Source organism: Pseudoduganella sp. jia 12 (genome assembly GCF_055502675.1).
Genome location: NZ_JBUXKP010000004.1, coordinates 226,962 through 282,533 on the forward strand (window position 1 = coordinate 226,962; position 55,572 = coordinate 282,533).

Consider the following 55,572-nt stretch of genomic DNA (forward strand, 5'->3'; position numbering starts at 1 on the left):
CTGGTGCGCCACACGGCGGCACCGATCAACATCCAGTGGGGTGTCGACAATCGCACCGTGGGCTTCCGCGTGCCCGAATCGGGTATCCAGGACCGCCGCGTGGAAAACCGCATCATCGGTTCCGATGCCAATCCCTACCTTGCCCTGGCCGTCACGCTGGCGTGCGGCTACCTGGGCATGACCGAACATCTCGAACCCACCGAGGTCACGCACGGCAGCGCCTACGAAATGAAGTACGAGCTGCCGCAAGGGCTGCCGGAAGCACTGGGCCTGCTGCGCCGCGAAGAAAAGCTGCGCGGGGTGCTGGGCGAGCGCTTCATCGACGTGTATGCTGCCATCAAGGACCTCGAACACCAGGAATTCATGACCGTCATCAGCCCCTGGGAACGCGAGCACCTGTTGTTGCACGTATAAACGGTTTATACTGAATTAACCCGAAGTATCCGCCGGCCGCCCGGCCGGTTGGGGTCTGTCCCCGGTAAGTAGCGTCGTCAAGCTTGCCACTGGCTTCCCTCGATACGCCGACAACTTCGGCAGGCAATGCCACTTACCGGGGACAGACCCCAACGGCAACCCCCGCTGTATCGTCTCTTACAGGAGGCAACCATGACCACCACCCCGATCGTGCCGGAACTGCCGGACACCAAGGGCTTGCAGCGGCTCGATGCCGCGCACTACCTGCACCCGTTCACGGACCACGCGGCGCTGGCGCAGCAGGGCGCGCGCGTGATGGTGCGCGGCGACGGCATCTATTTGTGGGATTCGGAAGGGCGAAAGGTGCTCGATGCCATGTCCGGCCTGTGGTGCGTGAACGTGGGATATGGCCGGCGCAGCATCACCGAGGCGGTGGCGCGGCAGATGGACACGCTGCCGTTCTACAACAGCTTCTTCAACACCACCACGATTCCCGCCGTGCAGCTCGCCGCGAAGCTGGCGAAGATCGCACCCGAGGGCTTCAACCACGTGTTCTTCACGGGTTCCGGTTCGGAAGCGAACGATACCAACGTGCGCATGGTGCGCCGCTACTGGGACCTGGCCGGCCAGCCCGAGCGCACGGTGATCATCAGCCGCCACAACGCCTACCACGGCAGCACGATGGCCGGGGCGTCGCTGGGCGGCATGAGTGGCATGCACGTGCAGGGCGGCCTGCCGATTCCCGGCATCGTCCACATCGGCCAGCCGCACTATGCGGACCATGGCGTGGGCATGACGCCGGAGGAATTCGGCATCCACGCGGCCGGCTGGCTGGAAGAGCGCATCAAGGAACTGGGGCCGGACAAGGTGGCCGCGTTCATCGGTGAGCCCATCCAGGGCGCCGGCGGCGTCATCATTCCACCGGCCACTTACTGGCCGGAGATCCGCCGCATCTGCGACAAGTACGATGTGCTGCTGATCGCGGACGAAGTGATCACCGGCTTCGGCCGGCTGGGCACCTGGTTCGCGTCGGACCTGTATGGCATGCGGCCCGACCTGATCACGTTCGCGAAAGGCGTCACCTCGGGCTACGTGCCGCTGGGCGGCGTGCTGGTGGGCGAACGCGTGGCCGATGTGCTGATCAGGGGCGGCGACTTCAACCACGGCTTCACGTATTCCGGGCACCCGGTGGCCTGTGCGGCCGCGCTGGAAAACATCCGCATCCTCGAGGAGGAGGGCGTGGTGGACCAGGTGGCGCGCGACACCGGGCCTTACCTGAAGCAGCGCTTCGCCAGCCTGTCCGCCCATCCGCTGGTCGGCACGGCCGACAGCTTCGGCTTCGTGGCCGGGCTGTCGCTGGTGCGGCGCAAGGCGGCCAACGTGCATTACCAGGTGCGCTTCGACCCGGCGCTCGGCGTGGGCATGGTGTGCCGCGCACACATGTTCGGCAACGGCATCATCATGCGCGCGGTGGGCGACCGGATGATCATCGCGCCGCCGCTGGTGACGACGCGCGAGCAGGTCGACGAGATGATCCAGAAGATCCGCCTGTGCCTCGACCTGACCCTGGCCGATGTCACGGCGCGGGGCTGGCTCGGCTGACCCGACGCCCGGCGCCCGGCCCCCGGGCGCTTCTCTTTATGCTTATGCCTTGGCGCCGGCGATGTGTGCCGGCTGCTCCTGGCGGTTCTTCAGCACCTGCGGTGCCAGCGAACCGATGATCATGCCGGCCAGCGCGGCCAACAGGCCGGCCAGCTGGCCGGGGAACGCTTCGCCCAAGCCGCTGATCTGCGGGAAGAACAGTACCCACACGAGGATGCCGGCACCGATCGACAGCACCGCGCCCTGCGTGGTGGCGCGTTTCCAGTACAGGCCCATTACCAGGGGAATGAACGCGCCCACGAGCGTCACCTGGTAGGCGGACGACACCAGTTCGTAGATCGACGTGCCCTGCATCATGATCGCGTAGGCCAGCACCAGCGCGGCAAAGATCACGATGGTCACGCGCATGGCCAGCAGCTGCTGCTTGTCGCTCATGCCCGGACGCAGGTTCTTCAGGATGTTCTCGACAAAGCTCGTCGATGGCGCCAGCAGCGTGGCCGACGACGTGCTCTTGATGGCGGAGAGCAGCGCGCCGAAGAACAGGATTTGCATGACCAGCGGCATCTTCGTCATCACGAACGTGGGCAGCAGGCGCTGGTAATCGTTCTTGGCCAGATCCATCGCGCTGTCGCCCATCACCACGACCGCGGCGGCCACGATAAACATGGGCACGAAGCCGAAGATGATGTAGCTGGCGCCGCCGATCACGGCGCCGGTGCGGGCCGTGGGCGCATCCTTGGCGGACATCACGCGCTGGAACACGTCCTGCTGCGGAATGCTGCCGAACATCATCGTGATGGCGGCGGCAAAGAAGAACATGATGTCGGTGAACGTGGGTTCCGGCCACAGGCGCCACAGGTCGGCCCGCTGCGCCATGTCCAGCACGTTGCCGGCGCCGCCCGCCAGGTCGGCGGCGAAGAACGCGATGACCGTCATGCCCACCACCAGCACGATCATCTGGATGAAGTCGGTGATCGCCACGGCCAGGAAGCCGCCCACCACCACGTAGATCAGCACGGCCAGCGTGCCGATCACCATGCCCGCGGCCGGTGCCAGCGCGCCGTTCGTCAGCACCGTGAATACCAGCCCCAGCGCGGTGATCTGCGCCGCCACCCAGCCCAGGTAGCTGAGGATGATCGCCACCGAGCAGAACACTTCGATGCCCTTGCCGTAGCGCTGGCGGTAGTAGTCGCCGATCGTCAGCAGGTTCAATTTATACAGTTTCGTCGCGAAGAACAGGCCGACGAGGATCAGGCACGTGCCGGCGCCGAACGGGTCTTCGATCACGGCATTCAGGCCGCCCTGCACGAATCGCGCAGGCACGCCCATCACGGTTTCGGCGCCGAACCAGGTGGCGAATGTTGTCGTGATGACCATGACCAGCGGCAGGCTCCGGCCGGCGACGGCGAAGTCGCTCGTGTTCTTGACCCGCGTGCCCGCCCACATGCCGAGGCCCAGCGTTCCCAGAAGATAAAGCGCGACAAAGATGATCAGGGTGTTGTTCATGCAAGCTTTCGGGAGCGGAAATAAGCGGGCGGAAAATCCCGGATTATAAAGGCTGGATGCGGCGCGGGAGCAACTTTGCCGGCGATTTGTGGCCGGATGTTGCTCGCCGGAGCGGCCCGTGAAATGCCGCCGCTGTCGAAAAACTTGACGAGGCGTGCAAGGTGCAAGTGCCGCGCGGGGCGTGGTGCGCGTGGCATGGCTTATGCGAGATCAACTGGGCTGGACCAGTGCACGTGCGCCAGCGGCGCGGCCGGCTGGCCGCCCGTCCATTTTCCACAGGAGCCCATCATGAAACGATTCTCGCGGTTGATCGGGGCAACGATACTGTCTTTCGCCGTGGCGGCCAGCGCGCAGGCGTTGCCGCTGTCCACATTGCTCGCCGGCGGCACGCTGAACGCCGGCGGCCTCGCGTTCACCGACTTCAGTGCCAGCTACAGCGCATCGAACCCGTTGCGGGTTTTCAATGCCGGCAATATCGACGTGACCGCAACCCCCGACGGATCGCCTTTCGGCGCGGGATTGAGGTTCGGGGTGAGGGACGACGAATTGACGGTGCAGGGCGATGGCGCCCTCGTTTTCATCGGCCTGCGCATGGGCTTTCGCGTGGCGGCGCTCGATCCGGCATGGCGGCCGGAAGCGCTGAAGATGACAGGCAGCGGGATCGACATGCGCCATGACGACCATGGCGTCTACGTTGCCGACTACGTTGCCGACTACGTTGCCGATTGCGTTGCGGATTACGTGAGCGGTGGTCCCGGCAGGGCCGGCTTCCTGTCGCAGCCGCAGGTGTGGGTCGCCAAGGACCTGATGGTGTGGGCAACCGACCGCGCCGATACGGTGGCGCTGGTCGTGTTCTCGCAGCATTTCGACCTGGAAGTGCCGGAGCCCGGCAGCCTGCCGTTGCTGGCGGTTGCCGGGCTCGCGGCGGTGGCCGTGTTCGGGAAGAAGCGGGCCACGCCGTGACGCGGAGATGCCCGCCGGCGCCGGGGGCTTACAGCTGCCCCGGCGTCCGGCGCCTTGCGCTTACTCCTTCAGCGCGGCGGCCAGTTCGGCCACCTTTGCACCGTCGGCGCCTACCGCCTTCACGAGGCGCTTGCCGTAGTCGGCATCGGCCCGGTAGAAGTGCGAGAGCATCGTGTACAGGCTGACCTGGTTTTTCACGCGCTTCAGGTCGCCGGACAGGTTGGCGACCAGGTCATCCTTGTCCTGTGCCGACAGGGCGCGGTAGTAGTCGCCGGCCTGCTGGAAGTTCAGCGTTTTGGCGATGCGCTGCTGCTGCGTGGTGCCGGCCAGCGGCAGGTTGCTGCTGCGGGCGTTCGGATCTTCAGCCAGGTTCGCGATGCGGCTCGGCTGGTAGTTCACGGTGCCCTTGCGGCCATCGATGTTCATCGCGCCATCCTGCTGGTGGTTGCGCACCGGGACCAGCGGCTTGTTGATCGGCAGCGACTGGAAATTGGCGCCCAGGCGGTGGAACTGCGTGTCCACATAGGAGAACAGGCGGCCCTGCAGCATGCGGTCTTCGGAAGCTTCGATTCCCGGCACCAGGTTGCCCGGTGCCATCGCGACCTGCTCGGTGGCCTCGAAGAAGTTGTCCGGCACCTTGTTCAGCACCATCGTGCCCACTTTGCGCTCGGGCAGGTTCGGCCAGATCTTGGTGGCATCCAGCGGGTCGAAGGCGAACTTGTCGAGGTCTTGCGGTGTCATGACCTGAACCGTCAGGTCCCAGGCCGGGAACTTGCCGGCGTTGATCGATTCATACAGGTCCACCGTGGCGTGGCTGGTGCTCTTGCCCTGGATGACCGGGATTTCCTGCGGGCGCAGGTTGCGCTCGCCCTGGCGCGACTTCCACGCGAACTTCGCGTACACATACTCGCCCTTGGCATTGACCAGCTTCAGCGCGTGCACGCTGCTGCCGTTCATCTGGCGATAGTTCGCCGGGGTGCCCCAGTTCGAATACACGCGGGTCAGCATCGCCGTGGCTTCCGGCACGTGCGAGAAGAAGTCGAACACGCGCTCCGGCTCCTGCACGTTGGTCACGGGGTCCGGCTTGAGCGCGTGGATCATGTCGGGGAACTTGATCGCATCGCGGATGAAGAAGATCGGCAGGTTGTTGCCGACCAGGTCCCAGTTGCCTTCCTGCGTATAGAACTTGGTGGCGAAGCCGCGTGGATCGCGCGTGGTTTCCGCGCCGGAGCGGCTCGGGATCACGGTGGAAAAGCGCACGAAGACCGGCGTGACGGTGCCCTTGGCGAACAGCTTTGCCTTCGTCAGGTCGGACAGGTCGTCGGTCGTGGTGAACGTGCCATGGGCGCCGGTGCCGGTCGCATGCACCACGCGCTCGGGAATGCGCTCGCGGTCGAAGCGCTGCAGCTTCTGCACCAGGTGCACGTCCTGCAGCAGCGTCGGGCCGCCGGGGCCGGCGGTCTGGCTGTTCTGGTTGTCGCCAACGGGGGCGCCATTGTCCTTGGTCAAGGTCTGGGCATAGGCGCCGGTCGACATCGACGTCAGCGCGGATACGATGGCCATTGCGCACAACAGCGCGCGGCCCGGCTTCGAAGCCATGAACTCCATATACTCTACCTATCAAGTTAAGTGTTTAAGAAAGGCTTATGCTATCGGCCGGGCTGCCATTATGGAAATTCATTGTAACTATCGTTTCGATAGGTAATTCCTAATCGACAAGCCGGCGGTAGAATCGGCAGACACCACAGGAGACAGCCATGAACGATTCCGCCAGCTGGCACGAGCGTGCCCGCACGTTGTCCATCGACGGCCGCGCCTTCAACGACGGCAAGCGTGTGCCGTCCCGCACGGGGGCGCAATTCGACAACCGTTCGCCGGTCGATGGCCGGGAGCTCGGGCCCGTCGCGCGTTGCGGCCCGGAAGACGTGGAAGTGGCGGTCGCCAATGCGCGCGCGGCGTTCGAGGATGGCCGCTGGGCCGGCCTGGCGCCGGCAAAGCGCAAGCGCATCCTCGTGAAGTTCGCCGATTTGATGGAGCTGCACCGCGATGAACTCGCGCTGCTGGAAACGCTCGACATGGGCAAGCCGGTCAAGTACAGCCTGGCCGTGGACGTGGCCGGCGCGGCCAACTGCATCCGCTGGTATGGCGAGGCGATCGACAAGGTTTATGGCGAGATCGCGCCGACGCCCGGCGACAGCCTCGCCTTGATCACGCGCGAGGCGGTCGGCGTCGTCGCCGCGATCGTGCCATGGAATTATCCGATGCTGATGGCATCGTGGAAGATCGGCCCGGCACTCGCGGCGGGCAACAGCGTGGTGCTCAAACCCTCGGAAAAATCGCCATTGAGCGCGCTGCGGCTGGCCGAGCTGGCGCTGGAAGCCGGCATTCCGCCCGGCGTGTTCAATGTACTGCCCGGCTACGGCAACGAAGCGGGCAGCGCGCTGGCACTGCACATGGATGTCGACTGCATCGCGTTCACAGGGTCCACGCGCGTGGGCAAGCAGATCGTGCAGATGGCGGGGCAGTCGAACCTGAAGCGGGCGTGGACGGAACTGGGCGGCAAGTCGGCCAACATCGTCTGCGCCGATTGCCCCGACCTCGATGCGGCGGTGGCGGCATCGGTCGGCTCGATCTTCTTCAACCAGGGCGAGAGCTGCAATGCGCCATCGCGGCTGTTCGTGGAAGAATCGATCCGCGCGCGCTTCATCGAGAAAGCGCTGGCGATGGTGCCGGATTTCGCACCGGGCGACCCGCTCGACAGCAACACGGTGATGGGCGCGATCGTCGACGACATCCAGCTGGCCACCGTGATGAAGTACATCGGCGAAGGCAAGGCCGCCGGTGCGCGGCTGCTGGCCGGCGGCGAACGCGTGCGGCTCGACACCGGCGGCTACTACGTGGCGCCGACGATCTTCGACGGTGTCGATGCCGGCATGTCGATCGCCCGCGAGGAAATCTTCGGGCCGGTGCTGTCCGTGCTGAGCTTCACGTCGCTCGACGAGGCCGTGCGGCAGGCCAACGCCACGCCCTACGGCCTGCACGCGGCCGTGTGGACGGCCGACCTGTCGAAGGCCATCCGCACATCCCGCGCGCTGCGCGCCGGCACCGTGCACGTGAACCAGTACGACAACGACGACATTACGGTGCCCTTCGGCGGCTACAAGCAGTCCGGCAACGGCCGCGACAAGTCGCTGCACGCGTTCGACAAGTACACGGAACTCAAAACCACCTGGATCCAGGTGTAAGCCTGGCCGGTCACGGCGCACGCCGGACGGTGCGGCGCCCGACCGGTGCGGCGCCGGCCATCAGCGCTGCCGGGACGCGAGCATGCGCTCGAGCAGGTCCTGCAGCAGTTGCCGGTCCGTTGCGCCCAGCCCTTCGGTGAGCGGTGCCAGCGCCTGCCGCATCTGCCCGTGCAGCTGGTCGAACAGCCTGACCCCTTCGCCGGTCAGGAACACGTCGGTCGCCCTGCCATCTTCCACGTTCGGCGCGCGCGCCACCAGGCCGCGCTTTTCGGCCCGGGCGATGAGCCCCGACATCGTCTGCTTTTCCAGTCCCAGGTATTCGGCCAGCTCGACCATTCGCGGGCGCCGGTCCCGCAGGATTCCCAGTACGCGCATCAACGTGAGGGACAGGTCGTTCTCGGCACCGATCTTGTTGAGCACGGCCATGGTGGCAAAGGCGGCAGGCACCAGCGCATCGGCCAGGCCTTCGCCGGCCTTGGGGACAGGGTTCGTCGATTCTTGTTTTTTCATCGTGATCGCATCTTGACATAGTTCGCACTACGTATCAATAATGGATCGTAGTACGAACTTAATTGTGCGCATCGTCCATTGAGGAGAACACCTTGAAAGCTGCCGTCATCACATCGTTCGAGAAACCGCCGCGCTATACCGACATCGGCGAGCCCGTGCCCGAAATGCAGGGGGAAATGCTGGTGGACGTGCTGGCCGCCGGCCTGCATCACATTACCCGCGGGCGTGCTGCGGGGGCACATTATTCGAGCACGGGCCGGCCGCCGCTCGTCGCCGGCGTCGACGGGGTCGGGCGCGGTGCGGATGGTAAGCTGCGTTACTTCGTCCAGGCTCCCGAGCAGCTCGGCACGATGGCCGACAGGACCGTCATCGAACTACGGCGCAGTATCGAATTGCCGGGCGACAGCGATCCGGTCGCGCTGGCCGCGGCGATGAATCCGGCGATGGCGTCCTGGCTGGCGCTGCGTTGCCGCGTGCCGTTCCAGGCGGTGCAGAACGTGCTCGTGCTCGGGGCCACGGGAAGTTCGGGAAGCATGGCGGTGCAGGTCGCGCGGCACCTCGGCGCCGTGCAGGTGATCGCGGCAGGGCGCGACGAGCGCAAGCTCGCCAGGTTGCGCGAACTCGGCGCCACCGAGACGGTGACCCTGGGCGATGCGAGGCTGGGCGCTCTCGCGGGCGAAGTGGATGTCGTGCTCGATTTCCTCTGGGGCGAGGCTGCCGTGCGCAGCATGGAGGCGGTCATCCGGCAGCGCAGCGATCGCAGCGCGCCCTTCACATGGATACACGTCGGCTCGATGGCCGGCGATGTGGCGCCGATTCCAGGGGCACTGCTGCGCGCCGCGAATGTCGAGATCGTGGGGAGCGGGATGGGCTCGGTATCGGATCGCGCGATCCTCGGCGAACTGCCCGCGCTGGCAAGGGAGATCGCCAGCGGTACGTTCCGCATCGACGCGCAGGCCAGGCCGCTTAGCGACGTGGAGCAGGCCTGGTCAGCGCCCGCCCCGGACGGCGCCCGCGTCGTATTCACCCCATGAAGGCAAAAAAAGGGGACGTACCGGATCGCCGGACCGTCCTGTTCCAAGGAAATTCCTGAAAATCAACGAAATTCCTCAAAACAGGGGTCTGTCCCCAGTTTTGCTTAGAAGCAGTGCTCGATGGCGGGGAAGCTGCCGTCCTTGACGGCGGCGACGTAGGCGGTAAATGCCGCCTCGATGGTGGGCTGGCCATCCATGAAGTTGCGCACGAAGCGGGCCTTGCGGCCGGGGAAGACGCCCAGCAGGTCGTGCATGACGAGCACCTGGCCCGAGCAGTCGGGGCCGGCGCCGATGCCGATCGTGGGGATCGACAGCGCTTCGGTGACCGCCTTGCCGACGGTGGAGGGGACCGCTTCGAGCAGCACGATCGAGGCGCCGGCGGCCTGCAGCTTCAGCGCATCGGCCTTCAATGCGTCGGCGCTTTCCACGGTCTTGCCCTGCACCTTGTAGCCGCCCAGCTGGTGGACGAATTGCGGCGTGAGCCCGATGTGGGCGCACACGGGCACGCCGCGCTCGACGAGGAAGCGCACCGTGTCCGCCAGCCAGCCGGCCCCTTCGATCTTGACGATGTGGGCGCCGGCCTGCATCAGCTGCACGCAGCTGGCCAGCGCCTGTTCCGGCGTGCCGTAGCTGCCGAACGGCAGGTCGGCCATGATCATCGCGGACCTGGCGCCGCGCGCCACGGCGGCCGTGTGGTAGGCCACCTCCTGCACGGTGACGGGCAGCGTGGACGAGTGGCCGTTGCACACCATGCCCAGCGAATCGCCGATCAGCAGGATTTCAACGCCGCTCTTGTCCATCAGCGCGGCAAAGCTGGCGTCGTAGCACGTCAGCATGGAGATCTTTTCGCCGGCCGCGCGCAGCGCGTTCAGCGAAGGAATCGTGACGGCCTTGCTCGCCACCGCTTTTGCCGGTGCCGGCGTGCCACTCGCCGCTTTTGCAACGCCTTGTGTGGCGCCGGACATATCACTACCCTGCAGATAACCAGACATGGAAGTCCTCTAATAAAATCGTTACGGCGCGTATTCTAAACCCCGCCGCACGACCGTGCAGAATTGCCGCTGGCCAGCCAGCGCTTCAGGAACGGAAGATGAAGTACACCGCTCCGACGAGGCACAGCCCCGCCCAGATGAAATCGGTCTTGAACGGCTGGTTCATGTAGATCATCGCGAACGGCACGAACACGACAAGCGTGATCACTTCCTGCATGATCTTCAGCTGCGCCAGGCTGTATTGCGTGTAGCCGATCCGGTTGGCCGGCACCTGCAGCAGGTATTCGAACAGCGCGATGCCCCAGCTGGCGAATGCCGCCACATACCAGGCTTTGGTGGAGAAATTCTTCAGGTGGCCATACCAGGCCACCGTCATGAACACGTTGGACAGGGTCAGAAGGCCAACGGTCTGCACGATGACAGGGATCTGCATGCGTTATCCGATGGAGTCGATGCGTTCGATGCGCTGGTCCGCCACGCCCGGCGCGAACGATGCCGCGGCGCCGAGGCCCGGCACGGCGATATCCGGGGCGATCTCCAGCAGCGGCGCCAGCACGAACGCGCGCTGCGTCATGCGCGGGTGGGGCACCGCCAGCGTGGGCGTGGCGATGATGTCCGCGCCATACAGCAGCAGGTCGAGGTCGAGCGTGCGTGGCGCGTTGCGGTAGGGGCGCTCGCGGCCGTGTTCCTGCTCGATCGCGAACAATGCCTGCAGCAGCGCCTGCGCATCGAGCGTGGTGTCGATGCGGGCAACCGCGTTGATGTAGTCGTCGCCGGACGAATCGACCGGCGCCGTGCGGTACAGGCTTGAAACGCCGGTTACCGCGATGCCGGGCACGCGCCGCAGGCGCGCGATGGCATCGAGCGCGTTGGCGCGCGCGTCGCCGAGGTTGGCGCCGATGCCGACGAACGCTTCCATCAGTCGACGGTTGGCGTGGTTGGTGCGGTATCCGGACCGCCTTCGCCGCTGCGCTTGCGGCGCGGGCCGCGGCGGCGGCGTTTCGCCGGTTCCGGCATGGCGACGTCGTCGCCTTCCGCATGCAGTTCCTCGCCATCGAACTCGTCGTCGCCCGCGGATTCGCCTGACAATTCGCCTGAAGATTCGCCGGTTTCGTCATGGCGCGCGCCGCGGCGCGGCGGCCGCTTGCGCTTGGCGCCCGCGCCGCTGGAAATGGCGGTCACCATCTCGGCGCGGACCGTTTCGTCGGCTTCGTAGAACGCGCTCCACCAGTCGCCCAGTTCCTGCTCGGTCTCGCCGGAAGCGCAGCGCAGCAGCAGGAAATCGTAGCCGGCGCGGAAGCGCACGTGTTCCAGCAGCTTGTACGGATTCTTGCCGTTGCGGCGCTCGAAGCGCGGCTGCATGGCCCAGATGTCGCGCATGTCCGAACCGATCTTGCGCTGCAGCGCCAGCTTCTCGGTCTGCGATTCGAGCACCTCGTCCGCCGCCAGGTGCAGCGCGGGGATCGGGAATTCGCCGGAGGCCTGGTAGGCATTCCACTTTTCCAGCACCTGGTGCCACAGCAGCGAGGCGAACAGGAATCCCGGCGATACGGTCTTGCCCGAAGCGATGCGCTTGTCGGTGGCTTCCAGCGCCAGCGTCACGAACTTGAAGCCCAGCGGCTGCTCGAGCACCACGTCCAGCAGCGGCAGCAGGCCATGGTGCAGGCCGGCCTTGCGCAACTGGAGCAGGCAGGCGAGGGCGCTGCCGCTCATTAGCAGCTTGAGCATCTCGTCGAACACGCGGGCGGCCGGCACGTTGTTGATCAGCGGCGCCATCACGGCGATCGGCGCGGCCGTCGTGGGCTCGATGTCGAACTTCAGCTTGGCGGCGAAGCGCACCACGCGCAGCATGCGCACCGGATCTTCGCGGTAGCGCGTTTCCGGCTGGCCGATGATGCGCAGCAGCTTCGCGCGCATGTCGCGCATGCCGCCATGGTAATCCAGCACCTGCTGGCTTGCCGGGTTGTAGTACATGGCGTTGATGGTGAAGTCTCGGCGTTCCGCATCCTCGGCCTGGCTGCCGAACGTGTTATCGCGCAGCACGCGGCCGTGTTCGTCCTTCGGTGCGTTGTCGGTGGCCGTGCCGCGGAACGTGGTCACTTCCAGCAGGTCCTGGCCGAACATCACGTGCACGATCTGGAAGCGGCGACCGATGATGAACGCGCGGCGGAACAGCTTCTTGACCTGCTCGGGCGTGGCATTGGTGGCGATGTCGAAATCCTTCGGCTTCACGCCCAGCAGCAGGTCGCGCACCGCGCCACCCACCACGAATGCTTCGAAGCCTGCTTCCTGCAGGGAGGATGTCACGCGGATTGCGTTCGACGACACCAGTTTCGGGTCGATGCCATGCTGCTCCGGGCCCAGGATTTCGGGTTCGTTGCTGGTGGGGGCGTCCTTGACGCCCAGGATCTTGCGGATGAATTTCTTAATCATTGAATAGTTGGAGTAAAGCCCAGCCCCGCTCGTTGGCATGGCGGGTCAGGACGGCATTCGGATTGGTGGCGACCGGATGCGAGACGATCGACAGCAGCGGCAGGTCGTTGTGCGAGTCGCTGTAGAAGTACACGTTGTCGAAGTGCTCGAGGGTTTTCCCCATCTGTTCCAGCCATGCCTTCGTATGCAGGATCTTGCCTTCGCCCTGCGTTGGCTTGCCGCCCAGCCGGCCGGTGATGCGGCCATCCACGATTTCCGGCATCGCCGCGATCAGGTGGTCCACGCCGAATGCCTTCGCGATCGGCGCGGTGACGAAGTGGTTCGTCGCGGTGACGATGGCCACCATGTCGCCGGCATCCAGGTGCCGTTGCAGCAGGGCGCGCGCCGCGGGCGTGATATTGGGTTCGATCACTTCGGCCATGAACTGCTGCTGCAGCGCGGCCAGGTGCTCGGGTTCGAAGGTGGCCAGCGTGCCGAGGGCGAACTCCAGGTATTCCACCGGGTCCAGCGTGCCGGCCTGGTACTGGGCAAAGAATTGGTCGTTGCGGCGCGCGAAGGCGGCGGCATCGACGGCACCCTGGCGGCACAGGAACTGCCCCCATTCATAGTCGGAATCGATGGGCAGCAGGGTGTGGTCGAGGTCGAACAGGGCCAGGTTCATGGAGGTTGTCAATTCGCTTCAGTCTTTTGCCGCCTGCAGCCACTCGCGCAGCAGCGGCAGGGTGATCGGGCGTTGGGTTTCCAGGGAATATTGGTCGAGCGAGTCCAGCATCGAGGACAGCGAGCGCATGTCGCGCCTGAAATGGGACAATAAATAGGGTAACACGCCGGGCGACAAGGTCAAACCGCGGCTCGCCGCGGCCTGGGACAGCGCCGCCACCTTCTCGTCGTCGGACAGGCCGTGCAACTGGTAGATCAGGCCCCAGCCCATCCGCGTGCGCAAGTCCTCGCGCACCGGCAGCACGGCCGGCGCCACGGCGCCGCTGCACACCATCCAGGCACCGTTGGCGCGGATCTCGTTGAACAGCGCGAACGCATCGATCTGCGCCACCGGCGAGAGCTTTTCGCAGTCGTCGAGCAGGTACAGGTCCACGTCGGGGGAATATACGAATTCGGACTCGATCGAGAACGGGGAAATGTAGCGCGCCCGGTCCGTGCATGCCAGGGCTTTCAGCAGGTGGGTCTTGCCGGCGCCCATCTCGCCCCACAGGTAGGCAAAGTGTTCGCGCGAGCTGCGGCCGGCGAACTGGCGCATCAGCGCCGCCACCTCGGCATTGCGGCCCACCTCGAACGATTCGAGCGTGTGGACCGGCTCGGCCCCGAGGTCCAGCACCAGCTGTTTCATGGCTGCCGCCCCGGATTGCTGGTCATTTCAATATCGTTTTCGCTCATCACAATGCGCATTATATAAAAGTGCATTGCCGTAAACGGTTCGGGCCATGCTGCCGCCCCGGATACCGTTTGTGCTCGTCGTGCGGTCTGGGCTGGGGACATGGAGGCGAAATATGGGGATTTGGCGGGGCTGTTTTGCTAAAATAGCGGACTTGCTGGCAAAAATGCAGCAATCCTCTTCTATTTTACCGCCTCCGCCGCGAAATACACCATGAGCCAACCTTCCAACGTATCCCTGTCCTATCGTGACGCCGGCGTCGACATCGACGCGGGCGACGCCTTAGTCGAAGCCATCAAGCCGTTCGCCAAGCGTACCCTGCGCGAAGGCGTGATGGGCGGCATCGGCGGTTTCGGCGCGCTGTTCGAAATCAGCAAGAAGTACAAGGAGCCGGTGCTGGTGTCCGGCACGGATGGCGTGGGCACGAAGCTGAAGCTGGCGTTCGAGCTGAACCGCCATGACACGGTGGGCATCGACCTGGTGGCCATGAGCGTCAATGATATCCTGGTGCAGGGCGCCGAGCCGCTGTTCTTCCTCGACTATTTCGCCTGCGGCAAGCTGGACGTGCCGACCGCGACCGACGTCATCAAGGGCATCGCCCAAGGCTGCGAACAGGCCGGCTGCGCGCTGATCGGTGGTGAAACGGCCGAAATGCCGAGCATGTACCCGGCCGGCGAATACGACCTGGCAGGCTTCGCCGTGGGCGCCGTGGAAAAGTCGAAACTGATCGACGGCACCAAGATCGTCCCGGGCGACGTGGTGCTGGGCCTGGCCTCGTCGGGCGCGCACTCGAACGGTTACTCGCTGGTGCGCAAGATCATCGAAGTGGCCAAGCCGGACCTGGAAGCCGACTTCCACGGCCGCAAACTGGCCGACGTGCTGATGGCGCCGACCCGCATCTATGTGAAGCCGCTGCTGGCGCTGATGGAATCGATGGAAGTGAAGGGCCTGGTGCACATCACCGGCGGCGGCCTCGTGGAAAACATCCCGCGCGTGCTGCAGGATCACCTGACGGCCGAACTCGATGGCAAATCGTGGACGATGCCGCCGCTGTTCCAGTGGCTGCAGCAACACGGCGGCGTGGCCGACGCCGAAATGCACCGCGTGTTCAACTGCGGCATCGGCATGACCGTGATCGTCTCCGCCGAGAACGCGGACGCGGCGATCGCCCAGCTGACCGCGGCCGGCGAGACCGTCTCGCGCATCGGCACGATCCGCGCCCGCGCGGAAGGCGAGCACCAGACGATCGTCGTCTAAGCCTTGCGGCCTGCCGCACGCCGGCAGGCTGCTCGAGCAACAATCAAAGCCGGTACCTGCTACCGGCTTTGTCATATGAAAAACCGGTGACAGTCACCGGTTTTTTTGCAACAGATGTTCCGGAATAATGGGTGTCTGTCACCGGTTTTCGGGTTTCAGGATCTTCGCCACGCGCGCGCAGCGCAGCCGGAACGCATCCGGCATGCCGGAGCCCAGCAAGGGCCGCAGGTACAGGCGGAAGGCATCGGTGACGTCGGTGCCGGAAGGGGCGATGAACTCATCCTCCATCGTGCGCGTTTTACCGGCCACGTCGGACAGCGGCAGCAGCGCGTAGTCGGCCGAGTAAAAGCCGGTGCGGCGGATCGCCACCGAGCCGTCGCGCTCGCCCCAGAAGGCATACTGCACCGCCTTCTCGCCCACCTCGCGCGCTTCGCGCTGGTCCACGTCCGACACGCAGCCGATGAAGGAGCGTTGCAGGTAGCCGAACGTGTCGCCGCGCACGCGTTTTATGCCCAGCTTTGCCCGGATCTCGTCGCACAGCAGGTCGGCTAGCGCGCCGGTGCCGGACAACTGCACGTTGCCGTGCGCATCCTTCTCCACTTCCTTGGCCAGCAGCGTGGCGATCGGCTCGCCGCTGGCATCATGGATGCCTTCAGAGACGGCGATCACGCAGCGGCCATGCCGCTCGTACATGGCCTTCACGTCCGCCAGGAAGGATTCGATGGAGAAGGTGCGCTCGGGCAGGTAGATCAGGTGCGGCCCGTCGTCGGGGAACTTCTTGCCCAGCGCCGATGCGGCGGTGAGGAAGCCCGCATGGCGGCCCATCACCACGCCCACGTACACGCCGGGCAGCGAAGCGTTGTCCAGGTTCGCGCCGGCGAACGCTTGCGCCACGAAGCGCGCGGCCGAGGGAAAGCCGGGCGTGTGGTCGCTGCCCACCAGGTCGTTGTCGATGGTCTTCGGGATGTGGATCGCGCGCAACGGGTAGCCGGCGGCGCGCGCCTGTTCGCTGACGATGCGCACCGTGTCCGACGAATCGTTGCCGCCGATGTAGAAGAAATGTTCGATCTCGTGCGCGCGCAGCACGTTGAAGATCTCGGCGCAGTATTTCGCATCCGGCTTGTCGCGCGTGGAGCCGAGAGCCGACGAGGGCGTGGCCGCCACCAGCTCCAGGTTATGGCTGGTTTCCTGCGTGAGGTCGACGAACTCCTCGTCGACGATGCCGCGCACGCCGTGCAGCGCGCCATATACCCGTGTCACGTCGCGAAAGCGCCGCGCCTCCAGCGCCACGCCCACCAGCGACTGGTTGATGACGGCGGTCGGGCCGCCTCCCTGTGCCACCAGAATCTTGCCGGAACCCATAGCCAGCCTCCTGTCGGATGAGAGTTGCCAGCATACGCCCAGCTGGCTGCCCGATTGTCATTTCCGATCCCGGGCTACCGCTTTTCGCTGAAATATATAATGCGGTGCCCGAGCCCCTTCAAGAACGCGACGCTGAATTCGGGCAAAATTCCGGGCAGTCGAAGAACCCGAATCCCGGCATGACGAAGCCCGACTCCGCATGTTCCCGTTCACGCGGCTGCCCGGCACTACCTCTTGCCTTGGACATGCGTCACGCGGTGCCCCAGCCGGCGCGAGAACTCGGCCACGAATCCGGGCGAAAACGATGGCCAGTCCTCGAACTCGAAGCCCAGCATCAGGAAACCGGACTCGGGATCTTCCCATTCGCGCAACGGGCTCGTCGTGCCGCATTGGGGGCAGGCCAGTGCATCGGGGCCGTCCTCGAGCATCCAGGCGAAGCCCGCATCGATGTAAGGCTGGCAGTCGACGTCCGCGTCGCACGCGGGGCAGGGGAGCGTGGTAAAACGGGCATGCGGGCAGTACAGGAAATGGCGTTGCATCACGAGGTACATGCGCATCGACGGATTGCTGCAGTCATCGTCGCGGTCCGCACCCTCGCCATTGCAGACCAGCCGGAAAGCGCTTCCGGCCGGATAGCCGGGGTTGCCCCGGAAGTCGGCATCGCACTGCCGGTCTTCGATAATGCGCTTGTCCACCAGCCAGGCCAGCATTGCGGCGCCCAGTTCGCGCGCCTGCTCCGGCGTGGCGGTTTCACGGTCGATGATGGCTTGTACCCAGGTTCCCATGCCGCTTCCTGTTCCGTTGATGGCATTGGACCTGGCGATGGTGCTGCAGTCCTTCGCCAGCCCGCCCGCCATTGTTGACATCGCCGTTTCTGGCCTGTTACCTTGCCGCCGGTTCGATATTCCGGTCCAGGAACTTCTCCACCCGCGTCCAGAAATCGATGCGGTTCTTCGGCAGCCGCCAGCCATGGCCTTCTTCCGGATATTCGACCCACTCGACGTTCTTGTTGGTGGCGCTGACCGCATCGCGGAAACGCGTGCCGTGCGCGCGCGGCACGCGGCGGTCGGCGCCGCCGTAGGCCATCAGCAGCGGCTGGCGCAGCCGGGATGCCTGTTCGACAGGCGACACGGCCATCAGCTGGTCCGCTTCCGTTTCCAGGTCGCCGATCAGGCGCGGCATGCCGTAGCGGATGTAGTGCGCCGGCAGGTCGGACGAGTGGAACCAGCTGCCGCCGTACATCAGCTTGATGTCGGTGACGCCCACCCAGTTGATGCCGCAGCGGTACAGGTCCGGATCCTTGATCAACCCCATCAGCGTGGCATAGCCGCCATAGCTGGCGCCGGCGATGCAGATGCGCTGCGGATCGGCCACGCCCTGTTCGATGGCCCAGCGGGTGCCGTCGGCCACGTCGTCCTGCATGGCGCGGCCCCATTGCTTGAAGCCGGCCGTCAGGTGCTTCACGCCATGGCCGGTGCTGCCGCGGAAATCCGGCTCCAGCACCGCATACCCGCGCGAGGCAAGGAACTGCGCATCGGCGGACCAGCCCCAGACGGCGCCCCGTACCCATGGCCCGCCGTGCACCAGCACCACCATCGGCAGCTTGTCCGCGGCCTTCGCGCCATGCGGCAGCGTCAGCAGGGCGGGAATCTCCATGCCGTCGCGTGCCGGGTAGGTGACGAGCTGCTGCCGGCCCATTTTCGTGGCGTCGAGCTTCGGCTGCGACTGGCCGAGCAGGTTCAGCTTGCCGGTGTCGCGGTTGTAGACGAAGTAGGTGCGCGGCTGCATGTCCGAATAGGTGGTCACCAGCACGAACGGCGACTCGGGGCGGCGCGGCAGCGAGATCAGGTTCACCAGGCCGGGCAGCTGCGCATCCACCTTTTCCTGCAGCGCCTTCATGGCGGGATCGAGCCACTCGGTGGCGTACGTGTCGCCCAGGTAGCGCACGCCGACCAGTTTGTCGCCGCTGCGGATCAGGTGGCCCGAGAAATCGTAGCGCTGGATGGAAAAGCGGGGCACCGGATCGACCTTGCCGGCCGCCAGGTCGAACGTGTGGATGGCGGCCTTGTCGCCGCCGTGGCGGGCCACCACGTAGAGGCGGCCGTCGACATCGAAGTCCAGCGGCGTGAAGCCGTCCGCGTCGGATATCCACGCGTCGAACGTGGTGATGGCGCGCCATTTTTCACGCATATTGTCAACTTCGCGGAGCCAGATCGTGTTCTTGCCGTCCTCCCGCGTGGTGGCCATGCGCGGCTCGCCGCGCGCATCGAGTACCCAGTGCTGCACGCTGCCCGGCATCGGCACGCCCGTGCTGCGCCCGGTGCGGGTATCGAGCCGCAGCAGCTGCTCGGAGCGCACGCTGCCGCCCGGTTCCACGCTCAGGCTGCGCACGTAGACGGTATCCGAATCCTGCGCGCCCCGTTGCGACAGCATGTAGGTGTGCCAGGGCAGCAGCCGCGCCGCGGCCGGTGTTGTGATGAAATTGGCACGCCGCTGCGCCAGCTGGCGGAAGTCCTTGCCGTCGCGGTCCACCGCGAACAAGCCCGGCGCGGCATTGATGTCGCCCTGGCCCACGTCCTTGTCGGTGCTGTCGAACAGCAGCCGCCCGTCATTGACCCACTGGAAGTTGCCCACGTCGGCATCCGAGAATTCGGCCACTGCCTGGGCCTTCGACGTGGCCAGCTCCACCACGACAAGCCGGTCGCGCCCGCTCTGGCCGGGTACCTTGGCGGCCACGTACTGGCCATTCGGCGACAGCTGCGCGCCGCCGAACGAGGAGGGGCCGAAGAAGTCGGCCGCCGGCGGCGGTGAGGATGCCGTTGCGGAAGTTGCAGGGGCCGCGTGGGCGGCGCCGGCCAGGCAGGCGGCCAGTAATAACAGGGAACACAACGGGGAAATGCGGATACGCAGGGACATGATCGTGACGAAGTTGGCAAGACCGCCAACTTATCATGGCGGCCCCGGTTGATTTCTATCGGAATGTCACCCGCAGGGCTATTTCTTGACACCCTGTCCGATGTGGCGGTCGAGGAACTTTTCCACGCGCGTCCAGAAATCGAAACGGTTTTTCGGCAGCGTCCAGCCATGCCCTTCGTCTTCGTACTCCACCCACTCGACCTGCTTGTTGGTGGCGCCGACCGCATCGCGGAAGCGCACGCCATGGGCGCGCGGCACGCGCCGGTCCGCGCTGCCGTGGGCCAGCAGCAGCGGCTGGCGCAGCCTGGCCGCCTGTTCGACGGGCGACGTGGCCATCAATTGCGCGGCATCCTTTTCCAGGTCGCCGATCAGCGCCGCGCGCATCGAGCACCCAGTGCAGCACGTGGCCCGGATCGGACACTTCGGTGGTGCGGCCGGTGCGCGTGTCCAGGCGCAGCAGTTCGATCGCCAGCACGCTGCACGCTGCGCACGTAGGCGATATCGGAATCCTGGGCGCCCTGCTTTCTCACCAAATGTCACACGATCGGTATTTATTTGATATTGATAATCTCGGGAGCGCGGATATGGCGCACCAGGGCAGCCTGCCGGGGCCCTGGCGGGGGTGTCATCAGGCTGACCAGGATCAGTGCCGCCAGCCCGGCCGGCACGCCGAACACGGCGGCCGAGATGGGGGCGATGTCGAACCATTGCGCCGCCGCGCTGCCGCCCAGCGTGGGGTTGGTGCGCACCATGTAGAACTGGCAGATGAAAAAGCCGGTGACCATGCCGGCCAGCGCGCCCCAGTGGTTGGCGCGGCGCCAGAACACACCCATCACCAGCACGGGGAACAGTGTCGATGCGGCCAGCGAGAACGCCGCGCCGACGAGCGACAGGATGTCGCCCGGCTTCGACGAGGCCGAATACGCGGCCACGAACGCCACGCCGAGCAGGATCAGCTTCGAGATCGTCACGCGCTTTTGCGTGGACGCCTTCGGGTCGACGATCTTGTAGTACACATCGTGCGACAGCGCATTCGAGATCGCCAGCAGCAGGCCGTCCGCCGTCGACAGCGCGGCGGCCAGTCCGCCGGCCGCCACCAGGCCGGAGATCACGTAGGGCAGGCCGGCGATTTCCGGCGTGGCCAGCACCAGCACGTCGCCATCGATCGCGATCTCGGCGAGCTGCACGATGCCGTCGCCGTTGATGTCGGTGATGCTGATCAGCGGATTGGCCCGGTCCACGCTGGCCCAGTACGACACCCATGTGGGCAGGTCGGAGAAATGGCTGCCGACCAGCGCGCTGTAGACGTCGTACTTCACGAGCACCGCCAGCGCGGGAATCGTCAGGTAGATCAGCAGGACGAAGAACAGCGTCCAGAACACCGAGACACGGGTTTCGTGGACCGACGGCGTGGTGTAGGAACGCATCAGGATGTGCGGCAGCGCGGCGGTGCCCAGCATCAGGCAGAACGCCAGCGCGATGAAGTTGCGGCGCTTGATGTCCGACTGTTCCTCGGTGGCGCCGGGGAACGGCACCGCGTGCGGCGTGATGGGCCGCGCGCGCCGCAGGTTGTCGTCGCGCGCGGCACGCCACGTGGCCACCGCATCGTCGACATTCTTCGGGTAGGCGATCAGCGCGCGTTCGGCGGCCCGGATCTCCAGCAGCGAGGCATTGCGCAGCCGTACGTTGTCCAGGTAGTGCTGCAGCTCGGCGCGGCCCGTTTCCCACGACGTGGGCAGGCCGTCCAGGCGCCGTTGGTATTGCGCGGCGCGTTCGCGGAACACGTCGCGCACGGCGGTTTCCCCGGGGTCGTCCGCCAGCGCCGCTTCGCGTGCCGACAGTTGCGGCAGCAGCTTGCCATAGGCCACTTGCGGGATCGGGTTGCCGCTGTGCTTCGCGGACAGCCACATGGCCGGGATCAGGAACGCGACGACGATGATGATGTATTGCGCCACCTGCGTCCACGTGATCGCGCGCATGCCGCCCAGGAAAGAGCTGACGAGGATGCTGGCGAGACCGAGGAAGATCCCGACGGAGAAATCGACGCCCGTGAAGCGCGAGGCGATCAGGCCGACCGCATAGATCTGCGCCACCACGTAGGTAAACGACACGAGGATCGTGGCTGCCACCGCGCACAGCCGCACGGCGCGGCCGTTGGCCGGCCCGCCATAGCGTTCGGCGAGGAAGTCGGGGATCGTGTACTGGCCGAACTTGCGCAGGTAGGGCGCGATCAGCAGCGCCACGAGGCAGTAGCCGCCGGTCCAGCCCATCACGAAGGCCAGCCCGTCGAAGCCGTTCAGGTACAGCGTGCCCGCGAGGCTGATGAAGCTGGCGGCCGAGATCCAGTCGGCCGCCGTGGCCATGCCGTTGAACACGGCCGGCACGCGCCGGCCCGCCACATAATATTCGGCGACGTTCGACGTGCGCGACACCAGCCCGATCGAGGCATACAGCACGATGGTGGCGAACAGGAACATGTAGCCGATCCACACGCGCGGCATGCCTTCGCTTTCCAGCACGGCCAGCGACAGCAGGAACGCGGCAAAGCACGCCGTGAAGACGAGGTAGTAGCGCGACAGGCGCTGCTTGTAGGTGTGTTTCAATCGCGCTCCTGGTACTGGCGGTCCAGCCGGCGCATGCGCCAGGCGTGGATGCCGATGATGGCGAGGTAGACCAGCGACGAGCCTTGCGCCGCCAGGTAGAACGACAGCGGCCAGCCGAAGATCGTCAGGTTCGCCAGTTCGCGGGCGAAGAACACGGCGAGGAAGCCGGTGGCGATCCAGGCCAGCAGCAGGATCGCGGCGAGGCGCCGCGTGCTGCGCCAGTAGGCCTCGTGGTCAGCCATGATTGTCGTCAGCCATGATTGTGGTCAGCCATAGTGCGGTGCATCCTGTTCGTCGACCGCCGCCGCGGGCCGCGCGGGGAATGTCAGCCGGAACAGACAGCCGGGATATTTCGGGTTCGTGGCATGCGGATTGCTGAAGATGTCGACCTCGGCACCGTGCTGCTGGGCGATTTCGCGCACGATCGCCAGCCCCAGGCCGCTGCCCTCGGCGCTGCTGCCCAGGATCCGGTAGAAGCGCTCGAACACGTGCAGCCGCTCGGCCGGCGGAATGCCGGGGCCGGTGTCCTCCACTTCGAGGACGGGCGCTTCGCCGCCGCGCAGGCGCACCGTCACGCTGCCGCCCTGCGGCGTGTAGCGCAGCGCATTGTCGACGAGGTTCGACAGCAGCTCGCGCAGCATCACGGCGTTGCCGTCGATGGGGACCGGCGCATCCGGCCCTTCGTAGCCGAGATCGATGCGGTAGTTGAACGAGGCCGGTACCCAGTCGCGCACGGTGTTGCGCGCCACGTCGGCCAGGTCGAGCGATGCGAAGGCGCTGCCGGACTGCGGCTGGTTTTCCGCCCGCGCCAGGGCCAGCAGCTGGTTGACGAGGCGGGTGGCGGCCTCGGAGCTCTTCGCCAGCTGCTCGAGCGAGCGGTGGATCTCGTGCTGGTCCGTCTGGCGCAGCGCCAGTTCCGACTGCATGCGCATGCCGGCCAGCGGCGTCTTCATCTGGTGCGCCGCGTCGGCGATGAAGCGCTTCTGCATCTCGATCGATTGCGACAGCCGCGCCAGCATGTCGTTCAGCGAGCGCACCAGCGGCGTGATCTCTTCCGGCACCTGGTTCGGCGCGATGGGCGACAGGTCGTCGATCGGGCGCGCACGGATGCGCTCCTGCAGTTCGGCCAGCGGCAGCAGCCCGCGCGACAGGGCGAACCACACGAGCGCCAGCACCACCGGCAGGATGATGAACTGGGGCAGGATCACGCCCTTGATGATCTCGTTGGCGAGCCGGGCGCGCTTTTCCAGCGTTTCCGCCACCTGCACCAGCACCAGGCGGGGCGGCCGTTCCCTGTGCTCTTCCAGGTTGACATAGGCATAGGCCAGGCGGATGGGCGTGCCGTGCAGGTTGGCGTTGCGGAAACTGACGGCGCCGGGGCGCACGATGTCGTCCTCGGGCTGCGGATCGGGGCGGGGCAGGTCGCGGTCGCCGTCGAGATGGCGGCCTTGCGGACCGAGGATCTGGAAGTAGACGCTGTCGACGTCGTCGGCGCGCAGGATGTCGCGCGCGGCGCCGGGCAGGCGATGTTCCGCCGTGCCGTTCACTTCGCGCACCTGTTGCGACAGCACGGTGACGGCGTCTTCCAGCGCGTGGTCGAACGGCTGGTTGGCGATCGACTTGGCCACCAGGTAGGTGATGGCGATGCTCATCGGCCACAGCAGCAGCAGCGGGGCCAGCATCCAGTCGAGGATCTCGCCGAACAGCGAATGCTGGATTTCTTCTTCTTCCTCGAGGGCAGGGCTCCACGCCGCTTCGGACCGGTCCGCCGGCGAATTCACTTGGGCTCGGCCGCGGCGGCGCTGGAGAATTTCTCGAGACAGTAGCCGAGGCCGCGCACGGTGGCGATGCGCACGCCGCCCACCTCGATCTTCTTGCGCAGGCGGTGCACGTAGACTTCGATGGCGTTGTTGGAGACTTCCTCGCCCCATTCGCACAGGTGGTCCACCAGCTGTTCCTTCGACACGAGGCGGCCGGTGCGGGCCAGCAGCACTTCGAGCAGGCCCAGCTCGCGGGCCGACAGGTCGAGCATCTGGTCGTTGATGTAGGCGCTGCGGCCCACCTGGTCATAGGTGAGCGGGCCGTGCTTGACGATGGCGGACCCGCCGCCCTGGCCGCGCCGGGTGAGCGCCCGCACGCGCGCTTCCAGCTCGGACAGCGCGAACGGCTTGGCCATGTAGTCGTCGGCGCCCAGGTCGAGGCCGGTGACGCGCTGCTCGACCGAATCGGCCGCCGTGAGGATCAGCACCGGCAGCAGCGAGCCGCGCGAACGCAGCCGGCGCAGCACTTCGAGGCCGGGCAGCTTCGGCAGGCCGAGATCCAGGATCAGCAGGTCGAATTCCTGCGTGGACAGGGCCGTATCGGCTTCCTGCCCGTTTTTCACGCAGTCGATGGCATAGCCGGACTGGCGCAGCGAGCGCGTGAGTCCGTCCGCCAGGACACTGTCATCTTCGGCTAGTAAAATACGCATGTTGGCATTCCGGCATTGAGGCAATTTCATTGTACTCAATGTGCGACGCGCCTTGGAAAAGCACTGTACAAACACTGCGAAGTGCCACTTAGCGCTTGCATAAACCACTGGATACATATACAGTACTACTTGTGCCGCACCGGTACACAAGGAATATTCGGAATCACTAAACAGTTAAAGGTTAAGAGAGATCATGGACGACAAGAAAGCGGCAGTACCTGCCTCCGAAAAAGCCAAAGCGCTCGCCGCGGCGCTGGCTCAGATTGAAAAGCAGTTCGGCAAGGGTTCCGTCATGCGGATGGACGCAAGCGCCCCGCTGGAAGAAGTCCAGACCGTCTCCACCGGCTCGCTGGGCCTGGACATCGCGCTCGGCGTCGGCGGCCTGCCGCGCGGCCGCGTGGTCGAGATCTACGGTCCGGAATCGTCGGGTAAAACCACGCTGACGCTGCAAACGATCGCCGAAATGCAGAAGATCGGCGGCACCTGCGCCTTCATCGACGCGGAACACGCGCTCGACGTGACCTATGCGCAAAAGCTGGGCGTGAACCTGCACGAACTGCTGATTTCGCAGCCGGACACGGGTGAACAGGCGCTGGAAATCTGCGATGCGCTGGTGCGCTCCGGTTCCGTCGACATGATCGTCATCGACTCCGTGGCGGCGCTGACGCCGCGCGCCGAGATCGAAGGCGACATGGGCGACTCGCTGCCGGGCCTGCAGGCCCGCCTGATGTCCCAGGCGCTGCGCAAGCTGACCGGCACGATCAACCGCACCAACACGCTGGTCATCTTCATCAACCAGATCCGCATGAAGATCGGTGTGATGTTCGGCTCGCCGGAAACCACCACGGGCGGTAACGCGCTGAAGTTCTACGCCTCCGTGCGCCTGGATATCCGCCGTACCGGCTCGATCAAGTCCGGCGACGAGGTGATCGGTAACGAAACGAAGGTCAAGGTCGTCAAGAACAAGATCGCACCGCCGTTCAAGGAAGCCCACTTCGACATCCTGTATGGCGAAGGCACCTCCCGCGAAGGCGAGATCATCGACCTGGGCGTGGAAGCAAAGATCGTCGAGAAGTCCGGTTCGTGGTACAGCTACGGTGGCGAGCGCATCGGCCAGGGCAAGGACAATGCCCGCACGTTCCTGCGCGAACGTCCGGCACTGGCCCGCGAGATCGAGAACAAGGTCCGCACTTCGCTGGGCGTGCGCGAACTGCCGCCGGCCGAAGGCGATGCACCGGCACCGAAGCTGAAGGCCGTCGACTGATGATGGCCGGCTGGAGACTCCGTTCTCCAGCCCGGGCGTCACCGCCCGCCAATTGATCCTGGGCTTTGTAGAAGCTCTTCATCGCCACCGGCCGCTTTGCGGCGGTGGCGATGTTTTTTTATACTGTCCGCTTTCCTGTTTCCACTGATCGATCACCCCCGATGCGCGCTCCTCCTCCCAGCCTGAAAGCCCGTGCCCTGCGCCTGCTGTCCACCCGCGAGCACAGCCGCCTCGAGCTGGCCCGCAAGCTGGCGCGCCACGCGGAAGAGGGCGAAGACATCAACGCGCTGCTCGACTGGCTGGAAAAGAACAAGTGGCTGTCGGAAGAGCGTTTTTCCGAATCCCTCATCCATCGCCGCTCCGCGCGCTACGGCAACAGCCGCATCCTGGCCGAACTGCAAAGCCACGGCGTGAAGGGCGAGGCACTGCAGGAACTGAAGGCGGGGCTCGTCGAAGACGAAGTGGCGCGCTGCTGCGACGTGTGGCGCCGCAAGTACCACGGCAAGGTCGCCGAGGATGCCGAAGGCCGCGCCAAGCAGATGCGCTTCCTGATCGGCCGGGGCTTTTCCCAGAAGGCCGTGCGCGCCGCGATGAAAGGCTACGACCCGGATGACGAGTTTGGGAATATCTGATATTCACGCGGCTTATTCACGCCGCTTAGAGCAGCCTTCGGGCTGCTTTTTTGTTGCCTGAAAAATGGGGACGAGAGGAGTACAGCCAAGCATGGCAGTACCGCTACGCTGGCAAGGAGCTGTGCTCCTTGAAACCCCAGCTACGCCCCCATTTTTCAGGCAACAAAAATGGGACGGGAGGAGTACAGCCATGCATGGCTGCACCGCTACGCTGGCGAGGAGCTGTGCTCCTTGAAACCCCGGCTACGGAAGGAGTACAGCCAAGCATGGCAGTACCGCTACGCTGGCAAGGAGCTGTGCTCCTTGAAACCCCAGCTACGGAAGGAGTACAGCCAAGCATGGCAGTACCGCTACGCTGGCAAGGAGCTGTGCTCCTTGAAACCCCAGCTACGCCCCATTTTTCAGGCAATGTTTCCAAACAATCGATGTCTGTTGCCGGTTTTCCTCCCTGGCGCTCCGGCGTGGCGCCCCTTGCGAGCCCAAAGTTGTACGATCACGTTGCTATCCAGTGCCTGATCGGTGTGCTACACTTTTGTAGTTTTATGCAGCACCGCGGGTGCGGTGGTTGTCCGTAGAAGCTGCGGCAACGTACGAATCAGTACATGGCTGCTTACTAATTAGGCCGCGCGAGCGGCATCGGTGTTATGTCTCTGTCAAATCCTTTCACGCGTGCGCTGTCCCCCATGCGCGCCATGAACATCCAGGCGTTCGCGCCCCGCGATGCACAACGGAATTTGCACACGCATCTTGCCGACATCAAGTCCAACGACATCCTGCTGGCTTCCACGATATCGGTTGCCGCCAGCGCCACGCACCCGCACAGAAATCGTACCAACCCGACAACTGTCACGCTGTCCCCCCGGATGACGCGCCAATTGGCCGGTATCGACCCACGCTGGGCGGTTCGTTCCGTCATCAGCCAGGTGCCGCACGACTGAAGTAGCAGCAACATTTAAACCCCATTTCAAATTCAGCATCAGAAGGGAAGCCAGCATGAAGATCCATGAGTATCAAGGCAAAGAAATCCTCCGGAAGTTCGGAGTGACGGTTCCGCGCGGCATTCCGTGCCTGTCCGTGGACGAAGCAGTGAAAGCTGCCGAGACCCTGGGCGGCTCGGTATGGGTGGTCAAGGCGCAGATCCACGCCGGTGGCCGTGGCAAAGGCGGCGGCGTGAAGGTTGCCAAGTCGCTGGAACAGGTCAAGGAATATGCCGACCAGATCCTGGGCATGCAGCTGGTAACCCACCAGACCGACGCGAACGGCCAGAAAGTGCGCCGCCTGCTGATCGAAGAAGGCGCCGACATCAAGAAGGAACTGTACATCTCGCTGGTGACCGACCGCGTTTCGCAGCGCGTGGTGCTGATGGCTTCCTCCGAAGGCGGCATGGACATTGAAGAAGTGGCCGAATCGCACCCGGAAAAGATCCACAACGTGATCATCGACCCGGCCGTGGGCCTGACCGATGCGGATGCCGACGACGTCGCCCGCAAGATCGGCGTGCCGGATGCGTCGGTTGCCGACGCGCGCGCCAACCTGCAAGGCCTGTACAAAGCCTACTGGGAAACCGATGCATCGCTGGCTGAAATCAACCCGCTGATCCTGACCGGCGAAGGCAAAGTGATCGCCCTGGACGCGAAGTTCAACTTCGACTCCAACGCGCTGTTCCGCCACCCGGAAATCGTCGCCTACCGCGACCTGGACGAAGAAGATCCAGCCGAAGTCGAAGCATCGAAATTCGACCTGGCCTACATCTCCCTGGACGGCAATATCGGCTGCCTGGTGAACGGCGCCGGCCTGGCCATGGCCACGATGGACACGATCAAGCTGTTCGGCGGCGAGCCGGCCAACTTCCTGGACGTGGGCGGTGGTGCAACGGCCGAGAAAGTGACCGAAGCATTCAAGATCATGCTGAAGAACCCGGGCCTGAAGGCAATCCTGGTGAACATCTTCGGCGGCATCATGCGTTGCGACGTGATCGCCGAAGGCGTGATCACCGCATCGAAAGCCGTTTCCCTGCAGGTACCGCTGGTCGTCCGCATGAAGGGCACCAACGAAGACCTGGGCAAGAAGATGCTGGCCGACTCCGGCCTGCCGATCATCGCCGCCGACACCATGGAAGACGCAGCGAAGAGCGTCGTTGCCGCTGCTGCCGGTCAAGCTTAATTAAGGAACCAACATGTCTATTCTGATCAATAAAGACACCAAAGTCATCACCCAGGGCATCACCGGCAAGACCGGCCAGTTCCACACCCGCGGTTGCCGCGACTACGCGAACGGCCGTGAAGCCTTCGTGGCAGGCGTGAACCCGAAGAAAGCCGGCGAAGATTTCGAAGGCATTCCAATCTACGCAACCGTCAAGGAAGCGGCTTCGGAAACCGGTGCAACCGTTTCCGTGATCTACGTGCCGCCGGCAGGCGCCGCCGCCGCGATCTGGGAAGCTGTGGAAGCCGAGCTGGAACTGGCGATTTGCATCACCGAAGGCATTCCTGTCCGCGACATGATGGAAATCAAGGATCGCATGGCCAAAGCCGGTTCGAAGACCCTGCTGCTGGGCCCGAACTGCCCTGGCCTGATCACGCCTGACGAAATCAAGATCGGCATCATGCCGGGCCACATCCACAAGAAAGGCCGTATCGGCGTGGTGTCCCGTTCTGGCACGCTGACGTACGAAGCCGTTGGCCAGCTGACCGCGCTGGGCCTGGGCCAGTCGTCGGCAGTCGGCATCGGCGGTGACCCGATCAACGGCCTGAAGCACATCGACGTGATGCGCATGTTCAACGAAGATCCGGACACCGACGCGGTCATCATGATCGGCGAAATCGGCGGTCCTGACGAAGCCAACGCGGCGCGCTGGATCAAGGACAACATGAAGAAGCCGGTCGTCGGCTTCATCGCCGGTGTCACCGCTCCTCCGGGCAAGCGCATGGGCCACGCCGGCGCGCTGATCTCCGGCGGTGCCGATACCGCCGAAGCCAAGCTGGCAATCATGGAAGAGTGCGGCATCACCGTGACGAAGAACCCGTCCGAGATGGCCAAGCTGCTGAAGGCCATGCTGTAATAACAGCAATGTGCTCCGCTTTTGCGGAATAATGACGGGGGCTTCGGCCCCCGTTTGTTTTGGTGAACCCGTCTGGAGGCGATGCGTTGGCGAAGATCCTGATTTCCCGCGATGGCGTGCTGGAAAAAACCGTGCAGCTGACAAAGGAGCGCATGACGATCGGCCGCCACCCTCATAACGACATCGTGCTCGAACACCAGACCGTGAGCGGCGAACACGCGGCGATCACGACGATCCTCGACGATTCGTTCCTGGAAGACCTGTATTCGACGAACGGCACCTTCGTCAATGGCCACCGCGTGGGTAAACATCATTTGCAGCATGGCGACACGATCAAGTTGGCGAAGTACCGCGTCGAATTCGTGGCCGATGGCATCCGGCCGATCAGCGGCATTCCCGCCGTGCCACTGGTATTGCCACCTGCCCGCATCGAAGTCCTGAACGGCAGCAATGCCGGCCGGGCGCTGGAACTGAACAAGCCACAGACCAGCCTCGGCCGTGCCGGTGTGCAGGTCGTCGTCATCACCCGGACCGAAGCCGGCTATGCCGCCGTCCACGCCGATGGCGACCGGATTCCCTTGTTGAACGAGGCGCCGCTGGGGAAACTGCCGCACCCGCTGGCCGATGGCGACGTGCTGGATCTTTCGGGCACACGCATGGCATTCAGGCTCGGCTGACAAAATTCGTCAGGTGACGAATCCCGCAGCTGACAATCTACGAACATGGAAGTGACGGATTTTGTCACTATTTCCACCTGGAACTATCATAAATGACGTTTTTCGCCTTGGAAATAGATCAAACCGGGCTGGCACGGTGATTGCTCTACATAAACCATCCCAACCCGTTTCGTTTCTACCTGAAGGAGCAACACCATGAAATCCATGAACCAGAAAGCCCAAGCCGGTTTCACCCTGATCGAACTGATGATCGTTGTCGCCATTATCGGTATCCTGGCGGCCGTCGCGATTCCCGCTTATACGGACTACACGATCAAGGCCAAGGTCGGCAATGCGCTGGCATCGGCCGGTCCGCTGAAGACCGCTGTTGGCCTGTGCATCCAGGAAAACGGTAACGATGCAACGGTCTGCAACACGGACAATGCTGCCAACGGTCCATCCCTGCCAGCCTTCACGCCGACCAAGGAAGTGTCGGGCGCAACGATCACCGGCAGCGGCGTGATCACCCTGACGACGCAGAATATCGGTACCGGCGCCAATGGCACGATCATCATGACCCCGGACGCTCCGGATGCCGGCGGTAGCGCCGTGACCTGGAATAACACCTACGGCGAAAACATCACGAACACTGCGGCGCAGGGCTTGATCACCAAGAACAATATTGCTGCTGCTACGACACCTACGACAAACTGATCCGCCGCACTCCCAGATGTCAAAAAACCGGGCTTTCCAGCCCGGTTTTTTTATGTCCGACAGTATCGTCATTGCGCCCGGCAAGCCGCGCTGCCACGCATGGCGACGCGCGGAGAAAAATCACCAGCCAGTGTAAAAACGGTCTAATCTGTCTTTGTCCTGCATTTTTCGGCCATCGGCATCCAAACCCGGCAGTGCAAGCGAACGGCGCCGGCGTCGCCATGGCAGCGCCTGGCAGCCCGCTGAACGGGCACCAAAGTCAGCCATCCTTGAAAGGATTGCCATGCATGCGCTACTGATTGCGGCAGGGACGGGACCGGATTCGAAAAATCTCCAGCGGGTCGGCCTTCATCTGCGAGCGAGTATTTATTCCGGCGATGCGATGGTGTTCAAGACGGTCGTGGTACCGAGCCCGACTTCTCCGCCGAGCGCATTCGTCGGATTCCTGCCCATCAGCAGCCCGCCCAAAGGGCGCACGAGCACCGACTTCTACGAGTACCTGGCCGAAGCCAGGACGTTCATCTGCATCGCGCACAACGGCGCGCTCGACGGCCCCATTCTTTCCGACGAATTCAGCTCTTTCAAGGAAGTGCAACCGTGGCATACCGATGCCACGGGAACGACGCTGTGGGATGGCGGCGCGCTGTTCTGGAAGACCGTGGGATGGGCGCCGAACACCCGAAAAATTCTGCTCCTCGGCTGCAACTCGGCAAATCACTATGCAAAATGCGTCAACGACGTGGCCGGGATACCTGTCTTCGGCTTCATGAACAGTTGCGCGGCAGCCGATAACGCAACGATGGAAAGGCATGTCGGAAGCATCGAAACGACCGGCAAGAGTTTCGGCATGGCCCGGGTGCCGCCAGCCTGAATACCCGCCGAAGGGTCAGCTTAGCTCGTCGCCGACCAGTCCCCCGACTTCCCGCCATGCTTCTCCCGCACGCGGATCTCGCTCATGACCATGCCGCGATCGACGGCCTTGCACATGTCATAAACGGTCAGCAACCCCACCTGCACAGCCGTGAGCGCCTCCATCTCCACCCCGGTCTTGCCGTAAGTCTCCACCTGCGCCCGGCAATGAACGGATGAAGCGGCTTCGTCCGTCTCGAAATCCACGGTCACGCGGGTCAGCGCCAGCGGATGGCACAGGGGCACCAGGTCGCTCGTGCGCTTGGCGCCCATGATGGCGGCGATGCGGGCGATGCCGAGTACGTCACCCTTCTTGGCGGTTCCCGATAGAATGATGGCCAGCGTTTCCGGTTTCATCCGGATAGTGCCGGTGGCAACGGCGATGCGGTGGGTTTCGGCCTTGGCGCCGACATCGACCATGTGGGCCTGGCCGGTAACATCGAAGTGGGTGAGTTCGGACATGTGGAAAAAACGAAGTTACTGAATGAAAAGGTATCATAGCACCGTGAACGCCATCCGATTTCCCCGCCGCGCACTGCTGTCCTTCGCCATTTCCCTTGCCGTTTCGCTCCCCGTGCAGCAAGCCCATGCGCAGTCGCCGACCAACGTGCCGACCCTGCCCAGCCTGGGCGACACGTCGCGCGAGGCGCTGTCGCCCGTCATCGAGCGCAAGCTGGGCGAGGAGATCATGCGCGATATCCGCTTCAACCGCGATTATCTCGACGATCCGCCGATCATCGATTACCTGAACAACCTGGGCAACACGCTGGTCACGGCGCGCCCCGGGGCGCGTGGCGAAGCGAATTACGATTACTTCTTCTTTGCCGTGCGCGATCCGATGCTGAACGCGTTTGCGCTGCCGGGCGGCTTCATCGGCGTGCACTCGGCGCTGCTGCTGGCCGCGCAGTCGGAATCCGAACTGGCCTCCGTGCTGTCGCACGAGATCGGGCACGTGGCGCAGCGCCACATCGCCCGTCAGCTGGGCGAGCAGAAGACCGATGCGCTGATCCCGCTGGCGGCCATGATCCTGGCGGCGCTGGTCGCCAAGGACAGCCCCGATGCGGCCATGGGCGTGATGATGGGCGGGCAGGGCGTGGCGATCCAGCGCCAGCTGAACTTCGGCCGCGAGGCCGAGCGCGAGGCGGACCGCGTGGGCTTCCAGATCATGGGTGCGGCCGGCTATGAAACGACCGGCATGGTGGCCTTCTTCCAGCGCATGCAGAATGCCACCAAGATGTACGACACGTCGATGCCGTGGCTGATGAGCCACCCGCTGACCACGGAGCGCATCGCCGACATCCAGGCGCGCATCCGCGAAACGCCTTACCGGCAGCGGGTGGATGCGCTGGACTTCTTCCTCGTGCGATCGCGTGCCCGCGTGCTGCAGGATCCGTCCACGAAGGGCTATGCGCAGTCGGAGGAATTCTTCCGCAACCAGATGGCGCAGCAAAGCCGCCACGACATCGCGGCCGGCCAGTACGGCATGGCCTTCCTGGCGCTGAAGCGCGACGACTACAAGGGTGCGCAAAGCTGGCTGGACAAGGCACGCGCCACGGTCGAACGCCCGCCCGCGCCTGGCGCGTTCAGCTCGCCGCTGCCGAAGGGCGTCTCGGAAAGCATCCTGGCGTACACGTCGCTGGAGATCAAGGTCGACCAGGAAAAGAACCCCGAGGTGCTGGCCCAGGCCATCGCCGAAGGGCAGGAAGCGCATGCCAAGTTCCCGCTGTCGCGCGGCATCGCCTGGCAATATGCCGATGCCCTGATCAAGGGCGGCAAGCCGGAGCAGGCCGAGCGCTTCCTGCGCGACCAGATACAGCAGTATCGCAGCGAAGCGGAACTGCAGGATTTGCTGGCGCAGGCGTATTCGAAGATGGGCAAGATTTCGCTGCAGCATATCGCGCTGGCCGAATCGTATGCGCTGCTGGGCGGCACGATGGCGGCGCTCGACCAGTTGCAGCTGGCGCGCAAATCATCGGATGCGTCGTTCTACGAGCATGCCGTCATCGATGCGCGCGAGCGCGAGTGGCAGGCCAGGCGGCGCGAGGCGATGGGCGAGAAGGACAAGGACAAGGATTACAGCGGCGCATCATTCAGCGTCAGCGCCGGCACGGGCACTGGCACGGGCACGAGCGCCGCGAAGGCTGATCCGTTCGACCGCATGAACAAGGCCGACCGGGACTGCGCCGATGTCACCCGGCCGGCGTGGGAACTTTCCGGAAGCCGAACCGATCCTCTGCGTCGCCGCGACCTGTCCGCTGCAACGGCAGCGAACTGCCGCTGATCTTCAGCGTGGGGGCGGCCGGTGCGCCGCCACCTTCGAGCCAGGCCAGCAGCGCCTCGTCGCTGGCCGATTCGCCACCCACTGCGCCATCCATTTCCACCGAAGCGAGAACCTGGGCCACGTCGCGGTCGTCCAGCTGGGCGACGATGTCGCCTGCCTGGAAAATCAGTTCGCCGGCCTCGGTGATGAACGCCGCGTCGATGTGTTCCAGCGGCGCCCCCGTGTGCAGCACGAAGCCGTGGGCGGGATCGGTGCGCGCGATGAACGGCGTGGCTTCCAGCACCACGTACACGCGCTGCGGGCCGTTCTGGAAATACCAGCAGCCCCGCTCATCGCGCGCGTAATTGCGGGCGATGAAGCCGACCAGCGCGGCATTGGCCAGCTTGTCCCCCGGCAGGCCGAGGCGCTGCGCGTTTTCGTCGCGCATGCGCCAGTTGCCCCGCGCATCGAGGGCGAGCCAGCCATAGCAGTAAGGCACATTGGGCCACTTGGCCATGGCCTGTTTGACGATGTCATCCATGGGTCAAGCTTCGCATAACGGCGTCGTTTGCGGCGCGCCGATGTGGTGGGCGCCCTCGAGGAAGGCCAGCATCCGGCGTGGCAGCCACGTCAGCTTGCCGGGCAGGCGGCCCGTGGCAAAGCCCACGTGGCCGCCTTCTTCCGGATAATCGAGCACCACGTGCGGCGAGGCATGGCGCGGCAAGTGGATGCCGGGCAGGAAAGGATCGTTCAGCGCATTCAGCACGAGGGTGGGCACGGTGATGTCGCCCAGCACGTGCTTGGCGCTGGCGCGGTTCCAGTAATCGTCCGTGTCGCGGTAGCCGTGCAGCGGCGCGGTCACCGCGTTGTCGAACGCGTAGAGGTCGTTCGCCGCGCGCAGCGCTTCCAGATCGAACAGGCCAGGGAACTGCGCCAGCTTGGCGGTGCATTTCGGTTTCAGCGTCTGCAGGAACATGCGCTGGTACAGGCGGTTGAAGCCGCGCCCCAGCGCTTCGCCGCCGCGCGCCAGGTCGAGCGGCGCGGACACGGCCACTGCCGCCTCCACGAATTCCGCCGCATGCTGCGATTCGCCCAGCCAGCGCAGCAGGGCATTGCCGCCCAGCGACACGCCACAGGCGTAGAACTTGCCCGTCGCGCGTGGATGCAGGCGCCGCAGCACCCAGTCCACTTCGGCCGCGTCGCCGGAATGGTAGAAGCGCGGCGCCAGGTTCGCCTCGCCCGAGCAGCCGCGAAAATGCGGGATGGCGCCCGACCAGCCGCGGTCCGCCAGTTCCTTGCCGAGCGAGCGGCAGTAATGGCTGTCCGACGAACCTTCCAGGCCGTGGAACAGCACGACGAACGGCTTGCCCGGCTCACCATCGACGAAATCGACGTCGATGAAATCGCCATCGGGCGTGTTCCAGCGCTCGCGGCGAAAGCGCGCCGCCGGCTTGGGGATGCAGATGGCCGGGTAGATCGTCTGGAAGTGGCCGTTGGGGAGCCAGAGGGGAGCCGAGTATGTCATTTCTTTAAAACTGGGGACAGACCCCTGTTTAGAGGAAATTTCCTCTAAACAGGGGTCTGTCCCCAGTTTGTTTTTAGTGCAACACCTGGCTGGGCGAATCGGCCGGTACGGGACCCGGGGCGACCGATACGTGGTGGACGGCGATGCGCCAGCCTTTCGGTGTTTTCAGGTAGACGTTGGTGGCCACCAGGTGCTGCGGCTCGCCGGAGGCGGCGGTGGTGCCTTCGACCACGGTGTGCACGGAGCTCATCAGGTTGTGCATCTCGTGCAGCTGGGAGGGCATGATGTGCAGGCCGCCGTGTTCCAGCAGCACTTCCCACGAGCCGCGGATCGCGCGGTGGCCGATCAGCCGGGTGCCGTTCGGGTGGATGCAGACGATTTCCTCGTCGTCCGCCCACAGCGCCATCAAGGCATCCACGTCGGCCCGGTTCAGCGCGTCGTAGAACGCCGCTTCGACTTCGGCGGGGCTGCCGTTATGCTGCTTTTTCTTCATGACGCCTCCGCCAGGGTGGACAAGGATCGCCGATATCGGGAATCGGCGCGAACAATGTACCGCACATCGGGCCGATTCCCGCTCCGTATCAATGGTGACCGACCACCGTGCCCGGCTTCAGGCGGTAGGTGGTACCGCAATACGGGCATTTCGCTTCCTGGTTCTTGGCGAAATCCAGGAACACGCGCGGGTGCGAGGACCACAGCGGCATGGCCGGGTTCGGGCAGTATGCCGGCAGGTCCTTACCTTCGAGTTCGACTGGCGTGGTGGCTTGGGTCATCTTGTGGTGCTCCGGGTTCAAAAAGCACGATTTTAACGGATTCGGGCATGGTGCAAGAATCGCCAGTACAATGTCGCGCTCATCCACCGACTCCACGAACGTCCGGCCGCCAGCAAGTTTGCGATGTGTGGCAACCACACCACATGAGCGACCAAGACCTAGCTACCCACGACCCTGCCGCCTGGCGCGACGGTTTCCGCACCGGCCTGCCCACGCTGTTCGGCATCGGCGCGTGGGGCGTGGTGGTCGGTGTGGCGATGATCAAGTCCGGGCTGACGGTGCCGCAGGCGCTGGGCATGACCTTGCTGGTGTTCGCCGGTTCGGCCCAGTTGGCCGCGCTGCCGCTGATCGCCGCCAACGCGCCGGTCTGGGTCATCTTCGTGACGGCGCTCGTCATCAACCTGCGCTTCGTCATCTTCTCGGTGCTGCTCGCGCCGCATTTCGCCTCGCTGCCCTGGCACAAGCGCCTGGGCTTGGGCTTCGTGTCGGGCGACATTTCCGTGGCGCTGTACCTGCAGCGCTATCCCGATCCGGAACCGGCGCCGGGCAAGATGTCCTTCCTGAAGGGCCTGCTGTACCCGAACTGCGCGGCGTGGCAGATCGGTTCCATCATCGGCATCTTCCTCGGCAATGCGGTGCCCACCGACTGGGGGCTGGGCTTTGCCGGCACGCTGGCCATCGTCTGCATCCTGGTGCCGATGGTGGCCAGCAAGCCCGCGCTGTGCGGCGTGCTGGTGGCCGCCGTCGTGTCCGTGCTGGCGGCCGATCTTCCTTACAAGCTGGGCTTGCTGGCCGCCGTGGTGGTGGGGATGGTGACGGCGATGATCGTGGAAGAGACCGGCGACAAGTGGCGCGCGAAACGGAAACAAGACCGCAAGGCTACCCATGTCTGACCTGGAAATCTGGATCGTCATCATCGCGCTGGCGATCGCCACCGCGCTTACGCGCAGCAGCTTCTGGCTGGTGGGCCACAGGGTGACGATTCCACCGCGGGTGCAGGAAATGCTGCGCTATGCGCCCTCGTGCGCGCTGGCGGCGATCATCGCACCGGACCTGCTGCTCGATAACGCAGGGACCGTCCATCTCGACCTGGGCAACGCCAGGCTCATCGCGGGCATCGCCTCGGTCGCCTGGTTCGCGTGGCGCCGCCGCATGCTGGAGACGATCATCTTCGGCATGCTGATCTTCACCGCTTTACGGTTGTTGCATTTATACTAATAAGGCTAAAAGGCCGGACAGCCCCGGGCATGCGGTAAAATAGTGATCTTTCTACCACTTGTCCCTTCCGAACCCATGTCCTTCATTCGTCTCCAGGATCTGATCGCGCAAAACGCGCTGCAAGGCAAGCGGGTGTTCATCCGCGCCGACCTCAACGTGCCGCAGGATGATGCCGGCAATATCACCGAAGATACGCGCATCCGCGCTTCCGTTCCGGCGATTCAGGCCGCCGTCAAGGCGGGCGCGAAGGTCATGGTCACGTCCCACCTCGGTCGTCCGACCGAAGGCGAGTTCAAGCAGGAAGACAGCCTGGCGCCCGTCGCCGCGCGCCTGGCCGAGCTGCTGGGCCAGCCGGTCGAACTGAAACAGGGCTGGGTCGACGGTGCCGGCCTGGACAACCTGCAGGATGGCCAGGTCGTGCTGCTGGAAAACGTGCGCGTCAACAAGGGCGAAAAGAAAAACGCCGACGAACTGGCGCAGAAGATGGCGAAGCTGTGCGACGTGTATGTGAACGACGCGTTCGGCACCGCCCACCGCGCCGAAGCGTCCACGCATGGCATCGCCAAGTTCGCGCCGGTGGCAGCGGCCGGCCCGCTGCTGGCCGCCGAACTGGATGCGCTGGGCAAGGCGCTGGGTGCGCCGGCCCGTCCGCTGCTGGCGATCGTCGCCGGCTCGAAGGTGTCGTCCAAGCTGTCGATCCTGAAATCGCTGGCCGACAAGGTGGACAACCTGGTCGTGGGTGGCGGCATCGCCAACACGTTCATGCTGGCCGCCGGCCTGAAGATCGGCAAGTCGCTGGCCGAGGCCGACCTGGTGGAAGAAGCGAAAGCGATCATCGACATGATGGCCAAGCGCGGCGCCCAGGTGCCGATCCCTGTCGACGTGGTGTGCGCGAAGGAGTTCTCGCCGACCGCCGCCGCCACCGTCAAGGACGTGGCAGACGTGGCCGATGACGACATGATCCTCGATATCGGCCCGAAAACGGCCCAGCTGCTGGCCAGCCAGATCGCCGCGGCAGGCACGATCGTGTGGAACGGCCCGGTCGGCGTATTCGAGTTCGACCAGTTCGGCGAAGGCACGAAAACGCTGGCGCTGGCCATTGCCGACTCGAAGGCCTTCTCCATTGCGGGGGGGGGCGATACGCTGGCGGCGATTGCAAAATACGCCATAACCGATAAAATCGGTTATATCTCCACCGGCGGTGGTGCCTTCCTGGAGTTCCTTGAAGGCAAAACCCTCCCGGCGGTGGAAATCCTGGAGTCTCGCTCAGCTGAGCGTAGCGCTACCAAATAATAGAAGCGCAGCGCAAAGTCGCTGCGCTTTCTCTTTGAACGATCTTTTCTTCGAGGAACCCTCAATGTCTCGTGGCACCAAAATCGTTGCAACCATCGGCCCCGCTTCCACCGACCTGAACGTTCTGATCCGGATGATCCGGGCAGGCGTGGACGTGGTGCGGCTGAATTTCTCGCACGGCAAGGCGCAGGACCATATCGATCGCGCCAACCTCGTGCGGCAGGCGGCGGCGGAGTGCGGGCGGGAAGTGGCGATCATGGCCGACATGCAGGGCCCGAAGATCCGTGTCGGCAAGTTTGAAGGCGGCAAGATCGACCTGGTGAACGGCGACAAGTTCATCCTCGATGCGAAGTGGGGTGAAAACGGCGAGCTGGGCAACCAGGAGCGCGTGGGTCTCGACTACAAGGCGCTGCCGAACGACCTGCGCGGCAACGACGTGCTGCTGCTGAACGATGGCCTGATCGTGCTGGTCGTCGACCGCATCAGCGGCCACGAAATCCACACCACGGTGAAGATCGGCGGCGAACTGTCCAACAACAAGGGCATCAACCGCCAGGGGGGCGGCCTGACGGCGCCGGCGCTGACGGCGAAGGACATGGAAGACATCAAGACGGCGATGAGCTTCCAGGCCGATTACCTGGCCATCTCGTTCCCGAAAAGCGCCACCGACATGGCCATGGCGCGCCAGCTGGCCAATATCGCCGGCGAGCCGTATGGCCACAAGCCGCAGATGATCGCCAAGATCGAACGCGCGGAAGCGATTCCCGCGCTGCAGGAAATCCTCAACGCCTCCGACGGCATCATGGTCGCCCGCGGCGACCTGGCCGTGGAAGTGGGCAATGCCGCCGTGCCGGCGCTGCAGAAGCGCATGATCCGCATGGCGCGCGAATCGAACAAGTTCGCCATCACCGCCACGCAGATGATGGAATCGATGATCTTCAATGCGGTACCGACCCGCGCCGAGGTGTCGGACGTGGCCAACGCCGTGCTCGATGGCACCGATGCCGTGATGACGTCCGCCGAAACCGCCTCGGGCCGCTATCCGATCGAGACCGTCGAGATGATGGCCGCCGTCTGCGTGGAAGCCGAGCAGTCCGAATACAACAAGCTCGATGCCGATTTCCTGAACGCGCGCTTCACCCGCATCGACCAGTCGATCGCCTATGGCGCGCTGTTCACGGCGCACCACCTGCACGTGAAGGCCATCGTGGCGCTGACCGAATCGGGCTCCACCGCGCTGTGGATGAGCCGCCACAACATCGACACGCCGATCTTCGCCCTGACGCCGAGCGTTCTCACGCAGCGCAAGGTGTCGATCTATCGCAACGTGAGCGCGCATTACCTGCTGCAGCAAGGCACCAGCCGCGACGTGCTGAAGCAGGCCGAAGACCTGCTGGTCGCACATGGCATCGCCAAGAAGGGCGACATGATCGTCGTCACGTGGGGCGAGCCGATGGGGCAGGTGGGCGGCACGAACGCACTGAAGATCGTTAAAGTAGGAGAATTCTCCTAAAAGGATTCAGGAGAGACGCCAGGCCGCAGCTCCAGCATGTGAGCTCCAGCACGTGAGCTCCAGCATGTGAGCTCCAGCATGTGAGCTCCAGCATATAGCGAGGCTTGTCCTCCCGTCTCTCCGCACAGGTTTTTATTTGTTTGGAGTATTACCATGTCTCTCGTATCCATGCGTCAACTGCTGGACCATGCCGCCGAAAACGGCTACGGCCTGCCGGCATTCAACGTCAACAACCTGGAACAGGTGCAGGCCATCATGGCTGCCGCCGACGCCGTCAACAGCCCGGTGATCATGCAGGCTTCGGCCGGCGCCCGTAAATATGCCGGCGAAGCGTTCCTGCGCCACCTGATCGATGCGGCGATCGAAGCCTATCCGCACATCCCGGTGGTGATGCACCAGGATCATGGCCAGTCGCCGGCCGTGTGCATGGCCGCGATCCGTTCCGGCTTCTCGTCCGTGATGATGGACGGTTCGCTGGAAGCCGACGGCAAATCGGTCGCATCCTACGAATACAACGTGGATGTGTCCCGTGAAGTCGTCAAGTTCGCCCACTCGATCGGCGTGACCGTCGAAGCGGAACTGGGCGTGCTGGGCTCCCTTGAAACCATGAAAGGCGACAAGGAAGACGGCCACGGCGCGGATGGCACGATGACCCGCGAACAGCTGCTGACGGACGTGGCGCAGGCCGCCGACTTCGTCGAGCGCACCCAGTGCGACGCGCTGGCCATCGCCATCGGCACCTCGCACGGCGCCTACAAGTTCACCCGCAAGCCCACCGGCGACATCCTGGCGATCGACCGCATCAAGGAAATCCACGCGCGCATTCCGAATACGCACCTGGTGATGCACGGTTCGTCGTCGGTGCCGCAGGAACTGCTGGCGATCATCCGCGAATTCGGCGGCGACATGAAGGAAACCTACGGCGTGCCCGTCGAGGAAATCCAGGAAGGCATCCGCCACGGTGTTCGCAAGATCAACATCGACACGGACATCCGCCTGGCCATGACGGCGGCGATCCGCAAGTACCTGTTCCAGAACCCGTCCAAGTTCGATCCGCGCGACTACCTGAAGCCGGCACGCCTGGCGGCGGAAGAAGTCGTGAAGGCCCGTTTCCTGTCGTTCGGCTGCGAAGGCCGCGCCTCGCAAATCAAGCCGATCCCGCTGGAAAAGATGGCGGAACGCTACAAGGCCGGTGAACTGGCACAGATTGTGAAGTAAAATCCTGTCTTTCAGGTCATTCGACCTGAAGACTCTCGATCGGCGGGCGGGAGATTTCTCCTCCCCGCCGGTTTCGCTTTATAGCTTATTGATTGCCGGTTACTTGGCAATTATTCAAGATCGCCCCTATGAAAAGCCTTTACCAGACCTCCATTTCCTCCCTGCCATTGCTCGGCCACGGCAAGGTCCGCGATAACTATGCCGTCGGCGACGACAAGATCCTGATCGTCACCACCGACCGCCTGTCCGCCTTCGACGTCGTGATGAACGAGCCGATTCCCGGCAAGGGCATGGTACTGAACCAGATGAGCGATTTCTGGTTCGAGAAACTCGGCCACATCGTGCCGAACCACCTGACCGGCGTGGCGCCGGAATCGGTCGTGGCACCGGAGGAAGTGGAACAGGTAAAAGGTCGTGCCGTCGTGGCCAAGCGCCTGAAGCCGATCCTGGTGGAAGCCGTGGTGCGCGGCTACATCATCGGTTCGGGCTGGAAGGACTACCAGGCCACGGGCAGCGTCTGCGGCATCGAACTGCCGGCCGGCCTGCGCCAGGCGGACAAGCTGGCCGAGCCGCTGTTCACGCCGGCTGCCAAGGCCGACCTGGGCGAACACGATGAAAACATCAGCTTTGCCGAGATGGAAGAGCGCATCGGCGCCGAACTGGCCGCGAAAATGCGCGACATCTCCATCGAACTGTACAAAACGGCTGCCGATTACGCGGCAACGCGCGGCATCATCATCGCCGACACCAAGTTCGAGTTCGGTCTGGACGACAACGGCGTGCTGCACCTGATGGATGAAGTGCTGACGGCCGATTCGTCGCGCTTCTGGCCGGCCGATTCCTATGCGCCGAACATGTCGCCGCCGTCGTACGACAAGCAGTTCGTGCGCGATTACCTGGAAACGCTGACGGAATGGAAGAAAACGCCGCCGGCGCCCGCGCTGCCGGCGGAAGTCATCGAAAAAACCCAGGCCAAGTATTTCGAAGCGATCGAACGCCTGACGGGCGAGAAGCTGAAGGTCGCGTGATGGCCGCCGACCAGACCAAGCCGCTCGTCGGCGTCATCATGGGCTCGTCGTCCGACTGGGACGTGATGCAGCATGCCGTGTCGATGCTCAAGCAATTCAATATCCCGTTCGAAGCGCAGGTGATCTCCGCGCACCGCATGCCGGACGAGATGTTCACGTATGCCGAAACGGCACGTGCGCGCGGCCTGCGCGCGATCATCGCCGGTGCCGGCGGTGCCGCGCACCTGCCGGGCATGGTGGCCGCGAAAACCGTGGTGCCGGTGCTGGGCGTGCCTGTGCCGTCGAAGTACCTGCGCGGCGAGGATTCGCTGCTGTCGATCGTGCAGATGCCGAAAGGCGTGCCCGTGTCGACGTTCGCCATCGGCGAGGCGGGTGCCGCCAATGCCGCCCTGACCGCCATCGCCATCATCGCCACGGTCGACGATGCCCTGGCCGCCCAGCTGGAAGCGTTCCGCACCCAGCAGACGGCCGCCGCGAAAGCCATGATCCTGCCCGTCAATGAGTAATGTGAAGTCCTTGAATAGCCCTTTCCTCCCCGGCGCGGACCCGCAGTCCTGGCTGGGTGTGATGGGCGGCGGCCAGCTCGGCCGCATGTTTGCCCAGGCGGCCCAGAGCATGGGCTACCAGGTGGCGGTGCTGGAACCATCCGATGATTGCCCCGCCGGGCAGGTCGCCCAGCGACTGGTCAATGCGCCGTACGAGGATGCCGCCGGCCTCGATGCGCTGGCCGCGCAATGCGTGGCCGTCACCACCGAGTTCGAGAACGTGCCGGCCGACAGCCTGTCGCGCCTGGCGCAAGCCGTGTTCGTGGCACCGGACGCCCATGGCGTTTCCGTGGCCCAGGACCGCGTGGCCGAGAAATCGTTCTTTGTCGCATGCGCGCCGAAATCGGGCGTGCTGCCGGCACCGCACAAGGTGATCGCTTCCTTCGACGACGTCGAGGCGATCGCCGACGACCTGCTGCCGGGCATCCTGAAAACCGTGCGCATGGGCTACGACGGCAAGGGCCAGGTGCGCGTGAAGACGCGGGAAGAAGTCCGCGTGGCCTTCGAAGGCATGGGCGAAGTCACCTGCCTGCTCGAGAAGATGCTGCCGCTCGCGTATGAAGTCTCGGTGCTCACGGCGCGCGGCGCGGACGGCCAGTCGGTCGTCTATCCGATCGCCGAAAACGTGCACCGCGACGGCATCCTGTTCACGACGACCGTGCCGGGGCCGAATGTGTCCGCCGATAGCGCTCGCAAGGCGCAGGACGCGGCGCGCGCGATCGTGGCCGAACTGGGCTACGTGGGCGTGCTGTGCATCGAGTTCTTCGTGCTCACGGATGGCACCCTCGTCGTCAACGAAATGGCGCCGCGGCCGCACAACAGCGGTCACTACACGATCGATGCGTGCGTCACCAGCCAGTTCGCGCAGCAGGTGCGGGCGATGGCGAAGCTGCCGCTGGGCGACGTGCGCCAGCATTCGCCGGCCGTGATGCTGAACATCCTCGGCGACGTGTGGTTCGATGGCGAGTCCATGAGCGAACCGCCGTGGGACCGGGTCGTCGCGCTGCCGGGCGCCTGCCTGCACCTGTACGGCAAGGACGATCCGCGCCCGGGCCGCAAGATGGGCCACATCACGTTCGTCGCGCCCACGCTGGCCGAAGCGCAGCAGCACCTGGCTGCCGCCTGCGCCATCCTGGGTATCGCGCCGTGACGGAACAGGCGATCCTCGACGCCGCCGCCCGGCTGGAAGCGGGCGAGCTGGTGGCCTTTCCCACCGAGACCGTCTACGGCCTCGGTGCGGATGCGGAAAACCCGGCTGCCGTCGCCGCCATCTACGCGGCGAAAGGCCGGCCGCAGGACCACCCGGTGATCGTGCACGTGGCGCCCGGCGCCGACCTCGACTACTGGGCGGCGGACGTGCCGGACGAAGCGAGAAAGCTGGCACAGGCCTTCTGGCCGGGGCCGCTGACGATGATCGTCCGGCGCAACGCGCACATCCCCGATGCCGTGTCCGGCGGCCAGGATACCGTGGGCATCCGCTGCCCGTCGCATCCGGTGGCGATGGCGCTGCTGGCCGCGTTCAAGGGCGGCAAGGGCGGCGTCGCCGCGCCGTCCGCCAACAAGTTCGGCAACGTCAGCCCCACGACCGCACAACACGTTCTGGAGGAATTCGGGCCGGATGCGATGACGGTGCTCGATGGCGGTTCGAGCCAGGTCGGCATCGAATCGACGATCGTCGACCTGTCGCGGCTGGCCACGCACGGCCCCGTGCTGCTGCGGCCCGGCCATATCGGCGCCGCCGAGATCGCCGCCGTCATCGGCGCCATGCCCGCCGCGCCGGATGCCGCCGCGCCCCGGGCATCGGGCACGCTGGAATCGCACTATGCGCCGAAGGCTCCCGTGGCGCTGGCCGACACGAATCGCCTGCCGGGCCTGCTGACCACGCTCGCTGGCCGCGGCCGCCGGGTGGCGGTCATCCGCTATTCGCCGATGCTGGTACAGGCCAGCGCGCAGGAACTGCTGCCGCACGACCCCGCCGGCTACGCGTTCGGCCTGTACGCGGCGCTGCGCACGATGGACCGCGCCGACGTGGAACTGATCCTCGTCGAAACGCCGCCGCAGCACGATGCCTGGCTCGGCATCAACGACCGCCTGCGCCGCGCCGCGTTCGGCTCGGCCGGCATCATCGACCGTTTCCTGGCCGGCTGACGCGCCACCGCAAACCACCTTCCGGCTGCCTGCCATGTCGCTGTCATGCGGCAGGTTGTCCGCCCTGCATTGCAGGGCGGCAGTGTTGTATTCGGCGATTTCCCCTTGTGTTGCCACGGCCAGGGCTGGCATATTAGCTGGGTTGTAATTAGTACACACGTGCTATTAAAAAAATAACATCAATCCAGGAGACACCATGCGTTACACCAATTTCGCGCTGGCCGTGATGGCCGGGGCCATTCTCGCCGCCTGCGGGGGCAGCAGCGGCGACCCGCAGCCCGGTGCACAGGTCAACAAGGTCAAGTTCGCATCGCAGGTGAGTTTCGGCGACAGCCTGTCGGACCTCGGCACCTACAACGTGGGCACCGTGAAGGCGCTCGGCGGCGGCAAGTTCACGATCAACGGCAATAACACAGCGGTCAATGCGGCCCTGACCGGCACGAACTGGACCGAGCTGATGGCGGCGCAGTTCGCCCTCCCGGCGCCATGCCCGGCACAGACCGGCCTCGACGGCGATGCCAGGCTCGGCTTCTCGGTGCCCGTCACCGACCATGCCGGGTGCCTCAGCTATGCGCAGGGCGGGGCGCGCGTCACGAACCCGGTCGGTGCCGGTCACAAGCTGACCGGCAGCCCGGTGGGCGCGCTGACGGTGCCCGTCGTGACGCAGGTAAAAAACCACCTGGCGAAAACGGGCGGCAAGTTCAAGGGCGATGAGGTGGTGTTCGTAATGGCCGGCGGGAACGACGTGCTCGTCAACCTGTCGCAACTCTCCACCGGCGCCACGGCGGCCGGCACCGCGGCCGGCCAGCAGGCGTTCGCCACGAGCCTGGCCACGCAACTGGCGGCCGGCGCCACCAATCCCGCCACCGCCGCGCCGGCGATCGGCCTGGCGATCGCCACCGAAAGCGCGCGCAGCGGCAGCACGCAGGCATCGATCGTCACGGCAGCCGTCACCGCCGCGGTCCAGGCGGGCAATACGGGGGCACCGGCCGGCATCACCGCCATCGTCGGCACGGCCACCACGGCCGCTTCCACCGCCGGCGCGAAGGCCGGGGCCGACTACGTGGCCGCGCAAGCGCCTGCGCTGGTGGCCGCGCTGACCACGGCGGGTGCCGAACTGGCCGCGCTGGTCAAGTCGCAGCTCATCGGCAACGGCGCCAACTATGTCGTCGTCAACAACCTGCCGGACGTGGCCAGCACGCCGGCCGGCCTGTCGCGCGACGCGAACGTGCGCGCGCTGATCGACAAGATGGTGCAGTCGTTCAATGCCCAGCTGAACGCCGCGCTGGCATCGGAGAGCAAGGTGGTGATCGTCGACGTGTATGCCGTCAGCCATGACCAGGCCACCAATCCCGGCCCCTACGGCCTGACCAATGTGTCCGAGCCGGCATGCGACCTGGCATCGCCGAAGAACCCGTTGGCAAGCGCGCTGGGCTGCACGGCGGCGAGCCTGAAGGCGGGTGACGTGAGCCATTACTCGTACGCCGATGAAGTCCACCCCACGCCGTTCAACAACCTGCTGCTGGCACGCTACGTGTCGAAGGCGCTGGTGACCAAGGGCTGGCTGTGAGCACGCACGGACAAGGAACCCAGATGAAAAACAATACGATCGTGAAAGTGCTTGCGCTGTCCACCACCCTGGCGGTCGCCCTCGGCGCCGCAACGGGCGCCGCGGCACAGGCGAAGGGCGACTGGACCGTCAAGGTCGGCGTCAACAGGATCACGCCGAAAGTGGAGAGCGGCAACGTGTCCGCGCCGGCGCTGCCGAACACGAAGGCGGACGTGGGGCCGGATACCAAGCCGATCCTGAACCTTGCCTACTTCGTCACCGACAATATCGTGGCCGAGCTGGACCTGGGCGCGCCGTACCGCCACAAGCTGTTCGGTGCCGACGCGATCGCCGGCACGGGCGAACTGGGCACGGCGGACGTGCTGCCGCCCACGCTGTTCGCGCAATACCGGTTCTTCGGCCCCGATGCCGTGTTCCGCCCTTACGTGGGCCTGGGTGTCACGTATGCGTATTTCCGCCGCGAGCGGGGCTCCGCGCAGCTGACGGCGATCCTGAACACGGGCGGCCCGGCGTCGACGTTCTCGCTGGAAGCGAAATGGGCCGCCAGCGCCCAGCTCGGCGCCAGCTTCCGCCTGAACGAGCGGTGGTCGATCGACGGCGGCGTGATCAAGACACGCCTGCGCACCACGGCCTCCTATTCGACGGGCCAGACGCAGGCGATGAAGCTGGACCCGGTGGCCGTCAACCTGGGTGTCACGTTCAAGTTCTGACCCGGCCATGCGCCTGAAAAGCCGGCCGCGTGCCGGCTTTTTTGCGCCCGGGGAACGGCGGCGCCATGCGGCGGCCCCCTTCGCTATACTCGGCACGACCGAACGAACAGGAGACGACCGAGCATGCCCCGACACCGCGCAGCATTTCTGACCGAGGGCGGCGCCGTGGGCGCATTGATGCGCGGGCACGACTGGGCGACATCGCCGCTGGGACCGCCGGAGCGCTGGCCGCCGGCGCTGCGCTCCGTGGTCGGGCTGATGCTCAACTCGGCGTTCCCCATGTTTGCCGCCTGGGGCCCGGAACTGGCGTTCCTGTACAACGACGCCTATGCGGATGTTCTCGGCCGCAAGCATCCGCAAGCGCTGGGCAAGCCGTTCCGCGAAGTGTGGGCCGATATCTGGCACGATATCTCGCCGATCGTCGACAAGGCGATGGCGGGCAGGGCGTCATACCACGAAAACCTGCCGCTGACGATGCACCGCAACGGCTACGACGAGGAAACGTGGTTCACGTTTTCGTACTCGCCGATGCGCGACGAGGCGGGCGACGTGGCCGGCGTGTTCTGCGCCTGCACGGAGACCACCGAGCAGGTCCTGGCGGAGCGCCACCGCGCCGAGGAAATCGGGCGCATGCGGCTGCTGTTCCAGCAGGCGCCCGGCATTCTCGCGGTGGTGCTCAGCCCGGAGCACGTGTTCGAGATCGCCAACGATGCCTACCTGCGCCTGGTCGGGCGCGACGACATCGTCGGCAGGGCGGTGGCCGAGGTGCTGCCGGAGGTGCGCGACCAGGGTTTCATCGAGCTGCTGGACCAGGTGTACCGCACCGGCGAGCCCCATGTTGGCCACGAGATGCCAGTATTGCTGCGCCGCCGTCCGGAGTCCGAGCTCGAGGAGCGCTTTGTCAATTTCATCTACCAGCCGATCCGCGACCATCGCGGCGCCGTGTACGGCATCTTCGTCGAAGGCAGCGACGTGACCGAAGCCGTGCTGGCCATGCGCGCGCTGCAGGAAGCCAACTCACGCAAGGATGAATTCCTGGCGATGCTGGCGCATGAATTGCGCAATCCGCTGGCCCCGATCGCCGCCGCGGCCGAGCTGTTGCGGCTGGGCACGCCGGATCCTGCGCGTATCCAGAAGACCAGCGCCGTCATCACGCGGCAGGTCGAGCACATGACGAAGCTGGTCGATGACCTGCTGGACGTGTCGCGCGTGACGCGCGGCCTGGTCACGCTGCGGCGCGAAACGCTCGACTTCAATGGGATCGTTGGCGAAGCCGTCGAGCAGGCCGCCGCGCTAATGCACGCCAAGCGGCACCGGGTCGCCGTCGAGCTGCCGGACGAGCGCTCGTGGGTCAACGGCGACCGCACGCGGCTGATCCAGGTGGTGTCGAACCTGCTCAACAACGCGGCGCGCTATACGCCCGATGGCGGCAGCGTGACGGTGCGGGTGACGGCGGATGCGCGCGCCGTGCACGCTACCGTCGAGGACAGCGGCATCGGCATGTCGCCCGGCCTGCTGCCGCATGTGTTCGACCTGTTCACGCAGGCAGAACGCTCGCCGGACCGTTCGCAGGGCGGCCTGGGCCTGGGGCTGGCGCTGGTCAAGACACTGGTCGAACTGCAGGGCGGCACCGTGCGTGCGCACAGCGCGGGCGCGGGGCAGGGCAGCTGCTTCACGATCTGCCTGCCGCGCGTGGCGCAGCCGGAAGCGCTTGCGCCAGGCCGTGGCGATGGCGAGGAAACGCGCGGCGCCAGGCGGCGCCACCTGATGGTGGTGGACGACAATGCCGATGCGGCGCAGATGCTGGCGCTGCTGCTGGAAACGGCAGGGCACTCGGTGGCCGTGTGCGGCGATGCGGCACAGGCGCTGCGCGCCGTGGTGGGCAGCCCGCCGGCGCTGCTGTTCGTCGACATCGGCCTGCCGGGCATGGATGGCTATGCACTGGTGCGCCGCCTGCGGCAGATGCCTGAAACGGCCAGGGCCTGCATCGTGGCCATCACCGGCTATGGCACGCCGCAAGACCGGGCGCGGGCACTGGAAGCGGGCTTCGACGAGCACCTCGTCAAGCCGGTGCACCCCAAGGCGCTGCACGGAATCCTGGCGCGGCTGTCCGCGCGGTAGCGGTCGGGCAGGTCAGGCAGACACGTTCGGGCAAATACGTTCGGGCAAATACGTTCGGGCAAAGACGGGTCAGCCGGGCACGTGCAAACCGCCGAGCCGGCCGCCGTGGAACACGAGCGGCTCGCGCGGATGGACTTCGCAATGCTCCACTTCGCCCACGAAGATCACGTGGTCGCCCTCCGGATAGCGGCTGCGGTTGTGGCACTCGAACCATGCCGTGCAACCCTTCAGTACCGGATGCCCGGTGCGCGACAGCTCGAACTCGACCTGGCCGAACGGATCCTCGGTGCGCGTGGAAAACAGCTTGGCCAGGTGCGCCTGGTCGGCCGCCAGGATATTGATCACGTAATGTGAATTGCCCGAGAAGACAGGCATGCTGGACGCCTGCGACTTCAGGCTCCACAGCACCAGCGGCGGATCGAGCGACACCGAGTTGAACGAGCTCGCGGTGAGACCGCGATAGGTACCGTCCGCCAGCCGGGTAGTGATGACGGTGACGCCGGTGGCGAATTGCGACAGCGCCTGCCGGAAATGCCCGCTGTCGAAAGCGGGCGTGGCGGCGCGGGGGGAACTGGTATTCATGCGGGCATTATGCCAAAGATTGCCGGAGCCGAGCGCGGCACCGAAAAAACGATTTCTCGACTGCAAATATTTCCCAAAACCGGGGTCAGACCCCGGTTTTGGGAAATACTCCCGGTTTTAGGAAATATTTCCGCTGGACGACGCCGTTTTCTCAATTGCGTTAGAGTAGGTATCAATGAATGACAGCGAGGATCGTATGGCGCAGACCGAGATCGCCGTGCTGGGCGGCGGGTGTTTCTGGTGCACGGAAGCCGTGTATCTCGAGGTGAAGGGTGTGACGAAGGTGGAGTCGGGCTACACGGGCGGCCAGCAGCCGAATCCGACCTATGAGCAGATCTGCACCGGCGCGACCGGCCATGCGGAAGTGGTGCGCCTGGAATTCGATCCCGATGTGATCGGCTACCGCGACATCCTGGAGATCTTCTTCACGATCCACGATCCCACGACCCTGAACCGCCAGGGCAACGACGAGGGCACGCAGTACCGCTCGGTGATCTATTACCAGTCGCCCGAGCAGGAAGCCACCGCGCGCAAGGTGATGGCGGAAATGGCGCACGTGTGGGATGCGCCGATCGTGACGGAAATCTCGCCGGCGCAGCCGTACTACAAGGCCGAGGACTACCACCAGAACTACTTTGCCCAGCATCCGCTGCAGAGCTATTGCGCGTTCATCGTGGCCCCGAAGGTGAGCAAGTTCCGCAAGATGTACAGCGCGCGCCTGAAGTAACGGGGCGATCAGCCACGATAACGCGGCCCCGGGCCGGCCGCCGGCGATACGGCCGTGCCGCGGAACATCAAGGCTGGAGGCGTTCCTTCGTCCAGCTGCCGTCCGCCTGCAGCGCATACACGATCCGGTCGTGGAAGCGCGAAGCGCGCCCCTGCCAGAATTCGACACGCTCGGGTACCAGGCGGTAGCCGCCCCAGTGTTCGGGCCGAAGCGGCTTGCCGCCGGCCGCCGGCCCATGGGCTTCTTCCACGGCCGCATAATTGGCTTCCATTTCCGCCCGGCTGCCGATCGGCGCGCTCTGGGCCGAAGCGATCGCGCCCAGCTGGCTCTTCAAGGGGCGGCTGTAGAAATAGGCGTCGCTTTCCGCGGCCGACGTTTGTTCCACGCGCCCTTCGATGCGCACCTGCCTCTCCAGTTCGGGCCAGAAGAACAGCAGGGCCGCATGCGGGTTCTGCGCGAGCTGACGGCCTTTATGGCTGCCGTAGTTCGTGTACCAGGTAAAGCCGCGCGCATCGAACTGCTTGACCAGCACGATGCGCGACGACGGCCTGCCATCGCTGCCCACCGTGGCCACGCTCATCGCGTTCGGCTCGTTGACCTGGGCCTTCATCGCCTCGTCGAACCACTTCGTGAACTGGGCCACCGGGCCGGCCAGCGTGTCTTCCTCGGACAGGCTGGCGCGCCCATAATCCAGGCGCAGGTCGGCGAGGGCGATGCCACCCACCGTGGTGCCGGCGCCGGCAGCCACTTCCGGCGCGATACCGCGGCGGCGCCCCATCGCCTCGCCCAGCAACGACATCTGGGCCGGATTGAACAGGCGCTTGGCCATCGGCGCGATGTGGCCTTCCTCCATCTCCATGTGCGCCGTGTACATCTGCACGAACGTGTTCACCGCATCGGCCGACAGATCGCTGGCGGAGCCGTTGGCAACCTTGTCGAGTTGTCCATCGATGATGTGCCAGGCCTCGTCCATCTGCTTGTGCTGCGCAAGGATTTCCGGGCGCAGGCGGCGCACCGTGTCCAGGTCGGCGCCGGTGGCCGTCGCGTCCAGCATCGGCAGCAGGTCCACTTCCTCGTCGGCATGGTGCAGGTGGGCAGCCGTGTTGAAATATTTTTGCACCGCCTGCGCCGCCTGTTGCGCCGCCGCGTCCGCCCCGTGCTGCGGCAGGTGTTCCAGCAGCTTTTGCAGCGTGGCCAGCTGCTTGCGGATCTTGTCGTGGCAATGCTTGAGCATGGCGATCGGCTGGTCGAAGCCGGGGGCGGGGGCGAGGAGGGAATCTGTCATGGCGGCATCCTGGAATCTTGTTCGACGGATTGTAGAATAATCCTTCGGGCCATGTCCGTTAAAATGGCCGGATGAACGAGATTACACCTTCCCTCCAGGGCGCCGACGAGCACAAGGTCGACGAGCACAAGGTCGACGAACACGACGTCGACTTCGATCGCCGCTTCGGCGGCATCGCCCGGTTGTACGGCGAAGCGGCCCTGGCGCGCTATCGCACCGCGCACGTGTGCGTGATCGGCGTCGGCGGCGTCGGCTCCTGGATCGTCGAGGCGCTGGCGCGCAGCGCGGTCGGCCGCCTCACGCTGATCGACCTGGACAACGTGGCCGAATCGAACATCAACCGCCAGATCCAGGCGCTGACCGACACGGTGGGGATGGCCAAGGTGACGGCGCTGCGCCAGCGCATCGCGCAGATCAACCCGTATTGCCAGGTGACCGAGATCGAGGATTTCGTCACGCCGGACAATCTCGACGAGATGATCGGCGGCCACGATTACGACTACGTGATCGACGCGATGGACAGCGCGCGCGCCAAGACGGCGCTGGTGCACTACTGCCGCACACGCGGCATCCGGCTCATCATGATCGGCAGCGCCGGCGGCAAGACGGACCCCACGAAGATCGAGGTGCGCGACCTGGCCAGGACCGAGCAGGAACCGCTGCTGAAGAAGGTGCGCCGGCGGCTGCGCAGCGAGTTCAACTACCCGCCGAACGGCAAGAACAAGCTGGGCGTGGATGCCGTGTTCTCGATGGAGCCGCTGAAGTTCCCGGAAACGGGCGATGTGTGCGAGGTCGATCCGGACGACGCGCCGCCCGCGAAGGCCGGCCTCACCGGCATCAACTGCGCGGGCTTCGGTTCGGCGGTGGTGGTGACGGCCACGTTCGGCATGGTGGCCGCGGGGCACGTGCTGGCGAAGCTGGCCGAGGAAGTCGCGCCGCAGTAATGGTGGAGAGCTGGTGCCGGATACGACTTCCGTGCAGGCAAGCGAAACCCGAAGGCAGATGCCGGGGTCAGACCCGACGGGCCTGACCGCAGGGTTTCGCCTTGGTTCACGCAGGCTGTGCATTGCGCTCCACCGGCACATATCTCCCATCGGGCAGCGATTCCACCAGCACGGCCTCGTTCACGTGCCATGTCACGGACGCCGCCGGGGCCGCGGGCGGCGCCTGTTTCGCTTCCCGCGCCAGTGTCACGTGCGGCTTGAAGGAACCATGCGCGGCGGCGGAAAAGCCCGAAGCTTCCAGCTGCCGCACGAGGTCTTCATGCAGCGCCACCAGTTCGGCCGGCACCTGCGTCATGCCGGCCCATGCGATGCGCGGCCGCGCGAAGTAGCCGTAGCAGTCGATCGCGAGCCGCAGCGGCGGCACGGCGAGCCGGTCGCGGATATCGAGCAGGGCAGGCACGGCATCGGCCGGCACATGGCCGAGGAAGGCCAGTGTCAGGTGCAGCTTGCCGGGCGGCGTGCGCCGCCCGGCGACGGGCCCCTGCAAGGTGGCCAGCGCGGCGCGCGTGGCATCGTCCGGCCACAGCGCAAAGAAAAGCTTGCGTGCCGGCGCCGCGCCGGCCTCGCCATTTGGCTGTCCTTCAGGTTCATTTGCTATCATGTTGCCGCCTCAAAACCAGTACAGAAAGAAACCATGATGACCCGTCTGTCCGCTCCAGTGCTGTCCCTCCTGCTGTGCGCCACCGCGTTCGCGCACGCCCAGACCCCGGCCGCCGGCCAGGAACAACCGGCCGCGCCGGCCCAGCCAGCCGCCACGCAGGAAGCGCCTGCCGCCCAGGAAGCGCCGGCCGCACCCGTGGTGCCCGGCTCCGCCACGATCGGCCCCGCCGCCGAGCAGCTGATCGTCAACGACACCAAGGTCGGCACCGGCCGCGAAGCCGTGACCGGCGGCACGGTGTCCGTGCATTACACGGGCTGGCTGTACCGTCCGATGGCGAAGGCCCACAAGGGCCGCAAGTTCGACTCGTCGCGCGACCGCGGCGAGCCGCTCGAATTCCGCCTTGGCGCCGGCCAGGTCATCAAGGGCTGGGAGCAGGGCGTGGCCGGCATGAAGATCGGCGGCAAGCGCACGCTGATCATACCGTCGAACCTCGCTTACGGTTCGCGCGCCATGCCGGGCATCCCGGCCAACTCGGCACTGATCTTCGACGTCGAACTGCTCGACGTGAAGTAAGCGGCGGCGTTACACTGGGCTCCCATTCATCCTGCGGAGACCCAGATGAACGTAGCGAACGATGTGACGGCGCTGATCGGCAATACGCCGCTGGTGCGCATAAATCGATTGACTCAAAGCGGATTGACCCAGGGTGGGCCCGCTCCCGCGCAGATCCTGGCCAAGCTGGAATTCTACAATCCGGCCCACAGCGTGAAGGACCGCATCGGGCTGTCGATGATCATGGCGGCCGAACAGGCCGGCCTGATCAAGCCCGACACGGTCATCCTCGAGCCCACCAGCGGCAATACCGGCATCGCGCTGGCCATGGTGTGCGCGGCGCGCGGCTACAAGTGCACGCTGGTGATGCCCGAGACGATGAGCCGCGAACGGCGCATGTTGCTGCGCGCCTATGGCGCCGACCTGGTGCTCACGCCCGGCTCCGAAGGCATGGTGGGCGCCATCCGCCGCGCCGAAGAAATGGCGCAGTCCGACAGCCGCTACCTGATGCCGCAGCAGTTCAACAACCCCGCCAATCCCGAAATCCACCGCCGTACCACCGCCGAGGAAATCTGGCGCGACACGGACGGCCGGGCCGATATCCTCGTGGCCGGCGTGGGCACCGGCGGCACGATCACCGGCGTGGGCGAGGTGCTCCGCGAGCGCAAGCCCTCCTTCCAGTGCATCGCCGTGGAACCGGAGGCGTCGCCGATCCTGTCGAAAGGCACGAAGGGGCCGCATCCGCTGCAGGGCATCGGCGCCGGCTTCGTGCCGGCCGTGCTGAACACGCATGTCTACAACGAAGTGGTCGCCGTGAAGAACGACGATGCGTTCGACTATGCGCGCAGGGCAGCGCGCGAGGAAGGGCTGCTGGTGGGGATCTCGGCCGGTGCCGCCTTGTGGGCGGCCGTGCAGGTGGCGCGTCGGCCCGAAAACGAGGGCAAGCTGATCGTGACGATCATTCCCTCG

At 65.2% G+C, this 55,572-nt stretch carries 55 protein-coding genes and 1 pseudogene (2 of these 56 running past the window's edge); 31 read left to right on the forward strand and 25 right to left on the reverse strand.

The window, feature by feature from the left end; genetic code table 11:
* Positions 1-414: the 3' end of a glutamine synthetase family protein gene (locus ACY65G_RS10250; protein WP_464997256.1), read on the forward strand. Its footprint begins 957 nt before the window's first position; the window shows 414 of its 1,371 coding nt (coding positions 958-1,371); the start codon falls outside the window, past its left edge; its stop codon occupies positions 412-414.
* A gap of 192 nt (positions 415-606) precedes the next feature.
* On the forward strand, positions 607-2,016 hold the full coding sequence (locus tag ACY65G_RS10255; protein ID WP_464997257.1) for an aspartate aminotransferase family protein: 1,410 nt from the start codon (positions 607-609) through the stop codon (positions 2,014-2,016).
* Between the two features lie 42 nt (positions 2,017-2,058).
* Here ACY65G_RS10255 and ACY65G_RS10260 read toward each other — a convergent pair whose 3' ends face one another.
* Positions 2,059-3,522: a high affinity choline transporter 1 gene (locus ACY65G_RS10260; RefSeq protein WP_464997258.1), complete on the reverse strand. Its 1,464-nt coding sequence runs from the start codon at positions 3,520-3,522 to the stop codon at positions 2,059-2,061.
* 288 nt (positions 3,523-3,810) lie between these two features.
* Between ACY65G_RS10260 and ACY65G_RS10265 the strand changes: the two genes are divergently transcribed.
* Positions 3,811-4,485, forward strand: coding sequence for a PEP-CTERM sorting domain-containing protein (locus ACY65G_RS10265; protein ID WP_464997259.1), 675 nt, complete (start codon positions 3,811-3,813; stop codon positions 4,483-4,485).
* 60 nt (positions 4,486-4,545) lie between these two features.
* Here the strand turns inward: ACY65G_RS10265 and ACY65G_RS10270 are convergent, their stop codons facing one another.
* Entirely contained in the window at positions 4,546-6,084 is a 1,539-nt protein-coding gene (locus ACY65G_RS10270; RefSeq protein ID WP_464997260.1) for a catalase, read from the reverse strand.
* Positions 6,085-6,242: 158 nt separating this feature from the next.
* Here ACY65G_RS10270 and ACY65G_RS10275 point away from each other — a divergent pair, with 158 nt between their 5' ends.
* On the forward strand, positions 6,243-7,730 hold the full coding sequence (locus ACY65G_RS10275; RefSeq protein WP_464997261.1) for an aldehyde dehydrogenase: 1,488 nt from the start codon (positions 6,243-6,245) through the stop codon (positions 7,728-7,730).
* A 60-nt stretch (positions 7,731-7,790) separates the two neighbouring features.
* On the opposite strand, the gene ACY65G_RS10280 is transcribed toward ACY65G_RS10275, so the two are convergent.
* Positions 7,791-8,240, reverse strand: a complete 450-nt coding sequence (locus tag ACY65G_RS10280) for a MarR family winged helix-turn-helix transcriptional regulator (RefSeq protein WP_464997262.1) — start codon at positions 8,238-8,240, stop codon at positions 7,791-7,793.
* Positions 8,241-8,332: 92 nt separating this feature from the next.
* Here ACY65G_RS10280 and ACY65G_RS10285 point away from each other — a divergent pair, with 92 nt between their 5' ends.
* Positions 8,333-9,274, forward strand: coding sequence for a zinc-binding dehydrogenase (locus tag ACY65G_RS10285; RefSeq protein WP_464997263.1), 942 nt, complete (start codon positions 8,333-8,335; stop codon positions 9,272-9,274).
* Between the two features lie 104 nt (positions 9,275-9,378).
* On the opposite strand, the gene panB is transcribed toward ACY65G_RS10285, so the two are convergent.
* The 6 genes from panB to hda all read right to left on the reverse strand — a co-directional run bounded on the left by panB (position 9,379) and on the right by hda (position 14,044).
* Positions 9,379-10,239: a 3-methyl-2-oxobutanoate hydroxymethyltransferase gene (gene panB / locus ACY65G_RS10290; RefSeq protein ID WP_464997264.1), complete on the reverse strand. Its 861-nt coding sequence runs from the start codon at positions 10,237-10,239 to the stop codon at positions 9,379-9,381.
* Between the two features lie 112 nt (positions 10,240-10,351).
* Positions 10,352-10,699 carry a DMT family protein gene (locus ACY65G_RS10295; RefSeq protein WP_130187372.1) on the reverse strand — a complete coding sequence of 116 codons (348 nt, stop codon included), beginning with the start codon at positions 10,697-10,699 and terminating at the stop codon, positions 10,352-10,354.
* Positions 10,700-10,702: 3 nt separating this feature from the next.
* On the reverse strand, positions 10,703-11,185 hold the full coding sequence (gene folK, locus ACY65G_RS10300) for a 2-amino-4-hydroxy-6-hydroxymethyldihydropteridine diphosphokinase (RefSeq protein WP_464997265.1): 483 nt from the start codon (positions 11,183-11,185) through the stop codon (positions 10,703-10,705).
* Positions 11,185-12,699, reverse strand: a complete 1,515-nt coding sequence (gene pcnB / locus ACY65G_RS10305) for a polynucleotide adenylyltransferase PcnB (protein ID WP_464997266.1) — start codon at positions 12,697-12,699, stop codon at positions 11,185-11,187. The genes folK and pcnB overlap by 1 nt, the downstream gene beginning before the upstream one ends.
* Entirely contained in the window at positions 12,692-13,360 is a 669-nt protein-coding gene (locus ACY65G_RS10310; protein WP_464997267.1) for a histidinol-phosphatase, read from the reverse strand. Before ACY65G_RS10310 ends, pcnB begins: the two co-directional genes overlap by 8 nt.
* Before the next feature lie 18 nt (positions 13,361-13,378).
* On the reverse strand, positions 13,379-14,044 hold the full coding sequence (gene hda / locus ACY65G_RS10315) for a DnaA regulatory inactivator Hda (RefSeq protein WP_464997268.1): 666 nt from the start codon (positions 14,042-14,044) through the stop codon (positions 13,379-13,381).
* A 258-nt stretch (positions 14,045-14,302) separates the two neighbouring features.
* On the opposite strand from hda, the gene purM reads away from it, so the two are divergent.
* On the forward strand, positions 14,303-15,346 hold the full coding sequence (purM, locus tag ACY65G_RS10320) for a phosphoribosylformylglycinamidine cyclo-ligase (RefSeq protein WP_464997269.1): 1,044 nt from the start codon (positions 14,303-14,305) through the stop codon (positions 15,344-15,346).
* A 138-nt stretch (positions 15,347-15,484) separates the two neighbouring features.
* Here the strand turns inward: purM and ACY65G_RS10325 are convergent, their stop codons facing one another.
* The 8 genes and pseudogenes from ACY65G_RS10325 to ACY65G_RS10360 all read right to left on the reverse strand — a co-directional run bounded on the left by ACY65G_RS10325 (position 15,485) and on the right by ACY65G_RS10360 (position 24,697).
* Positions 15,485-16,708 (reverse strand): 6-phosphofructokinase, encoded by a 1,224-nt coding sequence (locus ACY65G_RS10325; RefSeq protein WP_464997270.1) that lies wholly within the window; start codon positions 16,706-16,708, stop codon positions 15,485-15,487.
* 227 nt (positions 16,709-16,935) lie between these two features.
* Complete coding sequence (locus tag ACY65G_RS10330) at positions 16,936-17,493, reverse strand: hypothetical protein (RefSeq protein WP_464997271.1); 558 nt, start codon at positions 17,491-17,493, stop codon at positions 16,936-16,938.
* Between the two features lie 97 nt (positions 17,494-17,590).
* A complete protein-coding gene (locus ACY65G_RS10335; RefSeq protein WP_464997272.1) occupies positions 17,591-19,624 on the reverse strand; it encodes a S9 family peptidase in 2,034 nt (677 codons plus the stop codon).
* Between the two features lie 78 nt (positions 19,625-19,702).
* Positions 19,703-19,996 (reverse strand): annotated as a pseudogene (locus ACY65G_RS10340) (alpha/beta hydrolase family protein); the annotation flags it as partial.
* Positions 19,997-20,175: 179 nt separating this feature from the next.
* A complete protein-coding gene (locus ACY65G_RS10345; RefSeq protein WP_464997273.1) occupies positions 20,176-22,227 on the reverse strand; it encodes a sodium:solute symporter family protein in 2,052 nt (683 codons plus the stop codon).
* Complete coding sequence (locus ACY65G_RS10350) at positions 22,224-22,469, reverse strand: DUF4212 domain-containing protein (RefSeq protein WP_464997274.1); 246 nt, start codon at positions 22,467-22,469, stop codon at positions 22,224-22,226. The genes ACY65G_RS10345 and ACY65G_RS10350 overlap by 4 nt, the downstream gene beginning before the upstream one ends.
* Before the next feature lie 24 nt (positions 22,470-22,493).
* Positions 22,494-24,008, reverse strand: a complete 1,515-nt coding sequence (locus tag ACY65G_RS10355) for a sensor histidine kinase N-terminal domain-containing protein (protein WP_464997275.1) — start codon at positions 24,006-24,008, stop codon at positions 22,494-22,496.
* On the reverse strand, positions 24,005-24,697 hold the full coding sequence (locus tag ACY65G_RS10360; RefSeq protein WP_464997276.1) for a response regulator: 693 nt from the start codon (positions 24,695-24,697) through the stop codon (positions 24,005-24,007). The genes ACY65G_RS10355 and ACY65G_RS10360 overlap by 4 nt, the downstream gene beginning before the upstream one ends.
* A 193-nt stretch (positions 24,698-24,890) precedes the next feature.
* On the opposite strand from ACY65G_RS10360, the gene recA reads away from it, so the two are divergent.
* From recA to ACY65G_RS10400, 8 genes are all read left to right on the forward strand, one after another.
* Positions 24,891-25,961, forward strand: coding sequence for a recombinase RecA (gene recA / locus ACY65G_RS10365; protein ID WP_130187383.1), 1,071 nt, complete (start codon positions 24,891-24,893; stop codon positions 25,959-25,961).
* Between the two features lie 161 nt (positions 25,962-26,122).
* Entirely contained in the window at positions 26,123-26,593 is a 471-nt protein-coding gene (gene recX, locus ACY65G_RS10370; protein WP_464997277.1) for a recombination regulator RecX, read from the forward strand.
* Positions 26,594-27,276: 683 nt separating this feature from the next.
* On the forward strand, positions 27,277-27,531 hold the full coding sequence (locus ACY65G_RS10375) for a hypothetical protein (protein WP_464997278.1): 255 nt from the start codon (positions 27,277-27,279) through the stop codon (positions 27,529-27,531).
* 55 nt (positions 27,532-27,586) lie between these two features.
* Positions 27,587-28,756, forward strand: coding sequence for an ADP-forming succinate--CoA ligase subunit beta (gene sucC / locus ACY65G_RS10380; RefSeq protein ID WP_464997279.1), 1,170 nt, complete (start codon positions 27,587-27,589; stop codon positions 28,754-28,756).
* A 13-nt stretch (positions 28,757-28,769) separates the two neighbouring features.
* Positions 28,770-29,651, forward strand: coding sequence for a succinate--CoA ligase subunit alpha (gene sucD / locus ACY65G_RS10385; protein WP_281608903.1), 882 nt, complete (start codon positions 28,770-28,772; stop codon positions 29,649-29,651).
* Between the two features lie 86 nt (positions 29,652-29,737).
* Positions 29,738-30,328, forward strand: a complete 591-nt coding sequence (locus tag ACY65G_RS10390; protein ID WP_464997280.1) for an FHA domain-containing protein — start codon at positions 29,738-29,740, stop codon at positions 30,326-30,328.
* 195 nt (positions 30,329-30,523) lie between these two features.
* Positions 30,524-31,021: a pilin gene (locus ACY65G_RS10395; RefSeq protein WP_464997281.1), complete on the forward strand. Its 498-nt coding sequence runs from the start codon at positions 30,524-30,526 to the stop codon at positions 31,019-31,021.
* Between the two features lie 283 nt (positions 31,022-31,304).
* Entirely contained in the window at positions 31,305-31,892 is a 588-nt protein-coding gene (locus ACY65G_RS10400) for a hypothetical protein (protein ID WP_464997282.1), read from the forward strand.
* Between the two features lie 20 nt (positions 31,893-31,912).
* Here the strand turns inward: ACY65G_RS10400 and moaC are convergent, their stop codons facing one another.
* A complete protein-coding gene (gene moaC, locus ACY65G_RS10405; RefSeq protein ID WP_464997283.1) occupies positions 31,913-32,392 on the reverse strand; it encodes a cyclic pyranopterin monophosphate synthase MoaC in 480 nt (159 codons plus the stop codon).
* A 43-nt stretch (positions 32,393-32,435) separates the two neighbouring features.
* Between moaC and ACY65G_RS10410 the strand changes: the two genes are divergently transcribed.
* Positions 32,436-34,211, forward strand: a complete 1,776-nt coding sequence (locus tag ACY65G_RS10410; RefSeq protein ID WP_464997284.1) for a beta-barrel assembly-enhancing protease — start codon at positions 32,436-32,438, stop codon at positions 34,209-34,211.
* On the opposite strand, the gene ACY65G_RS10415 is transcribed toward ACY65G_RS10410, so the two are convergent.
* The 4 genes from ACY65G_RS10415 to ACY65G_RS10430 all read right to left on the reverse strand — a co-directional run bounded on the left by ACY65G_RS10415 (position 34,120) and on the right by ACY65G_RS10430 (position 36,488).
* Positions 34,120-34,731, reverse strand: a complete 612-nt coding sequence (locus ACY65G_RS10415; protein ID WP_464997285.1) for a DUF2946 family protein — start codon at positions 34,729-34,731, stop codon at positions 34,120-34,122. The genes ACY65G_RS10410 and ACY65G_RS10415 overlap by 92 nt on opposite strands.
* A gap of 3 nt (positions 34,732-34,734) precedes the next feature.
* On the reverse strand, positions 34,735-35,715 hold the full coding sequence (locus tag ACY65G_RS10420; protein ID WP_464997286.1) for a YheT family hydrolase: 981 nt from the start codon (positions 35,713-35,715) through the stop codon (positions 34,735-34,737).
* A 73-nt stretch (positions 35,716-35,788) separates the two neighbouring features.
* Positions 35,789-36,208 (reverse strand): YybH family protein, encoded by a 420-nt coding sequence (locus ACY65G_RS10425; protein WP_464997287.1) that lies wholly within the window; start codon positions 36,206-36,208, stop codon positions 35,789-35,791.
* Positions 36,209-36,296: 88 nt separating this feature from the next.
* A complete protein-coding gene (locus ACY65G_RS10430; protein WP_130187406.1) occupies positions 36,297-36,488 on the reverse strand; it encodes a zinc-finger domain-containing protein in 192 nt (63 codons plus the stop codon).
* Positions 36,489-36,631: 143 nt separating this feature from the next.
* Between ACY65G_RS10430 and ACY65G_RS10435 the strand changes: the two genes are divergently transcribed.
* From ACY65G_RS10435 to ACY65G_RS10490, 12 genes are all read left to right on the forward strand, one after another.
* Positions 36,632-37,381 (forward strand): AzlC family ABC transporter permease, encoded by a 750-nt coding sequence (locus ACY65G_RS10435; protein WP_464997288.1) that lies wholly within the window; start codon positions 36,632-36,634, stop codon positions 37,379-37,381.
* Positions 37,374-37,706 carry an AzlD domain-containing protein gene (locus tag ACY65G_RS10440; RefSeq protein WP_464997289.1) on the forward strand — a complete coding sequence of 111 codons (333 nt, stop codon included), beginning with the start codon at positions 37,374-37,376 and terminating at the stop codon, positions 37,704-37,706. Before ACY65G_RS10435 ends, ACY65G_RS10440 begins: the two co-directional genes overlap by 8 nt.
* A gap of 75 nt (positions 37,707-37,781) precedes the next feature.
* Positions 37,782-38,999 (forward strand): phosphoglycerate kinase, encoded by a 1,218-nt coding sequence (locus ACY65G_RS10445; protein WP_464997290.1) that lies wholly within the window; start codon positions 37,782-37,784, stop codon positions 38,997-38,999.
* A 64-nt stretch (positions 39,000-39,063) separates the two neighbouring features.
* On the forward strand, positions 39,064-40,512 hold the full coding sequence (gene pyk / locus ACY65G_RS10450) for a pyruvate kinase (protein ID WP_464997291.1): 1,449 nt from the start codon (positions 39,064-39,066) through the stop codon (positions 40,510-40,512).
* A gap of 153 nt (positions 40,513-40,665) precedes the next feature.
* A complete protein-coding gene (gene fba, locus ACY65G_RS10455; protein ID WP_464997292.1) occupies positions 40,666-41,730 on the forward strand; it encodes a class II fructose-bisphosphate aldolase in 1,065 nt (354 codons plus the stop codon).
* 128 nt (positions 41,731-41,858) lie between these two features.
* Positions 41,859-42,758, forward strand: a complete 900-nt coding sequence (locus ACY65G_RS10460) for a phosphoribosylaminoimidazolesuccinocarboxamide synthase (protein ID WP_464997293.1) — start codon at positions 41,859-41,861, stop codon at positions 42,756-42,758.
* Positions 42,758-43,264, forward strand: a complete 507-nt coding sequence (gene purE / locus ACY65G_RS10465; RefSeq protein ID WP_464997599.1) for a 5-(carboxyamino)imidazole ribonucleotide mutase — start codon at positions 42,758-42,760, stop codon at positions 43,262-43,264. The genes ACY65G_RS10460 and purE overlap by 1 nt, the downstream gene beginning before the upstream one ends.
* Positions 43,257-44,453, forward strand: coding sequence for a 5-(carboxyamino)imidazole ribonucleotide synthase (locus ACY65G_RS10470; protein ID WP_464997294.1), 1,197 nt, complete (start codon positions 43,257-43,259; stop codon positions 44,451-44,453). Before purE ends, ACY65G_RS10470 begins: the two co-directional genes overlap by 8 nt.
* Entirely contained in the window at positions 44,450-45,451 is a 1,002-nt protein-coding gene (locus ACY65G_RS10475) for an L-threonylcarbamoyladenylate synthase (RefSeq protein WP_464997295.1), read from the forward strand. Before ACY65G_RS10470 ends, ACY65G_RS10475 begins: the two co-directional genes overlap by 4 nt.
* A 196-nt stretch (positions 45,452-45,647) precedes the next feature.
* Positions 45,648-47,021 (forward strand): SGNH/GDSL hydrolase family protein, encoded by a 1,374-nt coding sequence (locus ACY65G_RS10480; RefSeq protein WP_464997296.1) that lies wholly within the window; start codon positions 45,648-45,650, stop codon positions 47,019-47,021.
* Between the two features lie 23 nt (positions 47,022-47,044).
* Positions 47,045-47,731, forward strand: a complete 687-nt coding sequence (locus ACY65G_RS10485; RefSeq protein WP_464997297.1) for an OmpW/AlkL family protein — start codon at positions 47,045-47,047, stop codon at positions 47,729-47,731.
* Positions 47,732-47,854: 123 nt separating this feature from the next.
* Positions 47,855-49,852 carry a PAS domain-containing hybrid sensor histidine kinase/response regulator gene (locus tag ACY65G_RS10490; protein ID WP_464997298.1) on the forward strand — a complete coding sequence of 666 codons (1,998 nt, stop codon included), beginning with the start codon at positions 47,855-47,857 and terminating at the stop codon, positions 49,850-49,852.
* Between the two features lie 69 nt (positions 49,853-49,921).
* On the opposite strand, the gene ACY65G_RS10495 is transcribed toward ACY65G_RS10490, so the two are convergent.
* Entirely contained in the window at positions 49,922-50,434 is a 513-nt protein-coding gene (locus tag ACY65G_RS10495) for a flavin reductase family protein (RefSeq protein ID WP_464997299.1), read from the reverse strand.
* 175 nt (positions 50,435-50,609) lie between these two features.
* On the opposite strand from ACY65G_RS10495, the gene msrA reads away from it, so the two are divergent.
* The gene (gene msrA, locus ACY65G_RS10500; RefSeq protein ID WP_464997300.1) at positions 50,610-51,161 is read left to right on the forward strand and encodes a peptide-methionine (S)-S-oxide reductase MsrA; all 552 of its coding nucleotides are present in this window, start codon (positions 50,610-50,612) and stop codon (positions 51,159-51,161) included.
* Positions 51,162-51,228: 67 nt separating this feature from the next.
* Here the strand turns inward: msrA and pdxH are convergent, their stop codons facing one another.
* A complete protein-coding gene (gene pdxH / locus ACY65G_RS10505) occupies positions 51,229-52,446 on the reverse strand; it encodes a pyridoxamine 5'-phosphate oxidase (protein ID WP_464997301.1) in 1,218 nt (405 codons plus the stop codon).
* Positions 52,447-52,517: 71 nt separating this feature from the next.
* On the opposite strand from pdxH, the gene tcdA reads away from it, so the two are divergent.
* Positions 52,518-53,390 carry a tRNA cyclic N6-threonylcarbamoyladenosine(37) synthase TcdA gene (gene tcdA / locus ACY65G_RS10510; protein ID WP_464997302.1) on the forward strand — a complete coding sequence of 291 codons (873 nt, stop codon included), beginning with the start codon at positions 52,518-52,520 and terminating at the stop codon, positions 53,388-53,390.
* Between the two features lie 106 nt (positions 53,391-53,496).
* On the opposite strand, the gene thpR is transcribed toward tcdA, so the two are convergent.
* Positions 53,497-54,051 carry an RNA 2',3'-cyclic phosphodiesterase gene (gene thpR / locus ACY65G_RS10515; protein ID WP_464997303.1) on the reverse strand — a complete coding sequence of 185 codons (555 nt, stop codon included), beginning with the start codon at positions 54,049-54,051 and terminating at the stop codon, positions 53,497-53,499.
* Between the two features lie 36 nt (positions 54,052-54,087).
* On the opposite strand from thpR, the gene ACY65G_RS10520 reads away from it, so the two are divergent.
* The gene (locus ACY65G_RS10520; RefSeq protein ID WP_464997600.1) at positions 54,088-54,624 is read left to right on the forward strand and encodes an FKBP-type peptidyl-prolyl cis-trans isomerase; all 537 of its coding nucleotides are present in this window, start codon (positions 54,088-54,090) and stop codon (positions 54,622-54,624) included.
* A gap of 45 nt (positions 54,625-54,669) precedes the next feature.
* Positions 54,670-55,572, forward strand: the 5' portion of a protein-coding gene (gene cysK, locus ACY65G_RS10525; RefSeq protein WP_464997304.1) for a cysteine synthase A. 54 nt of this gene lie beyond the right edge of the window; the window shows 903 of its 957 coding nt (coding positions 1-903); the start codon lies at positions 54,670-54,672; its stop codon lies off the right edge, out of view.

Excerpts from the sequence above, each read along its gene's own strand:
- ACY65G_RS10255 (WP_464997257.1), top strand. The coding sequence starts at position 607 with ATGACCACCACCCCGATCGTGCCGGAACTGCCGGACACCAAGGGCTTG.
- ACY65G_RS10260 (WP_464997258.1), bottom strand. The coding sequence starts at position 3,522 with ATGAACAACACCCTGATCATCTTTGTCGCGCTTTATCTTCTGGGAACG.
- ACY65G_RS10265 (WP_464997259.1), top strand. The coding sequence starts at position 3,811 with ATGAAACGATTCTCGCGGTTGATCGGGGCAACGATACTGTCTTTCGCC.
- ACY65G_RS10270 (WP_464997260.1), bottom strand. The coding sequence starts at position 6,084 with ATGGCTTCGAAGCCGGGCCGCGCGCTGTTGTGCGCAATGGCCATCGTA.
- ACY65G_RS10275 (WP_464997261.1), top strand. The coding sequence starts at position 6,243 with ATGAACGATTCCGCCAGCTGGCACGAGCGTGCCCGCACGTTGTCCATC.
- ACY65G_RS10280 (WP_464997262.1), bottom strand. The coding sequence starts at position 8,240 with ATGAAAAAACAAGAATCGACGAACCCTGTCCCCAAGGCCGGCGAAGGC.
- panB (WP_464997264.1), bottom strand. The coding sequence starts at position 10,239 with ATGTCCGGCGCCACACAAGGCGTTGCAAAAGCGGCGAGTGGCACGCCG.
- ACY65G_RS10295 (WP_130187372.1), bottom strand. The coding sequence starts at position 10,699 with ATGCAGATCCCTGTCATCGTGCAGACCGTTGGCCTTCTGACCCTGTCC.
- folK (WP_464997265.1), bottom strand. The coding sequence starts at position 11,185 with ATGGAAGCGTTCGTCGGCATCGGCGCCAACCTCGGCGACGCGCGCGCC.
- pcnB (WP_464997266.1), bottom strand. The coding sequence starts at position 12,699 with ATGATTAAGAAATTCATCCGCAAGATCCTGGGCGTCAAGGACGCCCCC.
- ACY65G_RS10310 (WP_464997267.1), bottom strand. The coding sequence starts at position 13,360 with ATGAACCTGGCCCTGTTCGACCTCGACCACACCCTGCTGCCCATCGAT.
- hda (WP_464997268.1), bottom strand. The coding sequence starts at position 14,044 with ATGAAACAGCTGGTGCTGGACCTCGGGGCCGAGCCGGTCCACACGCTC.
- purM (WP_464997269.1), top strand. The coding sequence starts at position 14,303 with ATGAGCCAACCTTCCAACGTATCCCTGTCCTATCGTGACGCCGGCGTC.
- ACY65G_RS10325 (WP_464997270.1), bottom strand. The coding sequence starts at position 16,708 with ATGGGTTCCGGCAAGATTCTGGTGGCACAGGGAGGCGGCCCGACCGCC.
- ACY65G_RS10330 (WP_464997271.1), bottom strand. The coding sequence starts at position 17,493 with ATGGGAACCTGGGTACAAGCCATCATCGACCGTGAAACCGCCACGCCG.
- ACY65G_RS10335 (WP_464997272.1), bottom strand. The coding sequence starts at position 19,624 with ATGTCCCTGCGTATCCGCATTTCCCCGTTGTGTTCCCTGTTATTACTG.
- ACY65G_RS10350 (WP_464997274.1), bottom strand. The coding sequence starts at position 22,469 with ATGGCTGACCACGAGGCCTACTGGCGCAGCACGCGGCGCCTCGCCGCG.
- ACY65G_RS10360 (WP_464997276.1), bottom strand. The coding sequence starts at position 24,697 with ATGCGTATTTTACTAGCCGAAGATGACAGTGTCCTGGCGGACGGACTC.
- recA (WP_130187383.1), top strand. The coding sequence starts at position 24,891 with ATGGACGACAAGAAAGCGGCAGTACCTGCCTCCGAAAAAGCCAAAGCG.
- recX (WP_464997277.1), top strand. The coding sequence starts at position 26,123 with ATGCGCGCTCCTCCTCCCAGCCTGAAAGCCCGTGCCCTGCGCCTGCTG.
- ACY65G_RS10375 (WP_464997278.1), top strand. The coding sequence starts at position 27,277 with ATGCGCGCCATGAACATCCAGGCGTTCGCGCCCCGCGATGCACAACGG.
- sucC (WP_464997279.1), top strand. The coding sequence starts at position 27,587 with ATGAAGATCCATGAGTATCAAGGCAAAGAAATCCTCCGGAAGTTCGGA.
- sucD (WP_281608903.1), top strand. The coding sequence starts at position 28,770 with ATGTCTATTCTGATCAATAAAGACACCAAAGTCATCACCCAGGGCATC.
- ACY65G_RS10395 (WP_464997281.1), top strand. The coding sequence starts at position 30,524 with ATGAAATCCATGAACCAGAAAGCCCAAGCCGGTTTCACCCTGATCGAA.
- ACY65G_RS10400 (WP_464997282.1), top strand. The coding sequence starts at position 31,305 with ATGCATGCGCTACTGATTGCGGCAGGGACGGGACCGGATTCGAAAAAT.
- moaC (WP_464997283.1), bottom strand. The coding sequence starts at position 32,392 with ATGTCCGAACTCACCCACTTCGATGTTACCGGCCAGGCCCACATGGTC.
- ACY65G_RS10415 (WP_464997285.1), bottom strand. The coding sequence starts at position 34,731 with ATGGATGACATCGTCAAACAGGCCATGGCCAAGTGGCCCAATGTGCCT.
- ACY65G_RS10420 (WP_464997286.1), bottom strand. The coding sequence starts at position 35,715 with ATGACATACTCGGCTCCCCTCTGGCTCCCCAACGGCCACTTCCAGACG.
- ACY65G_RS10425 (WP_464997287.1), bottom strand. The coding sequence starts at position 36,208 with ATGAAGAAAAAGCAGCATAACGGCAGCCCCGCCGAAGTCGAAGCGGCG.
- ACY65G_RS10430 (WP_130187406.1), bottom strand. The coding sequence starts at position 36,488 with ATGACCCAAGCCACCACGCCAGTCGAACTCGAAGGTAAGGACCTGCCG.
- ACY65G_RS10435 (WP_464997288.1), top strand. The coding sequence starts at position 36,632 with ATGAGCGACCAAGACCTAGCTACCCACGACCCTGCCGCCTGGCGCGAC.
- ACY65G_RS10440 (WP_464997289.1), top strand. The coding sequence starts at position 37,374 with ATGTCTGACCTGGAAATCTGGATCGTCATCATCGCGCTGGCGATCGCC.
- ACY65G_RS10445 (WP_464997290.1), top strand. The coding sequence starts at position 37,782 with ATGTCCTTCATTCGTCTCCAGGATCTGATCGCGCAAAACGCGCTGCAA.
- pyk (WP_464997291.1), top strand. The coding sequence starts at position 39,064 with ATGTCTCGTGGCACCAAAATCGTTGCAACCATCGGCCCCGCTTCCACC.
- fba (WP_464997292.1), top strand. The coding sequence starts at position 40,666 with ATGTCTCTCGTATCCATGCGTCAACTGCTGGACCATGCCGCCGAAAAC.
- ACY65G_RS10460 (WP_464997293.1), top strand. The coding sequence starts at position 41,859 with ATGAAAAGCCTTTACCAGACCTCCATTTCCTCCCTGCCATTGCTCGGC.
- purE (WP_464997599.1), top strand. The coding sequence starts at position 42,758 with ATGGCCGCCGACCAGACCAAGCCGCTCGTCGGCGTCATCATGGGCTCG.
- ACY65G_RS10470 (WP_464997294.1), top strand. The coding sequence starts at position 43,257 with ATGAGTAATGTGAAGTCCTTGAATAGCCCTTTCCTCCCCGGCGCGGAC.
- ACY65G_RS10480 (WP_464997296.1), top strand. The coding sequence starts at position 45,648 with ATGCGTTACACCAATTTCGCGCTGGCCGTGATGGCCGGGGCCATTCTC.
- ACY65G_RS10485 (WP_464997297.1), top strand. The coding sequence starts at position 47,045 with ATGAAAAACAATACGATCGTGAAAGTGCTTGCGCTGTCCACCACCCTG.
- ACY65G_RS10490 (WP_464997298.1), top strand. The coding sequence starts at position 47,855 with ATGCCCCGACACCGCGCAGCATTTCTGACCGAGGGCGGCGCCGTGGGC.
- ACY65G_RS10495 (WP_464997299.1), bottom strand. The coding sequence starts at position 50,434 with ATGAATACCAGTTCCCCCCGCGCCGCCACGCCCGCTTTCGACAGCGGG.
- msrA (WP_464997300.1), top strand. The coding sequence starts at position 50,610 with ATGAATGACAGCGAGGATCGTATGGCGCAGACCGAGATCGCCGTGCTG.
- pdxH (WP_464997301.1), bottom strand. The coding sequence starts at position 52,446 with ATGACAGATTCCCTCCTCGCCCCCGCCCCCGGCTTCGACCAGCCGATC.
- tcdA (WP_464997302.1), top strand. The coding sequence starts at position 52,518 with ATGAACGAGATTACACCTTCCCTCCAGGGCGCCGACGAGCACAAGGTC.
- thpR (WP_464997303.1), bottom strand. The coding sequence starts at position 54,051 with ATGATAGCAAATGAACCTGAAGGACAGCCAAATGGCGAGGCCGGCGCG.
- ACY65G_RS10520 (WP_464997600.1), top strand. The coding sequence starts at position 54,088 with ATGACCCGTCTGTCCGCTCCAGTGCTGTCCCTCCTGCTGTGCGCCACC.